Origin of the sequence: Rhodococcus sp. IEGM 1306 (assembly GCF_036541985.1) — a bacterium.
GTDB classification, from domain to species: domain Bacteria; phylum Actinomycetota; class Actinomycetes; order Mycobacteriales; family Mycobacteriaceae; genus Rhodococcus_F; species Rhodococcus_F qingshengii.
This window is the reverse complement of the sequence record NZ_JAZHFF010000004.1, coordinates 287,462-344,844: the sequence shown is the minus strand read 5'-3', so window position 1 is coordinate 344,844 and position 57,383 is coordinate 287,462. Positions and strand designations below refer to the sequence as shown.

The following is a 57,383-nucleotide window of genomic DNA, read 5'->3' as shown; positions in this document are numbered from 1 at the left end:
TTCGGCGCTACCGCCGTTGTCATTCCGCACATCGAAAATGCTTCCCATGCAAAGGAAGTCACTGCATTCGCCAAATTCCCACCACTCGGCGACCGCAGTTTCGCGGGCGGCCGCACGACCAACTACGGCGGTTTCACCGACGACTGGGTCCGTCGCCAGGACACCCTCACTCGTTGCTACCCGATGATCGAGGATGCCGGCGCAATCGAGAACATCACGGACATCTTGGCGCTCGACACCGTCGACGGCGTCTTCGTGGGCCCGTCCGATCTTTCGCTGCGCCGAGAACGCGGTGCATACACACGCACAGACGGCGACTTTGCCGACCTCGCTATCGTTGCCGCAGCGGCGGCCGAAGCGGGCAAGCCGTGGGTACTGCCGGCGTGGAGCGTGGAAGAGAAAGAATTTGCCGTTCGACACGGCGCTGATCAGATGGCATTGATCATGCAGCACGGTGCCCTCGCTGCCGGCTTCGCCGGACCGCTCGATCAGATCACTCGGATTCGGGAGTCTCGATGACAACGCAAACCTCGGAACCCGGCTCTTCACCGATGAAGACGGCCGTCCCGCCGAAGATCGGCCGTGCCCGTTGGGGTATCGCCGGAGTTCTCGGTGTCGGCATGTTCGTCAACTACATCGACCGCGTGAACCTCTCCATCGCTGCACCGGAGATCATGCGCGACTTCGACATCAGCGCTTCGCAAATGGGCATGGTCTCGTCCGCATTCTTGTGGACATACGCCATGCTCCAGATGCCGATCGGTTCGTTCATCGACCGCATCGGCGTGCGGTGGGTCAATCGAGCTGCCGCGTTTCTTTGGGCCGTGGCGTCGTTCGCCTCGGCCGCGGCAGGTGGATTGGGAATGCTCCTGGTCGCCCGACTCGTCCTCGGGGTCGGCGAAGCCCCTACTGTCCCGGCCGGCTGGAAAGCAATCGGCCAATGGTTCCCCAAGCAGGAGCGCGGGACCGCGACGTCCATCTTCGACGGCTGCGCAAAGATCTCGAACGTCATCGGCATCCCGATCATGGCGTTCCTGGTCACGACATTCAGCTGGCACGCGGCCTTCATCTTCACTGGCGTTCTCTCCGTGGCCTACCTCGCGATTTGGTGGCTGCTGTATCTGACGCCCAAGGAGGCACTCGCCAAGGGTCGGCTGAGCCAACCGGAGTTCGATTACATACGCGAGGGCGGCGCCGAGGACGAGGACGCAGAAACCAGCGGTTCGCTCAACGGCCTGGGCTACCTCCTGCGGCGACGCAAGACTTGGGGACTTGCACTCGGGTACGCGTCCTACACGTACGCGTATTACGTGCTCTTGACCTGGCTCCCCGCCTACTTGGAGAAGAGCTTCGGGGTCAACCTCCTCAAGGGCGGCATCTACACGATGATCCCGTGGCTCGTTGCCGTGATCGCCCAGTTCCTCATCGCCGGCATTCTCATGGACAGGTGGTTGGCGAAAACGGATGACGTCACCAAAGTCCGCCGTACGGTCCTCGTGGTCAGCCTCCTCGCATCACTTGCAGTCACGGGAGCGGCATACGCGGGCTCGATCGCAGTCGCCCTGATCTTCCTCTCGATCGGAGCAGCAGGACTGGCAGTGTCGGTCCCCGCAGGTTCGTCCATCGTGGCGCTCATCGCGCCGGAGGGATACACCGGGTCGCTCGGCGGCATCGTCAATTTCGTGGCGAATCTGCTCGGAATCGCGGCGCCCATCGTGACCGGCATGGTGGTCGACGCCACCGGTTCGTTCGCCGGCGCGTTCATCGCGACCGGTGCGGTACTCATCGGCGGAATCTTCTGTTACACCGTGGTGCTCGGCAAGATCGAGAGAATGCCGGCGCCCCAAGCCCAGAAAGGTACAACCACATGGTCGACGTAGCGATCGCACAGTACGCCCCAGGACTCGACAAGCAGGCGAATCTCGAGCAGCTCACGAAACTGGCAAGCGAAGCGGCGGAATCCGGCGCTCGCATCGTGGTCGCTCCCGAGTACGCGATGTTCACGGCTCCGAGCATGGATTCACGTTTCGTCTTGACCGCCGAGTCGCTCGACGGCAAATTCGTCTCAGCGCTGGCAGACCTCGCGACAACTCTCGGCATTCACATAGTCGCCGGGATCAACGAGGCAGTAACGGGCTCCGACAAGATCTCGAACACCTTGGTCGCCCTGGCCCCGAAACTCGGTGTCGTTGCGATCTACCGCAAGCTGCACCTGTATGACGCTTTCGGTTACAAGGAATCGGACGTCGTCCGTGCCGGTGAGATTCAAGACCCCGAAACCTTTGTCGTGGAAGACGTCCGGTTCGGTCTTCAGACTTGCTACGACCTTCGCTTCCCGGAAACGACACGACGGATCGTCGATGCAGGCGCCGACGTTCTACTCCTCCCGGCGGAGTGGGTGCCCGGCCCGTTGAAGGAAGATCACTGGACCACTCTCGTCCGCGCCCGCGCGATCGAGAACACGATCTACGTCGCAGCGGCCGACCAGAGCGCGCCGGCGGGATCGGGTGCGAGCATGATCGTGGATCCGATGGGCGTCATCGTCGCATCGCTGGGAGAACGCGTGGGTATCGCGACTGCAACCGTCTCCCTCGAACGAATCGCGGAGGTCCGGACGAAGAATCCTGCCCTCGAACTACGCCGCTTCGGAATCACCGCGCGCTAGAGATTGCGCAGTCGCACGATTTCCTTGTCGAACTCGTCGATGTTCTCGATCGACGACATATGACCGACGCCCGGCAACACGATCAACCGTTCGAGGTTGCCGGCGTCGTCGAGGACCTGCGCAAGCTTGCGCGCATGGACCGGCGGAGTGAGCCGATCGAGCGAACCGACGAGCACGGTGGTCGGCACTTCGAGATTGTCGAGTCCTTCGTGAATGTCGAGGGTGCTCAGCGCTGCTCCCCAACCACCACGGATGCGGGGCTTGCACTCACGAACGATGTTCTCGCAGAACTGAATCTCGGCCTTGGTCGCGTTCGGTGACATCGAGACGTACTGGATCGCCTTCGTCATGGCGCCCGAGGAGACAAATGGAACGGGCGAGCTGAGGATGGCGCGGCCCACGGGGACCGGAACCCGAGGAAAACGATTGGGCAGTGGGATGACCGTGGTCTCGGCGATCAACCTTTCACTCGCCGTACTCGCGAGCATGACCGCCGACGCGTACTTCTTGACCTCGTCGGGGTGACGACCAGCCCAGGCGATGATGCTCATCCCGCCCATGCTGTGACCGACGATGACGGCCTTCTTGTCCTCGCGAACCGTCGCTGCCAGCACGGCAGAGAGGTCGTCGGCAAGGACGTCCGGGCCGAGCGGAAGATTACCGACGGTACTGCGTCCGTGACCGCGCTGATCGTAGGTGATGACGCGATATTCGCCGGCAAGCGCATTGACCTGCGGGTACCAGAATTCGGTTGAGCACGTCCAGCCGTGACTGAGAACGATCGGATCGCCGTCGACGGGACCGTAAGCCCGGACATTGATGATCGCACCGTCGTCGGTGGTCAGTTCGCTGATATCAGCTTTGAGCGTCGGAGTCTTCAGGAGTGCGTTGGGCTCGACGTCGCTCGAAAGAGTCAACCCGCGCGTGGATCGCCGATGACGGATTCCCGCGACGGCCGCGACGAGTGCTCCCACTCCGACGGCGCCTGCCAGTACTCGAAGCTCTGTGGTGCGCGAACGACTGGACATGCATTTACCCCTGACTGCTGCTGACGACAGACGGATGCAATCTATGTGTGACTGCCGTTAACCGACACTATCACTCGAACAACGCCTGTTGTCAGAGTTGGAGCGAAAGAGTGGGGCAACACACGATGGCCGGAAACGGCGTCACAGGATCAGCAGAACCGCGGTACTACCAGCGAGAACCGCCGTGCTGGATGTCGTCAACGCGGGGGCGAACGTCGACGAGATACACGCACACTGCAACGACCGCGATGATGCCCAGGAGACCGACAGGTGACGTCGCCAGAAGGATCAACGCCGCAACGATCAGGATTCCGAGCCAGATCGGCTTGGTCAATTTGTTGACCGCAGTGAAGGCGTCCGGACGCTGCCTGACGGCATGAACGATCGCGTAGACAGCACCCACCAACGCGAGCACCTTGAGTGCGAGAAAGATCAGACCGACTAGCCCATCGACTTGAGTCACAACTACATCCTAAGTTCTCATCCGGTTCCCGACGAACACGAAGGCTCCCACACTCGGCTGAGCGCGGGAGCCTTCGTCAGGTGGAGCTGGGCAAATCAGGCCTTCTTGGCCGGAGCAGCCTTCTTGGCCGGAGCAGCAGCGGTGGCCTTGGCCGGAGCAGCCTTCGCGGGAGCAGCCTTGGCCGGAGCAGCCTTCTTGGCTGCGGTGGTTGCGCGCTCCTGCACGTCGGAGGCTGCAGCGGTCACGCGAGCGGCAGCTTCCTTGGAAGCCTCGTCGGCCTGGTCACCGAGGTCGAGAACCTTCAGTGCAGCCTCGTCGCCTGCGTCGGCGATCTTCTCGCCGGCGTCAGCGATCTTCTCGCCGACCTCTTCTGCGGTGTCGGAGATGCGTCCGGCAGCGCGGCCGGCCAGCTTGGCAGCCTGCTCGCCCACGGCACGAGTCTGACGAGCAACGGTTCCGAGTGCGTCTTCGGTCAGCTCGACGGCGTCGCCGAGTGCCGACTCCGCAGCAGCGATGCCTTCTTCGACTGCGGGCTGCTTGCGGATGCGCTCGACTGCGTCTTCGCCGCGCTCTGCGAGAGAGTTGTACAGATCGCCGGCAACCTTGAGGTATGCCTCGGCGACCTTGCGGAGTTCCTCGGGTGCGAACTTCTCTCGCAGCTCGGCGAGCTCTTCGGGCAGCTCGGACGGCAGGCCGGCGAGACGCTCGCGCAGTGCCTCGACGCTCTCGGCAACGTCACCCTGAACGGAAGCAAGCTTCTCGCGGGCACCGTCGACACGGCCGTTGACGTCACCCTGGGTGTTCTCGGCGCGCTCACGAACCTGAGCGACTACATCGGCCACGGCCTGGACAACCAGGTCGCCTGCGCCGACAGCGGCGTAGAGCGAGGTCTTGACGCTGTCGATGGCGTTCTTGTCAGTCATCTTGTTCTCCTAGTGAAGTCTCGGTGTCTGGAATTGCGGCCGATTCAGCGAAATCGGGCGCTGCGGCTGGTCTGGACGACTCGTTCTCGCGACAGAACGAGTCGTAGATTTCGAGCAGTACTTGCTTCTGCCGTTCGTTGATGGCCGTCTCGGCCAACACCGCGTCCCTGATGGGACTGTGCGGGCGTTGTTCGAGATATCCCGCTTGGACGTACAGGACTTCTGATGAGACCCGAAGACCCTTGGCAATTTGCGCCAGTACGTCTGCCGACGGTTTGCGCAATCCGCGTTCGATCTGACTCAGATACGGATTGCTGACGCCGGCGAGTTGAGCAAGTTGGCGCATCGAAACTTGGGCGGCTTCCCGCTGTGCACGAATGAACCCCCCGATGTCGTGTGCCGCAGAGCTGACGACGCGAGCTGCCAAGTCGCTTGCTCCGGCTGCGGCACCGGATGATTCACGATCTCCGTCATCGGAGTTCGTCGACTTCGCTGGCATTGCGTCCTCCCTTTCCAGTGGACATTTCCCAGGATAGGAGAGGGTGCTAACTATTGCAAGCACTACTGCTAGCACTCGTGGTGGACGTCACATACCGGACAGCTCAACCGAAGACGAGCGTCGAAATCGTGTAGATCAGCAGCCCGGCGATCGAGCCGACAACGGTGCCGTTGATACGGATGAACTGAAGATCTCGACCGACCTGCAGCTCGATCTTCTGGCTCGCTTCGTCGGCATCCCACCGCTCGACCGTGTCGCTGATGACTCCGGTGATCTCGTCGGTGTAGTTCTCCGCGATGTACTTGGTGCCCTGCACCAGCCAGCCGTCGACCTTCTCACGCATGGATTCGTCGTCTCGCAGCCTGATTCCGAAGCCGGCCACGTTCTCGGCGACCTTGGTCCGCAGGGTGCTGTTCGGATCGTCGACCGACTCCATGATGAGGCGCTTGGCGACCTGCCACGTCGAGGACGCCAGACCCGTCACTTCCTCGCGGCCCATGATCTCCGCCTTGATCCCTTCGGCCTTCTTGATGGTCTCCGGGTCGTTCTGCAGATCATCGGCGAAGTCGATCAGGAAGCGGTTGGCGGCGAGACGTACCTCGTGTTCCGGGTTGGAACGGACCTTCCAGGTGAACTCGACGAGTTCCTTGTAGATCTTCTCCCCCAGCATCGCGTCGACGAATTTCGGCGACCACGCCGGCGAATCGCGAACGATCACACGGTCGATCGTCTCCTGGCTGCCGAGTGCCCACTGATGCGCGCGCTCGGCAAGCAATTCGATGATCGGCAGTTGCTTGTTGTCCTTGAGCAACTCCCCGAGCACTCGGCCGATCGGCGGTCCCCACATGGGCTCGGCCAGCCGCTTCACGATCGTGTTGTCGATGATCTGGGCAATGTCCTCGTCGCGAAGAACCTCGACCATGCCGCGCAAGACCGTCGACGTCTCGGCGGCGACGCGAGCGGCATTGGCAGGTTCGGCCATCCACGTACCGAGGCGGAGCGGAATCTGCGCCTGCTGCACCTTGGCCGACACAACTTCGGGAGCCAGGAAGTTCTGGCCGACGAACGAACTCAGACTGGCGCCGAGTTGGTCCTTCTTTCGCTTGATGATGGCGGTATGCGGGATGGGGAGTCCCATCGGATGACGGAAGAGCGCGGTGACGGCAAACCAGTCGGCCAGGGCGCCGACCATGCCGGCCTCGGACGCGGCGCGGACGTAGCCGACCAACTCTCCGGCACCGCGGGATTCCTGCCACCGACAGAAGATGTAGACCACCGTCGCGAAGCCCAGAAGGCCAGTGGCGAAGACCTTCATCTTGCGAAGGTCCCGACGCTTGGCGGCGTCGTCGAAGGCGGAGAGGCTCAGTTGCTGCACCCTCGCCATTGTGCCGAAAGGTGTGACTCGGCGTAGCGCGAGTGACACGATGTCTGATTCCTCAGGACCTAATCCCCCGAACTGCCGATGTGAGTGCCCGAGATAAAGGCACGGACATTAAGCTGGACCGGAAAGTAGACCGATCGGACGTGGCTCGCACCACAGATATGAGATGACTCGTGGCCAAGAATGCCGTGCAGGACAACGAGCAGGTAGACGGCCCAGTCGTTGCTGATGCGAAGCCCGAGAAATCCGACGGTCGCAAGCGTCGGTGGCGCGAACACAAAATCGCTCGCCGCGAGGAACTCGTCGACGGCACCATCGCCGCTATTCGGGCGCGCGGCCGCGAGATCGGCATGGACGAGATCGCGTCCGAGATCGGTGTCTCCAAGACCGTGCTCTACCGGTACTTCGCCGACAAGAGCGACCTCACCACCGCCACGATGATGCGGTACGTCGAAACCATTCTGTCGCCGCGTATCTACGAAGCGATCAGCGGCGATCTCGACGATTTCGAACTCACCCAGGCCAGCATCACCGCGTACGTCGAGACGGTGGCATCCGACCCGGACATCTATCTCTACGTCATGGCCAACGGCGCCGGCGCCAACCGCGACGTCGTTGCCGATTCCGAGCGCATGATCGCCGAATTGCTTTCCACGGTGTTGGGCAATCGTCTTCGCGAGATGGAGATGGATTCCGGCGGTTCCCTGCCGTGGGCGTTCGGGATCGTCGGCGGAATTCAGCTTGCGACGCACTGGTGGATCTCCAACAAGTCGATGTCTGCAGAATCGTTGATCGACTACCTCACGATGATGACGTGGGGCGGCATCACCGGCATCGCGGCGGTCAACGGATCACCGGCCAAGTTCAAATCGGTACCGCATCCGCTCGTCAAGCCCGCCGAGGACTGACTCGCCCGAGACCGAACTTTCGAGCCACAGTGGTCGATCCTGTGGCACTCTTTCGGCATGGCACAAGACTCGCTGTGGGAAACACCGGCCGCCAAGACTCTGCGGGCAGAGCCCGGGTTCGAACTCGATCAACTCGATCGCAACAGCACACCGGGATTCACCGGAAACAAAGCTGACGGCGAGCGTCTGCTCGAGGAGCGCGGCGCGGTTCTGTCCGACCTGCAGGAGTTGCTGTACGCCAACGGCAGGTCCGGAGACAGCCGTTCGATCCTGCTGGTCCTGCAAGGCATGGACACCGCCGGCAAAGGCGGCATGGTCCGACACGTGATCGGTCACGTGGATCCTTCGGGAGTTCAGCACGCGGCATTCGGCGTGCCGACCGAAGAGGAAAAGCAACACCACTACCTCTGGCGGATCAAGAAGGAACTCCCCCGCGGCGGCTATCTCGGCGTGTTCGATCGCTCCCACTACGAGGACGTCCTGGTCGTGCGCGTCCACGATCTTGTCCCCGAGGATGTCTGGAGCAAGCGCTACGACGAGATCAACCAGTTCGAGAAAGAACTCGTCGACGCCGGAACCACCATCGTCAAGGTGGCGATGTTCGTCTCGCTCGACGAGCAGAAGAAGCGACTCGAAGAGCGTCTCGACCGCCCGGACAAGTACTGGAAGTACAACCCCGGTGACGTGACAGAGCGCGGATTGTGGCCGGCTTACCAGCAGGCATATCAGGCGATGCTCGACAAGACGTCGACCGAACATGCTCCGTGGTACGTCGTGCCGTGTGATCGGAAGTGGTACAGCCGAATTGCGGTCACGGAGCTACTGATCGACGCTCTGGAAAAGCTCGATCTCGACTGGCCGCCTGCCAACTTCGACATCGAGGCGGAGAAGGCGCGACTCGCACAGTCCTGATCAGAAGCAGTCCCGATCAGAACAGGTGTGGGGATTCGCGGTGCACTTTGTGGTCGTGATGAACGGTGCTGGTGTACAGGGCAACCGCCAGTCCGATGGACGCGACACCGGCGAGCCCGGCAATCAACGCCCAACCACCGTGCCCTGAACCGGCGGCCACGAGAAAGCTGCCGAGACAGACAACTGTGGCCAATACCAGGAAATACGACGCCCACGCTGCAAAGAGATTGAGCTTCATCGTTCGCTCCTCCGGTCGGATCTCTTTCGTTTCGACCGTACGCCGGAGCATGACGGTCGACAAGACACTCCCGCCGCGAGGTTTCCCGACGTCTACGCCGGGTAGCCGAATTACATGGACATCGGAACTCTTTACCGCGGAATCGAATCCGCTCGCGGACTGGACGGTCCGTCCACTGGCCTTCGGCGCAGAATCCTCGAAATCACCGAGAGATCCGACAGATCGCGCACTGTCGCAGCGCTTCTGCGCGGCGCCGCCGTCGGGCATCCCCTCCACCCCGCTCTCGTAGCCGTTCCGGCAGGCGCGTGGACAGCTTCGCTGATCTTCGACACCGTGCTCCGCGATCCGCAGACTGCACGACGATTGATCGGGCTCGGTTTGATCTCGACGCCGCCGGTTCTGCTGACCGGCTGGCTGGACTGGTCCGAACGCGGCGACGTCGCCCGTCGTGTGGGGCTCGTGCACGCAGCGTCGAATGCCGTGGGCATCTGGTCGTTTGCCGCGTCATACCGGCTACGCGGAAAGGACTCGCTCGCACTGGCACGTGTTTTCTCGGTGCTGGGACTCGCTGCGGTCGGTGTCGGTGGTGCGCTCGGCGGTCACATCGTCTTCAAACTGATGGACGATCCGGCCGTCGAGGCTGCAGCAACTCCCGTTCTCGATCCCATCCTGGACGTGGTCAACTGAGCGGCCAGGGAATGAATACCGTTCAGGTGTAAGCACTTCCGGAGTAGCTTCGCAGTTCTCGCGCAGTCTCGTCCGAATCCGCCAGGGGCCTGTTCATGACCCAGTGCGGGCTGCGGGTGCCCAGCGTCGCGGCGAAGTCGGCGACGGCGTCCGGGGCCGGCACAGCGTGTTCGCCCAGATATCCGAGAACGATGAGGTCCTCCCCTGAACGAGTCTCCACGGCCAGGGCCCAACCGCATGTCTCCTCCCAGAGCAACGCCACCTCACGCCCTGGAAAACGCGGCACAGTTCGGTCCAACGCGATGTAGGCCTCCAGAGGGTGCTCGCGCCTGCAACACCACTGCTCGATGCCGGCCCCCACGCCGACCGCCACCCGTTGTACGTACCGCTCGAACCCGAGTCCGACGGTTGCGTCGACCAGCATTTGTTCTGTCATCGAACCTCACTCCTCGCCATCGTGTTTGGAATGTGCCCACCGCTGACCACGTCGAAACCCGGTTCAGATCACGGACTCCGGGTATCCCCAGACGAACCGATCAAGTGGAGAGGGGACCCGATGAAGTACTCGCCCGCTATGGCTCCCGGACGAATGCTGAAGATCTCCATGGTGTCGGTGAACGCCGATCCACTCGCACCGGTGGGCTGCTCGGCAGCCGGTGCACAGAACCTGCACGTCGACGAACTGTCCGCGGCCCTGGTGCGAGCCGGACACGACGTCACCGTCTTCACCAGACGGGCACACGTCGGAGGGCCGGACCGCGTTCGCGCCCGCGCCGGGTACTCGGTCGACTACCTCGAGGCCGGCCCGACGCAGGCGCTCCCGGACGCCGACATCCTCCCCCACCTGGGAACCTTCGCCAGCATTCTGCGCGCTCAGTGGAGTACCGACCGGCCCGATGTAGTGCACTCGCACTTCTGGATGTCAGGTGTGGCAACGGAACTCGCGACGCGCTCGCTCGGCATCCCCGTACTGCAGACTTTCCATTCCCTGGGGTCTGCGGCGCATCGCCATCTCGGCGCAGCCGACGACAGCCCCTCGGAACGGACTCACCTGGAACCGTTGATCGCCAGGGGCGCAACCCATGTCATCGCGACGAGTTCCGACGAAATCTTCGATCTGGTCCGGCAGGGCTCACCGCGATCGCGGACCACGATGGTGCCGTCGGGCGTCGACACCGACGCGTTCACCCCGGAGGGCCCCGCCGCGAAGAAGAACGCACCGCATCGATTGATCTGCGTCGGAAGGCTGGTGGAGCAGAAGGGCTTCGATGTTGCCGTCGCCGCGCTGGCTTCGCTGCCGGATACGGAGTTGGTGGTGATCGGCGGGCCACCCGTCGCACAACTGAGCACCGACGAGGTGGCGATCCGCTTGGTCAAGCTCGCCGAGCGACTCGGCGTCGCAGATCGAGTCCAATTACTGGGACGGGTGCCGCACCGCCAATTACCCAAACTGATGCGATCGGCCGACGCCCTCGTGTGCACCCCCCGATACGAACCGTTCGGAATCGCGGCTCTGGAAGCGATGGCATGTGGCGTTCCGGTTGTCGCGACTCCTGTTGGCGGACTGCGGGATACCGTGATCGACGGACTCACGGGGCGCCGGGTCCCGGTCAACAATCCGGTGGAAACCGCGCGTGCAGTCCGTCATCTTCTCGACGACGAGGACGAAGGCGCAGCGTTTGCGCGGCAGAGCCGGGCTCGCGCCTGCGAATCGTATTCGTGGGATCACGTCGCCACCGAAGTGGTCCGCACCTACGGCCGTTGCGTCACAGCACCGCCGAGAGCCCGCCAGCACAAGGGCACTCACCGAAGTGAAGTGCACTGACACTGACGGGCTCTACGAAACCGAATTCACGAAGCTGATTTCACGAAGCTGTGGGTGAACCGCGGGTTCAAGCCGGGAAACGTCGAGTCTCTTCCAGACCGATCGCGTGATCCAAAGACTCGTAGCAGGCAAACATCGACTCCTGACCAGCTGCTTTGAGCAACCTTTGCACCGGGCGGGCGCAGACGAGCGCCAGTGTGCCGCCAACGTCGCGCGATCGCGTCGACAGGACCGACAGCACGGACAAGCCGCATGTCCCCATGAATTCGAGTTCGGAGAGATCGACCACCAGCGTCCGGTCCGCGGCCACGTGGTACGTCAAGAAGTCACGAAAAGCATTGGCGCTCATCAGATCGATCTCGCCACGAACTTGGATCACAGCGGTGTGTGCACTGATACGGTGCGCGTGAAACGATGCGGTCGCTGTCCCGGTCGCGGGAGGTCCGTAATCTACCGATCCCTTCGCCGCGTTCGTAAAGCCTGAAATTGATGATCCTGGAACAACAGTCATGGTTCTCCCATCCCGCAACGGTTTACACTCTGCAAAAGAGAAGGGACCTCCGAAGGAGACGCACGATGAACGGGTCTCCAGAAATACGGATAAATCCCTCATCGGCTGTGTGCTCAACCTCGGTTTGAAACAGTACGCCAGCATGACGGACGTCACAAGTGCGTTGCGACCATTCGTTTCGGTGTTCCGAACAAAAATGTGGTTTGGTCTGCGGTTCCGCGAGGTAATCCGATGTTGCGATCGCCAACGGTCGTGAGCAGAACTGTGTCGTTTACCCCGGCACCACCATCGACGAAATTTCGTGTTCGGGGGTCACTGTGAAGGTCGGGATGGGTATCGTTCTCGGCACCAGACTTCACGGGGACCCCTGGTACGACGATCCGGAGAACTTATGGCACACCTCAGCGCACTCGAGCCCGATCAAGATCAGACTCAGCCCGTCGTGGAGTTGAGGATTCAAGCGACTCTCGATCAGCTGTCGATTTTGCGTGCACTGGCCGCCACCGTTGCCATTCAGGAAAACTTCGACCTCGACGCCATCGCCGACATCAAACTGGCCATGGACGAAATCTGTACGCATCTGATCGTTCGTGCTGCGCCTGATTCGGTTCTGGTGTGTCGGTTCGTCTTCACTCCCCCGCAATTGCACGTGTCCGTGTCGACGACCACCACGGAGTACGAGGACAGCAGTCAGCGTTCGTTCGGGTGGCACATCCTCACCGAACTCACCGATTCGATTTCGCTCGATCAGGAAGAGAACCTCGGCGGCGTCGGCTACATCACGACCATGAAGTTCACCAAGGCCCTCAGCGGGCGCCTGTGACCGCTTCCGCAGACGGCCCGTCACGCCCGCGTCGGCGGTCCACCGACGAATATCGGGACGTCATACCAGTTTTCGAGGAAATGCGGACCCTCGAGCCACACAGCCCCGAGTACGAACGAGTGCGCACCGCACTCATCACCAGGTGCCTACCGTTGGCCGAACACATCGCCAGACGATTCGACGGGCGCGGCGAGGCGCACGACGATCTGGTTCAAGTGGCGCGGCTCGGTCTGGTCAATGCCGTCGACCGTTTCGATTCCACCCGCGGATCCGATTTCGTCTCGTTCGCGGTGCCCACCGTGATGGGCGAGGTTCGACGACACTTCCGCGACACCGGTTGGGCATTGCGGGTTCCGCGTCGGATGAAGGAATTGCACTTCCAACTCGGGCAAGCCATCAGCGAGCTGTCACAACAACTCGGTCACGCGCCGACCGTCGACGAATTGGCCGAGACCTTGGGGATCGAACGCGAAGAAGTTGCCCAGGCGCTGATCGCCGGCAACGCGTACCAGACCGTCTCGGTCGACGGCGCCGCGTCCAATCACACCGACGATCTGCCGCTGGTGGAAACACTCGGTGACTACGACGCAGCCCTCGAGAACGTCGAGAATCACGAGGCTTTGCGTCCGCTTCTCGACAAGCTCCCCGAACGAGAGCGGACGGTGTTGATGCTCAGATTCTTCGGAAATCTGACGCAAACACAGATTGCCGAGAAAGTCGGTGTGTCCCAGATGCACGTGTCGAGGTTGCTCGCGAAGACACTGAGTAATCTTCGCGAGCAACTCGACTGAGCTCCGCGAACAATTCGACTGAGCTCCGCGAACAATTCGACTGAGCAGGACCGAGCGGGTCAGATTGTTGCGGTGTCGATCACGAATCGGTAGCGAACGTCGCTCTTGATCACGCGCTCGTAAGCGTCGTTGATGTCGCTCGCCGGGATCAGTTCGATTTCTGCACCGATACCGTGCTCGGCACAGAAGTCGAGCATCTCCTGTGTCTGCGGAATACCGCCCACCATGGAGCCGGCGAGGCTACGACGGTTTGCGGCGAGGGAGAATGCGCGAACTTCGATCGGCTTCTCCGGCAGGCCCAGTTCGACGAGCGTGCCGTTGATGGCGAGCAAGGACATGTAGGCGTCGATGTCGAGATTGACCGAGACCGTGTTGAGGATCAGGTCGAACTCGCCTCGAAGTGCCTTGAACGTCTCGCGGTCGTTGGTCGCGTAGTAGTGGTCGGCACCGAGACGAAGCCCGTCTTCCTTCTTGCCGAGTGTCTGGCTCAGGACCGTGACTTCCGCGCCGAGTGCCTTGGCGATCTTCACGCCGACGTGACCGAGGCCGCCGAAACCGATGATGGCGACCTTCTTGCCGGGTCCGGCGTTCCAGTGCCGCAACGGTGAGTACAAGGTGATGCCTGCGCACAGCAGCGGCGCGGCGACGTCGAGTTCGATGCCCTCGGGGATCGAGAGAACGAAGTGCTCGGTGACGACGATGTGCGTCGAGTAGCCACCCTGAGTGCGTTCGCCGTCGCGTCCGGTGGCGTTGTACGTACCGGTCACACCCTTGCGGCAGTACTGCTCTTCGCCGGCCAGGCAGGCGTCGCACTCCCCACACGAGTCGACGAAGCAGCCGACGCCGACGCGGTCGCCGACCTTGTGCTTGGTGACGTCCGAACCCACGGCGGCGACGACGCCGGCGATTTCGTGTCCGGGAACGATCGGGTACTTGGCTCCGCCCCACTCGTTGCGAGCGGTGTGGATGTCGGAATGGCAGATGCCGGCAAATTTGATGTCGATGAGAATGTCCAGTGGACCGAGCTCGCGGCGTTCGACGGTGGTCTTCTCGAGGGGACCGTCAGCGGACGTCGCGGCATAAGCAGCAGCAGTAACCATGCACACATGCCTACCCGTGCATGGAGGGACCTGCAAATCGCAGGCCCCTCCATGACTTGTTCTTTACGCGACTTACCCGGCGTCGCGCTCCGCTTGCTCGGCCCGACGACGCAGGCGCCTCGCGGCCGCGACCATGTTGCGCAGCGAAGGCTCGAGCTGCCAGGGATGGCGGGTTTTGAGGCCACCGTCCGGGTTGGCCCACAAACGATCGAGTGAGATCGATTCGCTTGCCTCCGTGAGCAATTCGTCGAGTTCGTCGATGTCGGGGATCCGAGCCGAACGAGATTCGTAGACACCGGGGCCGACGCCGTGTGTGAGCGCGCCTTCCTTGAGCGCTTCGAGAACCCACGTGATGGAGCGGGTCGCGACGATAGCCGTCACATCGGCGTCCAACCGTTCGATGGCGTCGACCACCGACGACCGAGCGGAGTACGTCAGATGTGTGTGGATCTGTGTTTCCGGCTTCGCTCCACCTGTTGCCAGACGGAACGCATCGACGGCCCACTCCAGGTAGGCCTCCCGGCCGTCCTCACGCAGTGGCAGCAGTTCACGAATTGCCGGCTCGTCCACCTGGATGATGGCGATTCCGGCGGCTTCGAGATCCGCGATTTCGTCTCGAATGACAAGTGCCAGTTGCTCTGCCGTTTCGTAGAGCGGCTGATCCTGACGAACGAACGAACGAGCGATCATGGTGACCGGACCCGTCAGCATGCCCTTGACCGGCTTGTCGGTCAGCGACTGCGCGTACGCGATCCACTCGACCGTCATCGGCTTCGGACGTGCAATGTCGCCGTAGAGAATCGGCGGACGCGTGCAACGAGATCCGTAGGCCTGAACCCAACCGTTGTGTGTGAAGGCATAGCCCTCGAGCAGTTCGGCGAAGTACTGGACCATGTCGTTGCGCTCGTGCTCGCCGTGCACGAAAACATCGAGACCGATGTCCTCTTGCAGACGGATTGTGCGCTCGATCTCTTCCTGGATGCGCTTGTAGTAGTCGTCCCACTCCAAACGGCCCTGGCCGAGTTCGTAACGAGCCTGGCGAATCGCGTCGGTCTGCGGGAACGAACCCAGTGTCTGGGCCGGAACCAAAGGCAGGTTCAACCGTTCCTGCTGAGCTTTACGCCGCTCCTCGTACGGTGCGCGCACACGATCTTCGGGCTTGATCGCGTTGACCCGAGCACGGACAGCGTGCTTGAGCTTGAAGTGCACCTTCGTCGGACGCTTACGCCACTTGTCCGAAGGACCTTCGGTGAGCGCCTTCGCCAGTGAGACGACCTCGCCGACCTTCTGCTTCGCAAAAGCCAGACGGTCTGCAACGTCTCCCGGAATGTCGTACTCGGAGAGCACGTCGTACGGCACGTGTAGCAGCGACGACGACGTGGAGACGACGAGGTCGGGCACAACGTCCTTGAGTTCGTTCAGGTACGTCAGGGTGTTGAACCGGTCCACCCGCCAGACGTTGCGACCGTCGACGACGCCCGCGTAGATGCGCTTGCGCTTGATGTTCGGCACCGCGGCCAGTTCCTCGGCCGTGATCTTGCCGTGCACCAAGTCCAGACCGAAGGCCTCGATCTTGGTGGGCGCCAAGATATTGAGGGCTTCGCCGAACTTGCCGTACGGACCGGTCACCAACAGACGCGGGCGCAGCGGAGCCGTCGACAGCTTGTCGTATGCACGCCCCAGAGCGGCGAGCTCCTCGGCGGTGCGGTCCTCGGTCACCGAAGGCTCGTCCAACTGAACACAGGTGGCACCGGCCTTGGCGAGCTGCTCGAAGAGCTTCTCGTACTCGGGCAGAAGCGAGTCCAACAGGTCGAGTGGGGTGAAGTTCGGATCGGACTTCTCGGTGGCCGGCCCGACCTTCGAGAGCAGGAGCAGCGAAACCGGTCCCATGATGACGGGGCGCAATTCGATGCCGCGCGCCTTCGCACGATCGAACTCGTCGAGAAGTGCCTCCGAGTTGAGCGAGAACACGGTGTTCGCGTCGATCTCGGGCTGACGGTAGTAGTAGTTCGTGCCGAAGAAGCGCACCAGCTCGAGAGGCGGGAAGTCCGGACGACCGCGTGCCATCGTGAAGTAGAAATCGAGCGGATCGAGGGCGCCCTCGAGCGGCTTGAACCGCTCCGGCACTGCGCCGAAGAGCAGCGCGTTGTCGAGCACGTGATCGTAGAAGGAGAAAGTGTTGCCCGGAACCTGGCTCAATCCCGTCGCAGCCAATTCACTCCAGGTCGATTCCTGGAGTTCCTTGGCGACCGCGAGGAGTGCGTCCTTGTCCGAAGTGCCGTGCCAGTAGGACTCGAGGGCGCGCTTGAGCTCACGGCGCGGCCCGATGCGCGGATACCCCAGGACGCTGGAGCCGAATGCTGCAGTGCTGCTGGACATGCGGTCGACCTTTCTAACCGAGGGGCGCGAGCGCCCTGTGCGCGCTTATGGAGTCTCTACACTCCACAAACGCGCACAGGGGGCTGTCGGCCTTAGCTTGCCTGCTTGGTGGAGCGACCGTTGTCGGCGTATTCGTAGAAGCCCGCGCCGGACTTCTTGCCGGTCAATCCGGCTTCGACCATACGCAGGAGCAGCGGCGGAGCGGAGTACAGCGGCTCCTTGAACTCTTCGTACATTGAGTCGGCGATGGACTTGACGGTGTCGAGTCCGACCAGGTCGGTCAGAGCCAGCGGGCCCATGGGGTGCGCGAGGCCGAGAACGGTTGCCTTGTCAATGTCTTCCTTGGTCGCGAATCCCGACTCGACCATGCGGATCGCCGAGAGCAGGTACGGCACCAGGAGTGCATTGACGACGAAGCCGGAGCGGTCGGCACTGCGGACGACCTGCTTGCCGAGGATGTCGCTGGCAAAAGCCTCGGCGCGCTGCGAGACGGAGGCACTGGTCTTGAGCGTCGTCACCAATTCGACGAGCGGCAGAACCGGAACCGGGTTGAAGAAGTGCATACCGATGACTCGCTCGGGACGCTTGGTCGAGATGCCGAGCTTCATGATCGGGATCGACGACGTGTTGGACGCGAGAACCGCATCCGGGTCCGTCACGACCGCGTCGAGCTCGGCGAAGATTTCGCTCTTGATCTTCTCGTCTTCGACGACGGCCTCCACGACGAGCTGGCGGTCCGCGAAATCTCCCAGATCGGAGGTGAAACGCAGACGCCATGCGGCCTGCTCACGCTCACGTTCTGTGATCTTTCCGCTGCTCACGCCGCGGTCGAGCGAACGCAGGATGCGTGAACGCCCGGCTGCTGCAAGCTCGCGAGTCTGCTCGAAGACCAGAACATCGACATGTGCGCGGGCGCACACCTCGGCGATTCCGGCACCCATGATTCCGGCGCCGATAACGCCGACGCGCTGAATTTTTTCGCTGGTCACGTCAGCTCCTTGTTTGTCTCGTGGAGTTTGTCTGGTGAAGGTGTTGCAAGAGAAGCACTTCGAACTGCGTCGACGCTGGTGGCCGACGCAATCGGAACTGCCCTGAAGACGAGAGAAGTAGTGCGGTGATACAAGCAGGGGAGAGACCCGAAGCCGAGCCTCTCCCCCACCCGAAGTCAGTTCTTAGTGGAACTGTCCCTCTTCGGTGGAGCCCTTGAGAGCTGCCGTCGAGGTGTTGGGGTCAACGGTGGTGGCGATGGTGTCGAAGTAGCCGGCGCCAACCTCACGCTGGTGCTTGATGGCGGTGAAGCCACGCTCTTCGGCAGCCTTGAACTCGCGCTCCTGCAGGTCGACGAATGCCGTCATGCCTTCGCGGGCGTAGCCGTAGGCCAGGTCGAACATGCCGTAGTTGAGCGAGTGGAAGCCGGCCAGCGTGATGAACTGGAACTTGAAGCCCATTGCGCCGAGCTCCTTCTGGAACTTCGCGATGGTCGCGTCGTCCAGGTGCGCCTTCCAGTTGAAGGAAGGGGAGCAGTTGTAGGCCAGGAGCTGGTCCGGGAATTCGCTGCGAACGGACTCCGCGAACTTCTTTGCAACCTCGAGATCCGGCACGCCGGTCTCCATCCAGATGAGGTCTGCGTACGGTGCGTAAGCCTTGGCGCGAGCGATGCAGGGCTCGATGCCGTTCTTGACGCCGTAGAAGCCTTCAGCCGTGCGGGTTCCGTCGAGGAACGGGCGGTCACGCTCGTCCACGTCGGAGGTGATGAGGGTTGCAGCCTCAGCGTCGGTGCGGGCGATGATGACGGACGGAACGTCCGCAACGTCGGAAGCCAGGCGAGCCGAGGTCAGGGTGCGGATGTGCTGCTGCGTGGGGATGAGCACCTTGCCGCCGAGGTGGCCGCACTTCTTCTCCGAAGCGAGCTGATCCTCCCAGTGGACACCGGCAGCGCCGGCGCCGATCATGGCCTTCTGGAGCTCGTAAGCGTTGAGAGCGCCACCGAAGCCGGCTTCGGCGTCGGCAACGATCGGAGCGAGCCAGTTGCTGACGGAGGTGTCACCCTCGGTCTTGGCGATCTCGTCGGCGCGCAGCAGTGCGTTGTTGATGCGACGAACGACGGTCGGAACCGAGTTGGCCGGGTAGAGGCTCTGGTCCGGGTACGTGTGGCCCGAGAGGTTAGCGTCGCCGGCAACCTGCCAACCGGAGAGGTAGATGGCCTTCAGGCCGGCGCGAACCTGCTGCACAGCCATGTTGCCGGTAAGTGCACCGAGGGAGTTGATGTAGTCCTCGTTGTTCACGAGATCCCACAGGATCTCGGATCCGCGACGAGCGAGGGTCTGCTCCTCGACGACGGTGCCCTGGAGCTTGACGACCTGATCGGCCGTGTAGTTACGAGTAACGCCCTTCCAGCGAGGGTTGGTGTCCCAATCCTGCTGGAGCTCAGCTGCGGTCTTCGGGGTGCCGGTGGTCGACATCAAGACTCCATCTCTTTGATCTGCTGGTCCGGCCTGTTGTGAGCAGTACGTGCGTACTACTTCACATACTTGCCAGGCCCTTCTTGTGTACTTACCGAGAATGGCACATCGAAAAAGTGCCGTCTACCTGTTGCTAATGCCAATCTTCGCTACCTTTTCAACACACTTTGCTAAGTCTGTGAAGATTCCTACACCGCCGACACTGCCCAATCGGACAGGTTCCGTACTCGCGAGTAGCAAAGAAACCGCAGGCTGTGAACGAAATGCACACAACTCCGCCGCTTGCGAATTCCGGCAGTTCACGCGGCACTCGGAACAGGCCCGTCCGCTACTTCGGAGCCAACTGCACTACCTGCAAGTGACCGCAATCACTCCGCGGCAACAGCCCTCACTCGGACAATTCCGGGAACTACCCCTCGGAAAGCCACAGACAACCCGTTCGCCAGCCATATGCTGTCGAACCATGACTTGTCGTTCGACGCCCTCGACACCACCGACCGGGCGATAAAGCTGTGTCGAACAATTACCAGCAGCCGTCGAACAACCAGGCATGGTCGCAATCCGGTCCGCAACCGCCGCAGTTGGGATATCGAGCCGCCCCACAGTCCTATCCCCCACCGCAAGGGTTCCCACCAGGCCCACCGCGTGGGAACCCTCCGCCACGGCGACCCGGCTGGGTGATTCCGCTAGCTGTCATCGGTGTCGTCACAGTGTTGGTGCTCTTCGGCGGGCTTGCATGGGTTCTCTGGCCGAAGGACGTTCCCAGCTCTGCCGCCGGTGGCGCCGCCCACACCACCGCCGCCACGAACACACCCGGCACCACGACAACCGCTCCCAGCACGACATCCCCGACGACCACACACGCCGCGAACTTCCCGGCAGGTGCGTCCGCCTGCCCCGGTGGGCAGGCGGCCGGAAGTTACAAGGAGTCCGCGACCAGTGGTGGCAAAACTTCGTGCGAGTTCGCCGAGGCAGTTCGGATGGCCTACGGAAACTCCGGTGCCGCGGGTACATCCAGGACCGTGTCCGCACGTAGTCCGGTGACCGGCAAGGAGTACACGATGGCGTGCAAGGCGGCCTCCGGCATCGTCACCTGCACCGGCGGTGACAACGCGGTTGTGTACTTGCGCTGACATACGCACTTGCGGCATCGGTTACCCGGGGCTTGTCGTTCCAGTGTCGCCCTCGCCGTTCCAGTGTCGCCCTCGCCGTTCCAGTGTCGCACTTACGGATCCTCCGATAGCGTGACCGCATGCCTCTGTACGAGTTTCGCTGTACCGGCTGCGGCCCGCTCGAGCGGTCGTTCGCGATGGCCGAAGTGCCCCAGTCGATTACTTGCCCCCAGTGCAGTCTCGAGTCCAAGCGGGTGGTCTCGTCTCCCCGGTTGAGTCACGCGTCGTCAGCCGCGATGGGTCTACTGGACAGCACTGCCCGATCAGCGCACGAGCCTGCCGTGGTCAGTGGGTCACTACCGGGCCGCGGCCAGCGATCTGCCCCGACGACGTCCAATCCGTTGCACCGCAAGCTACCTCGCCCCTGAGCGAAATCTTCGCGAGCCCCGATCCGACACGAAAGTCCTGCCGCCACGAGTTTTCCGTTTCGTCGAGAATGAGGAGTGCATATGCCTGAACTGCTGTTTCCACTCGATTCCGCCAAGAAATTCACCGACCAGGCAATCGTCGGCCACAATCGGTGGCACCCGGACATCCCCGCGGCGGTGACGGTGAAACCCGGTGACTCGTTTCGTGTCCATTGCCGCGAATGGTTCGACGGCGCAATCCACAACGACGACTCGGCCGACGACATTCTCAATGCACCGCTGACGACTGTCCACACGCTGTCCGGCCCCTTTGCCGTCGAAGGCGCAAAGCCCGGCGACCTCTTGATCGTCGACATCTTGGACATCGGGCCTATCCCCCAAGAGGATTCGGGTCCGCTGGCCGGTCAAGGCTGGGGTTACACCGGCATCTTCCCACGGAACAACGGCGGCGGCTTCCTCACCGAACAGTTCCCCGACGCATACAAGGCCGTCTGGGATTTCTCCGGGCAAACGGCGACGTCGCGCCACATTCCGCACGTCTCGTTCACGGGCATCGTCCACCCCGGACTCATGGGCACGGCCCCGTCGGCAGCGTTGCTCGCCAAGTGGAATGCCCGCGAGGGAGCCCTCATTGCCACCGATCCCAATCGGGTTCCCCCGCTTGCACTTCCGCCCGAGCCCCGTGATGCAGTACTGGGTACCTTGACCGGCGACGAGTACACACGCGTCGCCGGCGAGGCAGCGCGCACCGCTCCCCCGCGCGAGAACGGCGGAAACCAGGACATCAAGAACCTCACCAAGGGCAGCCGAATCTTCTATCCGGTATTCGTGGACGGCGCGAATCTGTCGGTGGGCGATCTCCACTTCTCCCAGGGCGACGGTGAGATCACATTCTGCGGCGCCATCGAAATGGGCGGCTTCATCGATCTTCGTGTGGACATCATCAAAGGCGGAATGGATACCTACGGCGTTTCCGAGAACGCCATCTTCATGCCGGGCAACACGGATCCGCAGTATTCCGAGTGGCTTGCGTTCTCGGGCACTTCCGTCACGCTCGACGGCGAGCAGAAGTACCTGGATTCACATCTGTCGTACCAGCGTGCGTGCCTGCATGCGATCGAGTACCTGACCAAGTTCGGGTACGCGCCCGAACAGGCGTACCTGCTGCTGGGTGCGGCGCCGATCGAGGGCCGTCTGTCGGGCGTCGTGGATATCCCGAACTCGTGTTCGACGGTGTATCTCCCGACTGCGATCTTCGACTTCCCCCTCGCTCCGTCTTCGAGCGGACCGTTCCAGATCGATCCCGGAATCGGCGCCCCGCGTTCGGAGAACAAGGTCTAGGCCTCCGGCCCGTGCGTGGTTAAGGAGTGCCAGGACTCCTTAACCACTCACGGGGGCGGAGCCCCTGTGCGAAGTCTGCGAACCCACCTTTGCGAAGCCGGGCCGTCACTCGTATCCTGGGGAAATGTCGAAAACCTTTGTCGGTGTCCGGCTCCGCCAACTGCGGACCGAGCGCGGGTTGAGCCAGGCTTCGCTGGCCAAGACGCTGGAGATCTCGGCAAGCTATCTCAATCAGATCGAGCACGACGTTCGCCCGCTCACCGTGCCGGTCCTCCTGCGAATCAGTGAAGTGTTCGGTGTCGACACCACCTTCTTCTCCCCACAGGACGACACGCGCCTGATCGCGGAAATGCGCGAGGTCGCTCTCGATCAGGAGATGGGCATCGACGCCGACGCCCACGAAATCGCGGAGATGGTCTCCACCCACCCCGGCCTCGCCAAGGCGATGGTGAACATGCATCGCCGCTTCCGCAACACGACGGCACAGCTCGCCGCAGCGACGGAGGACCGATTCTCGGACGGCAGCGGCAGCGGTTCGATCACCATGCCGCACGAGGAAGTGCGCGACTACTTCTATCAGCGGCAGAACTACATTCACGATCTCGACACCGCGGCCGAAGAACTCACTGCCCGGATGCGCTTTCACCGCGGCGACGTCGCCGGCGAGATCGCCAGACGCCTCGAGACCGTCCACGGCGTGCAGATCGTTCGACGAGTCGACCTGGGCGAGAACATACTTCATCGATACGACCCGGACACCAGAGTCCTGGAAATCTCCGCGAGGCTCTCCGGCGGGCAACAGGTCTTCAAGTTTGCGACGGAACTCGCCTATCTCGAGCACGGCGACCTGCTCGACTCGTTGGTGGCCGAGGGCAACTTCACCAGCGAAGCGTCGGTCTCCCTGGCGCGACTTGGATTGGCCAACTACTTCGCGGCGGCCACCGTGCTCCCCTACAGCCAGTTCCACGACGTCGCCGAGGACTTCCGGTACGACATCGAGCGCATGTCCGCCTTCTATTCCGCGAGCTACGAGACGATCTGCCACCGCCTCTCGACCCTGCAACGCCCCAAACTTCGCGGGGTTCCGTTCATGTTCGTACGTGTCGACCGTGCCGGTAACATGTCGAAGCGTCAGTCCGCCACCGGCTTCCACTTCTCCACCAGCGGCGGTACGTGTCCGCTGTGGAACGTCTACGAGACGTTCTCCTATCCGGGCAAGATCATGCCCCAGATCGCACAGATGCCCGACGGCCGCCGATACCTCTGGGTTGCGCGCACGGTCGAACGTCGAGCGGCTCGATACGGACAGCCCGCAAAGATCTTCGCCATTGGATTGGGATGCGAGATTCGACACGCGCACCGGCTCGTCTACAGCGACGGTCTGGATCTGGACGAGTCGAATCCGGGAACGCCGATCGGCTCGGGCTGCCGCGTCTGCGAACGCCTCAACTGTCCGCAGCGTGCCTTCCCTCCGTTGGGCAAGGACCTCGACATCAGCGAGCACCGGAGTTCGATTTCGCCTTACGTGATTCGCTGAGCGCGCTACCGCACGTGGTTGCGAAGGAACGCGACTGTGCGATCGAACGCGATCATCCCGTCCACGGTATCGAGGTCGAACTGATATTCGTGGTCCAGCGCAGGCTCGTGATCGTCGGGGTAGAACAGTGCGTCGACTTCGACGCCGAGATCGGCGAGCCGTTGCGCCATGGGTTTCGACTGACTGGCGGTCAGCGGGTCGATGTTTCCGCCGGTGATGAACGTCGCGGGAAAGGTCGAGGTCACATGCCCGAGTGTCGACATCTGACCCACTGCAGTCGACCCGTCGAAGTCCCTCGTTCCGAGGTATCCCCACAACGATTGCTTGTCGACGCCCCAACCGAGGTACTTCCCCTGTGACAGCAGCGGTTTCAGATCGAATACCCCGCAGTCGAGGACGACTCCACGTATCTGTTCGGGGCGTAGTGCCGGTTCAATCCCCATCTGAGACGCGTAGGCAGGGCTGGTCATGACGGTAGCCAACTGACTGGACAATTGCGCGCCTGCCGAATCTCCCGCAAGGAAGAGATTGTTCGAATCGACATGCAGCCTGTCCGCATTGCTCGAGAGATATCGATACGCGTCGTTCAGCTGATTCACGGCGGTGGGGTAATACGCATTCGGCCCCAGTGAGTAGTCCACCGAAACTACGGTGAACCCTTGATCTGCCAGCAGTTTGTAGTAACCGGACGCATCGGTTCGCGAACCTGAAATCCAGCCACCGCCGTGTACCCAGATCACCGTCGGCAGCGGAGAAGTGGACTCCGACGGGTAGTACACGTCGAGTTGCGCATCGGCGTCGCCGTCGCGATACGACTGTTCGAGGACCGAGACGATTCCTGATGGCGCGTGCCTGTCGAGTTGTGCGTGAGTCGCTTCGGAGCCACCCGCCGACATCCACCGTACGAGGAGAACTCCCGGCCACGGACTGACGAGCGCCGCGGCCACACCGGACAGCAGAATGACGACGAATACCGCAGCGATTCCGACAATGCGCCTTCGCCGTCTGTCGGGGGAAGACGCGCGCACAACAACTCCTGGGGTCGGATCGGATTCACCCAGGCTAGACCAAAAGGACTAGTCGAGAATTCCCCGGCAACACACCCGCGGCGCTTTGTCTGAAATGACCATTTCTTTAGCGTCTCAGCATCATCCGACAACTAGCGGGTATGTGCGTCGAGAAACTGAACCGTGCGATCGAGTGCAGTGAGACCGTCGGCATTGTCCAGATCGAACTGATACTCGTGACCGAGCGCCGGAACGTGATCGGCCGGATAGAACAGTGTGTCGACCCCAACTCCCAACCCCGTCAATTTGTCAGCCAACGGTTTCGACTGAGAATCTGTCAAAGGATCCGCGTTGCCGCCGCTGACGTAGACAGGCGGAAATCGATCGGTGACGTAGTTCAAGGTCGACATCTGATCCGCCGCTTCGGTACTCATGAAGTCGCGCACCCCGGTATACGCCCAGAGGGACCGATCAACTCCCCAGCCGATGATGCCTGGCCCGCCGACCATGTTCCCGACGTCGTAGATGCCACAGTTGAGGACTACTCCGCGCAACTGATCCGGCCGCAGCGACGGGTTCACGCCCACTCGGTCCGCATATGCGGGATCAGTGATGAGAGCGGCGAGCTGACTCGTGAGTTGCGCTCCCGCAGAATCACCGGCGAGAACAATCTTCGTCGGATCAACATGCAGTCGTTCCGCATTCGCGACGACGTACGCGTGCGCGTCGTTGAGCTGCCGCACCGCGGTCGGATAGTTGTGCTCGGGTCCGAGTGAGTAGTCCAGGGACACAACGGTGTAGCCACGAGAGGCCAGCAACTCGTAGTACGGCGCGTAGTTGGACTTGCTTCCCGAGATCCAGGCACCGCCATGAGTCCAGATCACCGTAGGCAATGCGGTCGTCGTCGCCGCGGGAAAGTAGACATCCAGGTATGCGTCGTCGTCATCGGCGCGGTACTGCTGGTCCTTGATCGAGTCGACACCATCCGGAGCGTGCTTCTCCAGCGCCTCGGTGACTTTCACGGCGTCACGATCGAAGACCCAGCGCACGGTGAGCGCGCCGGGTCTCGGGCTGAGCACAAAGGCCAGAACCACGGCGCCGACAAGGAGGATCAGGATCCCGAGCGTTAACAGTGCTCGCTTGCGCCATCGGTGCGGTGAAGGGTTCGTCATCGGGTTTCCTTCACTCTCGGCACAATGTCCGGATCAGCGTAACGCGAAGCCGGTACTGCCAGGCGCGATCAGCCGAGTTCAGCGATCCGCCGCTGCGCGAGTGCCTTGACTTCGCCCTTGGCTACTTTGCCGCCTGCCGCCATCGGCAATTCGGCGACCGTCATCACGTACTCGGGTATGTACTCGCGGGTCACTCCTCGGCTCTGCAGCCAGGCGGTCAGGTCCTCCGAACTCAGATCGTCATCGGCGGATACGACGACCGCACAGACCTTCTCACCGAACAGCGGATCGTCGACCCCGACCACGGCGACCAGTTCTACCGAAGGATGCGCGCGCACGTACTCCTCGACTTCGACCGCGGAGATGTTCTTGCCGCCTCGAATGATGATGTCGGCCTTGCGCCCCACCACCCGCACCCGCCCGGTCTCGTCGATCTCGACGATGTCGCCGAGAAGCATCCAACCGTCGTCGGTGTACAACTCGTCGTTTGCATGGACGTCGCCCCAATAGCCCTGACACATCAGCGGTCCGTTGACCCCAGGCTGACCACGACGGACCGAGCCCGTCACTTCCTTTGCAGCGTCGTCGAATACACGAACTTGCATACGATCGATGACGTGGCCACACGTCTTCAGTCGGGTATCGGAATCGTCCGCAACCGTCGTCACCGAGACCGCGCCGGTTTCGTTCGAGCCGTAGAACTGCAGAACCGCAGCTCCGGTGCGTTGTTCGAAGGCCAGTGCCTCCGAATACGGCACGGCTTCACCACCGGTGAACATGAAACGAAGTGACGAGAGATCGGCGGATTCCGCGGCCTCCGAACGCAACAGCATCTTGAATTGTGTACTCACACAATTCAAAGCGGTAACCCGTTCGCGCTCGATCAACTCGATCATCACCGAAACGTCGAAGCGTTCCATGACGACATTACGAGCACCGAGTAGCGCCGGCAGGAAATGCGAAGTCCAGAGGCCGAATCCAAAAGGCGCCGGAACCCCGCCGAGGAACACCTCATCCGGACCGATCGCCGCCGCCTCGGCGGCAATCTCGGAGAAACCAACCCAACGATCCTCGGTTTGTGTGACCAGTTTGGGCAGGCCCGTCGTGCCGGAGGTCGAGTTCAGCATCGAAACGGCTGACGTGACAAAACACGGACTGGTTGCGGGGAACTGCTTTAGCTCGACCGGCAACGAGGTGAGTTCGCCGTGTGCGCTCACGCGTTCGAAACTCACGTCGGCGCGTTCGTCGGCGAAGACGACGTCCAGTCCGGGATGCTCTGCCCGCAGACTCGCGACGAGTTCGGCGGTATCGACGCCTCGCAGCGTGCGAGTGGTGACGAGTACGGAGGCTTCCGAGCGGGCGATCAGATGAGAGATCTCGCGAATGCCCGAGCGCGAACCGATTCCGACGGCGACGCGGCCGGTACGAAATGCTGCGCAGAGAGCCGCATGGAATACAGCGGTGTCGGGAAGCAACACGGCAACATGTCCGTACCCCTCACCAGCTAGATCCAGCGCCGACGCGATCGCATCGGCAGCCGCGTCGTACTGTTTCCACGACACCCTCGATTCCGGAGTGACAAAGGCGGTTTCGTCCGGGATGGTCTCAGACCAATGCCTGACCATTTCGCTGATGCTGACGCCGGCGAACCGGTCCGGATTCGTGGCGAATTCACCGACGGTGAAGTCGAGTGTCTTCGTTTCAAGCATGATCGTCGATCATCTCCCGTCGGCGCTGAGGACGCCCATCGATTGTTTGTACGCGTTGTCCAGTGTCGCTGCGGAATCGCATTCGCGGACGAGTTCGCCGCGCTGCATGACATATCCGCGGTCGACAACCGATTTCAGTGCAGTAAGTGCCGGTTCCGTCACGATGACGGTCACCCCCTCGGCGGCCAGACCCCCGACCAGCGCTCGCAGCTCCGCGACGATTTTCGGCGCCAGTCCTGTCATCATCTCGTCGAGGAGCAGCACTTTCGGGGTTTCCAGAAGGGCCCGCCCCAGAACCAACATCTGCTGCTCACCACCGCTGAGGACCCCGGCATAACTCTCCGAGCGTTCACGCAGGATCGGGAACCTCTCGAAAGCTGTTTCCACGGCTTCGGCTTTCAATCCCAGCAGGTCTGCGCCGACGCGTAGGTTCTCGCGAACGGACATTCGCATGAACAGTTGTCTGCCTTGCGGAACGTAGGCAAATCCGCTGCGGACACGATCCAGTGCCGATAATTTCTGGATCTCTCGACCATCGAATTTGATTGTCCCGGTGGCGGGAACCGAGCCGTAGATGGATCCCGCCAAGCTGGTCTTGCCTGCACCGTTCGGTCCGACGATCGCCGTCACTTCTCCGGCGGGGGCGACAAGGGAGACGTCCCTGACGGCGACAGCAGATCCGTATCGAACTGTGACTCTGTCGAGTTCGAGCATGTCAGGCGCCTTCCTCGTATTCGGAACCGAAATAGACTTCTCGCATCGCGTCGCTGGCCAAGCACTCCTGCGGTGGTCCGTAGAACGCCACTGATCCGAAATTGAGCAGCACGATCTTGGTGGCGAGCGCCGCGATGAGATCGACGTTGTGATCGACCAGGACTACTCCTTTGCCCTGCGCGGCAATCGATCGCACGGCACCGGAGATGGCAGCGATGCCGTCGTGATCCGCGCCGGCAAACGGTTCGTCCAACAGGAGAACATCGGGTTCGGTCGCCATCGCCCGCGCCACCTCGACCAGACGCTGCGCGCCCAAACTGAGATCCCCGCAAGCACTCTCGACGTCGGTGACCGAGTATCGCGCAGCGATCTCCCGGGCCCGCTGCGCTGTCCGGTCCCAGTTCTCGAAAGGTCCTTTGATCGCCCACCACAGCGAGTGCAGCGGTGAGGTGATCTTGTGCCCGTACAGTCCCGGGATGATGTTGTCGACGGCGTCGAGTTCCGCCGCGAGCTGCGGATGTTGAAACGTGCGCGAGAGCCCTTGCCGTGCACGGCGCTCCGACGGCCCGGTCAAGGGAGCACCGGCGAGCGCGACGGTTCCGGAGTCTGCTTGCTGTGTGCCGAAGATGCAGTCCACCAGTGTGGTCTTGCCTGCCCCGTTCGGGCCGACAAGGCCGATCACCTCTCCCGGTCCGACGCTGAACGAGACATCGTCGACAGCGCGGACGCCGCCGTAGGACTTGTGGAGCCCGCTCACTTCGAGTAGCCGAGTCATCGATTGCCACGCTCCTTGTACAGACGGTTCATTCGACCCAGAACGTTCTGACTCCACCCGATCACCCCACCAGGCGCGACGATGAGGATCACCAGGACGGCTCCGGCAAGCAGGAGTTCGCCACTTCCCTGGTACCCGGGCATGTTCAGCGTCACGATCACCACGATCAATGCACCGAGCGGAGCACCCCACGCCGAACTGCGACCGCCGATGATCGGCATGAAGATCGCAAGGAAAACAATACTGAGAGTGAAGGTTTCAGGAGTGACAGCTTGCACCGACACGGTGAACAGCGATCCGCCGGTCGACGCGATCGCGGCACCGATCGCCAGCGCCACAACGGTCAGGTGCGCAGGATTGACGCCGGAAGACCGTGCGACATTACGATTGTCGCGGGCAGCTTGCAACATCAGCCCCCACACCGATTTCCGAAGTCGATCGACAGTGACCGCGATCAGACACACGAACAAGATCGCGAACACGACCAATGCGTAGCGCGGTGGCTCCCAGCCGAACATCGTCACAGTCTCGACGCCCGAGATCCCGGCCGACCCGCCGGTGAAACTCGGCCCGTCGATCAACCAGTGCTCGAAAGCGATACCGAACAACAAGGTCACCGCGGCAAGGTAGAAGCCGGAGAGTTTCTGTGTTGCCAAGCTGAGGAGTACTGCAACCGCTGCAGCGGCGAGGGCGCCGAGAATCCATCCCCACCACATCGACAACCCGGTCCGAACCGAGATCAGCGCAACGGCATACGCGCCGATCGCCGCATACGCGCTGTACGCCATCGACAGTGATCCCGCGAGCACGAATGGCACGTACATGCCGAGGGCGATCAGCGAATACGTCGCAGCGAGGAACACCAGATCCTGCCGGTACAGACTCGGCCCCATCCACAGCAGCACGGCAGCAACCACGGCCACGGTGATCAGCGCTTCTCGTGACACGGCGAGCATCCTCGTCCGGGAACTGCCGGCCGGAGTGGGCGGACTTGACGTCGGCGGACTGGTAGAAAGCGAGGCCATCAGACGCGAACCTTCCTCGAGAGCAAGCCTTCCGGACGGAAAGCGAAGAACACCAGGGCAATCAAGAGAATCGCGGTTTGAGCAGCACTCGCACCGAAGTAGTACGGGGCGAATACCTGGACGACGCCCAACACCATTCCGCCGATCAGCGGAGCCCAACTCCTGCCGGTACCACCGATGACGAGTGCGATGAATGCCGTCAGCGTCCATGACAGACCGCTCGTGAACTGAACACCGGCCTTGGGAGCGAACAGAAGTCCGGCGACCGCGGCGATCACACCCGCGAGGGTGAACGCGATGAGGCGTACCCGATCCACCGGCAAGCCCAGGACGCGGGCGGCATCCGGACTGTCGCCGACGGCGCGGAGCAGACGGCCCGACGTGGACCGGTTCAGCCACAGTCCGATACCGACGAAGATCAGAGCAGTTCCGACGACGAGCACAACGGTCGAACTGTCGACGGTCGCACCGAGTACCGATATCGGATCGAAGTCGAAGATCTTCTGCCCGGGAAGTGGTGTGCGGCCGAAGACAGTGCCGGCGAGCTGCTGGATCCCGAACAGTACTGCGGTCACCGCCACCAACGCCGGTAGTTCCCCACGACCCGAACGCTTCTGAACCTGTTTGACCACAAGCTTTTCCGTCAAGATCGACAGCGCCACCGCTACCGCGATCCCCAGCAGCATGGCAATCCAGAGAGCGAGCCCGTAATTGATCGCGACCCAACTCGACGCCATTGCCGCAGCCATAGCGTACGGGCCCATCGCAAAGTTGAAGAAGTCGGCGCCGACCACCACGAGATACATTCCGAGGGCTATCAGAGAGAAGAAGGCACCGATCTCGATGGCTGCGAGCCACAGTTGTGCGTCTGTCATGTCAAAGCTCCTCGGTTATCCGCACGGGGGTTGGTAGGAATCCCACGGATGGGCCGGTTTGTTGTCCTCACCGAATTCGACGAGCACCAGTCCGCAGAGGCTGTCCGGAGCAAGGTGATCCTGCGAGGAGAACGACAGTGTCAGTCCGTCCTGGCCGAAGCTGGCGGGAAGTGCCGAAACCTGTTGAAGAGCATCACGAACGGCCGTCCGATCTCGGTGATCGCCGGCAATCTCGATGGCCTCGGCCAACATCATGACGGCGTCGTACGCCTGTGCGTCGTAGGCGGTCAGTTGATAATCGGGCCCCTTGACCGCCTGCACCTTGCGACGCAGTTCGGCGGTTCTCGGGTTATTCTCACTGAGCGAGCCCATGTACACCATGCCGCTCAACGCCTTCGGGTCCGCCAAAGCCCAAGATGCGGGCTGGTTTCCGATGGAAGCGAGTGAGAAGCGTTGCGTCTGCGGGGTGACCTTCGACAAGGTGTTGTGCGCGAGGATTTCGAAGTGCCCGCCGATACTGGCGACCAGAATCGCGTCCGGTTCGGTTTCCGCGAGACGTGAGACCTGTGCGGTGATGTCCGCGGCATCCACCGGCGCCTTTTCGACGCCCGTCACTCTCGCGCACTTCTCGAGCGCCGGCCGCAGGGTCTTGATGATTCCGTCGATGGATGCACTCGCGTCACCGAGAATTCCCAGAGACTTGTACCCCATCTTCTCGAAAGCCCCGCAGTACACCTGGGCGTACTGCTTCAAGGAGTTCGGAATCATGAACGAGTAGTCGTTGTCGGGCGCCGAGGCGAAGGCGTCGCTGAGAACGACCGGAGCTATCGCGGGAATCTTCGACTGCTGGAGAATCGACTTGGCCTGCAGCACCGACCCGCTGCCGGTGGCGAGGATGACCGCACTGGACCCGTGATCGACCAACTTCCGAATGATCGACGGGGTCTTGGTGGGACTGCTCTCGTCATTCTCGACAACCAATTCGACCTGCTTGCCGTTGATTCCGCCGGCCTGGTTGATCAGGTCGACAGTCATCCGCACGGTCTTTCCGGCGATCGTGCTGTACGACGCACCGGGCCCGGTGGAATCCTCGTCCAAACCGATGACGATGGTGTCTTCGGGAATGACACCGGCAGATGCGCACCCGCTCGCCCCGAGGACCACTGCCGCGCAGACGGCGATCGCCTTTCCGAGTCTCACATCGAACTCCCGTCCAAACTCTGCTTGGTAAATCAAACAAGCGCTTGATTTACGAGTGTGGACAGAAGTATGCACTGGGTCACACCGATAGTCAAAATGCGAACTACATGCGCAGGAACTGCGGTGTTACGGCTTCTGCAGCAGCCGGATCGAGGAGCTGAGTTCGCGAATGACGGACTTCAATTCGTCGACATCCGAACGGAGTTCGGCAAGTTCAGAGTCGGGAGATTCGGTCTGCACTTCCTTCTTCGCCGCGCGCCGCGCGATGCGTGCCACCGGCTCGCCGTCGACGGAGCGTGCGGCGAACCCGTCCAGGAACACCGAGATCAGGTTGCGCTGCAGATCTTCGGCCAATTCGGAAAGCTGCGGCCGGTACTGCGCGACGGTGGACCAGACGGATTCCCGCAGGAGCCGGTGAAACTGTTCGGGATCGATGTCTTCCCGAAACTCCCCGTCGGCAATTCCGCGCGTGATGGCCGATCGCCAGTAACTGTGTGCCTTCTGAACCAGAACGGTGATGGGCGCGTCTGCCGGCTGCGACGAAAGTATGGCTTCTCCCTGATACACCTCGGTGGCATACGGGTGATCGACCGCGGAGGCGAAAGACACCGAAACCATCGTGGCCAGGCGATCTCGGGCCGAACCTTCCGGCTCGATCGAGTCCTCGTACCGGACGTTGAGATCTTCGAGGAACCGGACGACGATCTCGTTGGCTATCGCGTCCTTGGAATCGAAGTAGTGATAGAGGCTGCCGGAAAGGATCCCGACTTCGTCGGCGATGTCTCGCACCGTCGTCGCGGCGATTCCCCGCTCACTGAACAGCTTGGCCGCATGAGCGAGTATTTCGTCCCGCCGGGTCGAGCGCACGAGAAGATCCTTCCGACGTTCCGATCGTCAAGCGAGTGCTTGATCAATTTCTCGTCGATGCTAACACCGCACCCTCTCTGACCTGCGGTGTGAGGTCCTGGATACCCAATCGAAACACCGGACACGCACTTGTCACCGACAGTCATTCCACCGCAACAACTTCCACCTACTCTGTGCACTCGACGAATACAGCGTTGTATACGCACTCCGGATACAGATCTGTCAGAGCCATTGTCTGCCAGAGCCATCGACACGAAAGGCCCGTACATGCGAACCTTCTCGAAGCGCACCCTTGCCGCGCCGGCCGCTCTCGCCGCGCTGGGCTTGGTTCTCACCGGCTGCGGAAGCAAGGCGACAGACACCGCATCGGGAGATTCGACGGCTACGTCGTGCGTCGACACCTCGGGGGACACGATCAAGGTCGGTTCCCTGAATTCACTCTCGGGCACCATGGCCATCAGTGAAGTGACGGTCCGCGACTCCATCTCGTTGGCGGTGCAGGAGATCAACGATTCCGGCGGTGTGCTGGGCAAGAAGATCCAGATCGTGGCCGAGGACGGCGCGTCGGAGCCGACAGTGTTCGCCGAGAAGGCCGAGAAACTGATCAGCAGCGATTGCGTCGCAGCAGTTTTCGGTGGCTGGACCTCCTCGAGCCGCAAGGCCATGCTGCCCGTGTTCGAGGACAACAACTCGCTGCTCTACTACCCGGTCCAGTACGAGGGACTGGAAGATTCGAAGAACATCTTCTACACGGGTGCAACGACCAACCAGCAGATCATCCCGGCTCTGGATTACCTGAAGGAGAAGGGCGTCAAGTCGCTGTATCTGGTCGGCAGCGACTACGTGTTCCCACAGACCGCCAACCGCATCATCAAGGCATACGCGGCAGCAAACGGCATCGAGATCAAGGGCGAGGATTACACGCCTCTGGGTTCGACCGACTTCTCCACCATCGTGAACAAGGTCCGCACTGCCGACGCGGATGCCGTGTTCAACACACTCAACGGCGATTCCAACGTTGCGTTCTTCCGTGAATACTCGAATGTCGGCCTGAAGCCCGCCGACATGCCCGTCGTCTCCGTCTCCATTGCGGAGGAAGAGGTCGGCGGTATCGGAGTCCAGAACGTCGAAGGCCAGCTGACGGCGTGGAACTACTACCAGACCATCGACTCCCCTGAGAACAAGAAATTCGTCGCGGCGTACAAGGCGAAGTTCGGCCAGGACAAGCCGACGTCCGACCCGATGGAAGCGGCATACACCTCCGTCTACCTCTGGAAGAACACCGTCGAGAAGGCCAACTCGTTTGCGGTCAAGGATATTCAGGACAACGCCGACGGTGTGACTTTCCAAGCGCCCGAGGGACTCGTCACCATCGACGGCGACAACCACCACATCACCAAGACTGCTCGGATCGGCGAAATCCGTTCCGACGGACTGATCTACACGGTCTGGGATTCGGGACAGCCGATCGAGCCGGATCCGTACCTGAAGAACTACCCCTGGGCCGAGGGACTCGGCAGCTGATCGACGAAAGGCGGAATTGACGGAATCGACGAGTAGAGAGGTGGAGCGTCTGTCATGGATGTTGTGATCGGGCAGTTGTTCACGGGTTTGAGTATCGGATCGATTCTCCTGTTGGCAGCGTTGGGATTGTCTCTCACGTTCGGGCAGATGGGTGTCATCAACATGGCACACGGCGAGTTCATCATGGCCGGCTCGTACACCGCATACGTAGTGCAGCAGGTGATTTCGAATGCAACGGGATCGTTGATCATTTCTCTGCTCGTCGGTTTCGTCGTCGGCGGACTGATGGGTGTCGTGCTCGAAGTGGTCTTGGTATCGCGGATGTACCACCGCCCCCTCGACACTCTGTTGGTGACATTCGGCGTCGGATTGATCCTTCAGCAGTTGGCACGAGACATCTTCGGGGCGCCGGCAGTCAATGTTTCAGCACCGACCTGGCTTTCGGGCGGAGTCGATATTTTCGGCGCGGTGGTACCGAAAACCCGCATCTTCATTCTGGTGTTGGCGATCGCAGCGGTGATCGCGCTTTCGGTCGCACTGAAGCAGTCGTCGATGGGTAGACGCATCCGGGCCGTCGTCCAGAATCGCGATCTGGCCGAGACGAGCGGAATCTCTTCTCGTCGTACGGACATCACGACCTTCTTCCTCGGTTCCGGGCTCGCCGGAGTCGCGGGTGTGGCGTTGACGCTCATCGGTTCCACCAGCCCGACCATCGGCCAGTCGTATCTGATCGACGCCTTCCTGGTTGTTGTCGTCGGCGGTCTCGGTCAGATGAAGGGAGCCGTGATCGCAGCCTTCGCCCTCGGCATCTTGAACTCGTTCATCGAGTACTCGACGACGGCGTCGATCGCGAAGGTGATCGTGTTCGTCATCATCGTCGTCTTCCTTCAAGTTCGGCCACAGGGCCTGTTCGCAGTCAAGACGAGGAGCCTCGTATGAGCATCCTGAACAACTCCCGAATTCGGGTGTGGGGCGGTTTTGCACTCGCCGCAATCGTGCTGTTCGCCATCGCTCCGGCTGTGCTCTCGGACTTCAGACTGTCACTGTTGGCCAAATTCCTGTGCTTTGCGATAGTCGCTGTCGGCATCGGTTTGGCTTGGGGCAGAGGCGGAATGCTCACGCTCGGCCAGGGCGTGTTCTTCGGAATCGGCGCATACGTGATGGCGATGCACCTCAAGATCGCCGATGCCGAACTCAAGGGCGACGCGGTCCCGGACTTCATGTCCATCGCCGGCAAGACCGAACTTCCGGGATACTGGCAACCGTTCGCCTCGCCATTCGTGGCGATCTTCGCGATCCTTTTCCTGCCGGCCGCTGTTGCCTTTCTGCTCGGGCTCGGTGTGTTCAAGCGGAGAGTCAAGGGCGCGTACTTCGCGATCCTCTCGCAGGCACTCGCCGCGGCTTTCGCGATCCTCTTGATCGGCCAACAGTCGATCGGTGGCAGCAACGGCCTCAACCGCTTTCGCACGTTCTTCGGTTTCAACCTCAATGATCCGGCGAACAAGCAGATGTTGTTCTTCATCGCCGCCGGAGTTCTTCTCGCATCGGTCGCCCTGATTCGCCAGCTGATGAACTCCCGATACGGCGAACTCCTCGTCGCCGTCCGCGATCAAGAGGAGCGTGTACGTTTCCTCGGATACGATCCGGCGAATATCAAACTGGTCGCCTACGTGACCGCGGCGTTCCTCGCCGGTATCGCCGGCGCGCTGTTCGTTCCGATCGTGGGCATCATCTCCCCCGCCGACGTCGGGATCGTCCCGTCCATCGCCTTCCTCATCGGGGTAGCGATCGGCGGCCGCGCAACGCTTCTCGGTCCGGTACTGGGTGCGATCGGCGTCGCGTGGGCACAGTCGACGTTCTCGGAGAAACTCCCTTCGGGATGGATCTACGCACAAGGGTTGATGTTCATCGTCGTTGTCGGGTTCTTCCCGGCAGGTGTGGCCGGACTGTTCGCCCTGATGCGCCACCGCAAGAAGCGTGAGACCCCGGCCGACCCACCGGTCAAGGTCTCCCAACCCGAACCAGTGGAGGTGTCGTCATGACCAACACAACCGCCACCAGCGAACCCACACCGGCACTGGGCGGCAACGCCGGAATGTCGTCCGAGTACCTCGAAGTACGGAATCTTTCGGTCAGCTTCGACGGTTTCAAGGCCGTCGACGGCGTCGACTTGACCCTCATGCAGGGCGACCTCAGGTTTCTCATCGGCCCGAACGGGGCTGGAAAGACAACGCTGGTCGACGCCATCACCGGACTCGTTCCCGCGACGGGTTCGATCACGAAGTCCGGCGAGCAGCTGCTCGGCAATAAGGTACACAAGATCGCCCGTCTCGGCGTCGGACGAACCTTCCAAACGGCAAGCGTCTTCGAAGAGCTCTCGGTACTGCAGAATCTCGATATCGCGGCCGGAGCCGGCCGATCACCGTGGAACCTGCTCAGAAAACGCAAAGGTGTGCTTCCCGAGATCGAAGAGGCTCTGGAGACAACTGGGTTGGAGCACCTCAGGAACACTGCCGCGGGCATCCTGGCGCACGGGCAGAAGCAGTGGCTCGAAATCGGAATGTTGTTGGTACAGAACTGTTCCGTGCTCCTGCTCGACGAGCCCGTCGCAGGCATGAGCCTCGAGGAGCGCGAGGAGACCGGGAACCTTCTGCGGCGCATCGGCGGTGCGCGAACCGTCGTCGTGGTCGAGCACGACATGGACTTCATGCGATCCTTCGCCACGTCCGTCACGGTGCTCGCCGCTGGGAAAGTGCTTGCCGAAGGAACTGTGGCGGAGGTTCAAGCCGACCCCAAGGTGCAAGAGGTCTACCTCGGCACAGCCGCTGCCGGAACAGATCTCGGCGCCGACACCGAACCGACCCCGGAGGACTGAATCATGCTCGAACTCGTCGACATCCGCGCCGGCTACGGACGTACCGAAGTGATCCACGGCGTTTCCCTGCTGGTTCCCAGTGACGGGGTTGCGGCAGTCATGGGTCACAACGGTGCGGGTAAAACCACCTTGCTGCGCGCCGCCGTCGGTCTGATCAAACCCACACGGGGAAAGGTACTTCTGAACGGTGAGGACATCACCGGATTACGGCCGAGCGCCCGCGTCGCTCGCGGACTCGCCTACGTACCCCAGGGTCAGCAGTCGTTCGGACAACTGACGACTGCCGAGAATCTTCGGGTGGTCGCCGACGGGCGCAAACGCGGAAAGGAACTCATCGCAGAGGCATTGGATCTGTTTCCCGCGCTCACCACACTCCTCGACCGTCGCGCGGGACTTCTCTCCGGTGGGCAGCGACAACAGCTTGCCATCGCTCGCGCCCTGATCACCGAGCCCAAGATCCTCATTCTGGACGAGCCGACCGAGGGCATTCAGCCCAACGTGGTCGCCGAAATCGAAAGGACCGTCATGGAACTCACCGAGCGCGGCGATCTCGGTGTCCTCCTCGTCGAGCAGCACATCGGTTTCGCACTCCAATCTGCGCAGCATTACAGCATTCTCGCGGCCGGACACGTGACCTCGACCGGTGAGGGCGGCACCACGTCCACCGACGCGGTTCGTCGAGCGATGGCAATCTGACATGAGTGTGCGCCCGCCGCTGCGCGAGCAGGTCTATCGGTCGATCCGAAGCGATCTGATGTCGGGTCAGATCGCACCCTCCGAACGGCTCGGCGAAGAACGGTTGGCTCATCTGTACGGTGTCTCGCGAACACCGGTCCGCGAGGCGCTCGCGAAGTTGGAATCCGACGGGCTGGTCGAACGCGACGAACACGGACTCTTTCCGTACCGACCGCACCTCGACGAGTTGGGTGGCCTCTACGAGCTGCGCATACTCCTCGAGGTGCACGGGCTTCGTCGGGTACTCGAGGGTGAGGCCCCCGCCCATGATCGAGACGCGCTCGGTTCCGAGCTCGACAGGTGGTACGCATTTCGCGAACAGATGCCGATACCGGACGCCGGTTTCGTGACGCTCGACGAGGAGTTTCACATCGCGCTCCTCGCCTCGTCCGGGAACCACGCACTGGTTGACGCCCTGCAGGCCGTCAACTCGAAGCTGCGCCCCGTGCGGATGTTCGACTACCTGACTCCCGACCGTATGAAGGCCACCGTCGACGAACATATCTCCGTCGTCGAACTAATGCTCGACGGCAAGATTCCGCAAGCGCACGAGGCACTGGTATCGCACATCGACATCTCTCGAACGGTCGTCCTCGACCGCGCTCGGCAGGCCCTCTCGTTGGCCGCAATGGCCAACGCCGTGCGTAACTGATCTGCGTCGTGTCGGTGAGTTCACGGTGACGTCTTAGGTGACGACTTAGGTGACGTGGTCTCTCGGAAATAGGAATGCACTCGCAGCGGTTGCACTTCACAACAACGCTTGTAATTGCCCGCTGAGAAAGGCACCACATTCATGGCCGTCCCACTTTCCATCCTCGACCTCGCCCATATCGGCGACAACGAAACCGCCAAAGACAGCTTCGACGCCAGCGTGACCTTGGCGCAGCGAGCCGAGGAGTGGGGCTACAAGCGAATCTGGTACGCCGAGCACCACAACATGGGTTCCATCGCATCCTCGGCAACCAGCGTTCTGATCAGCCACGTCGCCGCGCACACCAGCAAAATCCGCCTCGGCGCCGGTGGAATCATGCTGCCCAACCACGCACCGCTGACGATCGCCGAGCAGTTCGGCACCCTCGAGACTTTGCACCCCGGTCGAATCGATCTCGGTCTCGGCCGCGCGCCCGGTAGTGATCAGAAGACGATGCAGGCTTTGCGACGCGACCCGAGTTCTTCGGACAGCTTCCCGCAGGACGTACTCGAGCTTCAGGGCTACCTCGGCGACACCTCGCGCGTCCCCGGAATCAATGCCGTTCCCGGTAAGGGCACTCACGTTCCGCTCTACATTCTCGGATCGTCACTGTTCGGCGCCAAGCTCGCCGCGATGCTCGGCCTGCCGTATGCATTTGCCTCGCACTTCGCCCCCAACGCCCTGCGCGACGCCGTCGCAATCTACCGACGCGAGTTCAAGCCGTCGGAGCAGTTGGCGGAGCCGTACGTCATCGCCGGCGTCAACGTCATCGCCGCTGACACCCATGAGCAGGCTCAGCAGGACTTCCTCGCAGCCAAGCGTTCGCGCGTCAGTCTTCTTCTCGGGCGTGGACGCAAGTTCACGGACGACGAAGCGGACATGCTGCTCGACTCCCCCGCCGGTCAGCAGGTTCTGCAAATGACCAAGTACAGCGCCATCGGCACGCCCGCCGAGGTGCGTGCGTACCTCGACGAGTTCACCGAGCATGCGCAGGCCGACGAGCTGATCACGGTGTCGACCGGCACCAACCGCGAGGCATGGTTGCGCACGTTCGAACTCCTCGCCGACGTGAGCGATCTGGTGCCCGCCTAAGCTGCCGGTATGGGCGATCCATCCCGTCGCGGGTTCATCTCGGTACTGGCCGTACTACTTTCGACGGGTTGGGCCGCCAACCACTTTGCCTCGCTCATCCCGGTTCTCCGGGTGGACGAGGGCCTCTCTCATACCGTGCTCGACGGTGTCTTCGGTATCTATGCGCTCGGACTCCTACCCGGCCTGTTGACCGGTGGAGCAGTGTCGGACCGCGTCGGCCGAGCTGTAGTCGTCCTTCCCGGAGCACTCATAGCCTCGCTCGGAACCTTGATTCTTCTTCTCTGGCACGACGCGCCCGGGCTCATGGTCGGGCGCCTCGTAGTCGGTATCGGTGCCGGTCTGGCAATCGGCGCCGGTACCGCGTGGGCAGCTGACCTTCGCGGCAAGTTCGGAACCGTGATGGCGGGCGTCGTACTCACCTCGGGCTTTGCACTGGGACCACTGTTTTCGGGTCTGTTGGCACAATTTGCCGCCTTCCCACTCGCTACGCCCTTTGTCGTCTCGGCCGTCTTGTCGGTGGGTTCGGTTGCCGCGGCGGCTGTGAGGAGTCGTACTCCTGCTCCCACCAAAGCTGCGACGTTCACACAGGTTCCCGACCGTGCAGAGCGGTCGGGAACCAATGTGAAGGGCGCACTGCTCTGGGCACTTCCGTTGGCGCCATGGGTGTTCGCCAGCGCAACAGTGTCTTTCGTGACCATGACGGCCAGGCTCGGGGACCGCTACTCCGGTCCTCTCCTTCCGGGTTTCGCTGCGGCGCTGACCTTGGGTGCTGGAATCCTGGTTCAAACTGCTGCGCGCCATCGCAATTGGGGTCCTCAGGCCGGCACGGTCGGCGCCGCGCTGGCGGCGCTCGGATACCTTCTGGTCGCGGTCGGCGGCGCACGCCCCGCGCTCGGGTTGTTCATCGTCTGCGCGCTCGTCCTCGGTACGGCCTACGGACTGTGCCTGCGTGAGGGACTGCTCGACCTCGAGTCGCTGGCTCCCCCGGCCTCGCGGGGCGCCCTGACCGGGATCTTCTACGTCGGCACCTATCTCGGATTCGGACTGCCGGTGCTACTGGTTGTCATCGAACCCACGATGGGTCCGTCACTGCCGTTGGTGATCCTCGCCGCTGTTGCCGCCGTTGTTGCCGTGGTCCGATTCCGTCGATTGCGGTCGCCCCAGGCTTCCACGTCACATCCGCGTCTCGAAGCCGCATCGGTCTGAACACCCGTTTGGACGGAGTTGGCGGTACTTGCAGTCGCAGCTACCCGGCGGTGTTAGCGTCGGAGGACCAGAAGGTAACTGCGTAGGGACACAGCACATGGGCAAGAGCGAGGCGGGCAAGGCCGAATCAGGCAAGAGCAGTGCCGACGATCTGACGGGTCGGCGCATCCTGATCACCGGTGCCGCCCGCAACATCGGTTCTTCGCTGGCCAGACGCCTCTACGACCGCGGTGCGTCCGTGGGACTGCTCGGCCTCGAGCCTGAACTTCTCGAACAAGTCGCCACTTCCTGCGGCCGCGCACCGTGGCAGTTGTGCGATGTCGCCGACCCCGAGCAGGTATCTCGCGGCGTCGACTACATTGCCGAGAAGCTGGGAGGCATCGACGTCGTCGTGGCCAATGCCGGTGTCGAGGCGAACTCGTCGATCCTCGGCGGCGACGTCGAAGACATGCGCCGCGCCGTCGAAGTCAACCTCATGGGCACGTACTTCACCCTGCGCGCAGCGGGTCCCCACATCAGTCATGAGAACGGTTACGCCCTGGTGGTCGCATCCGCCCACGGCGCGGCGAAGCACCCGTTTCGCGGACCGTTCGGTGCTTCGCGCGCCGGCGTCGAAGCGTTGGGTGACGCGTTGCGCTTGGAAATGAAACACCTCGGCACCAAGGTCGGCGTCGCGTATATCGGAGACATCGACACCGATACCACCGCACTCTCTTTCGACGGCGCTCGCGGAACCCTCGCCAGCGCCGGCACCACGACCGTCGCCGACGCCGTCGACGCGTTCGAGCGCGGTATCGTCGGCCGGAAGTCACGCGTACACGCGCCCCGCCGCAGCGCTGCGGTTCGCCACATCGCGCAACGAGCTATCGACCTCCGTCCCTCTCACATCCGTGGAGTCGCATGAACCCCCGCATCCCGCCCGGCCGATTCAAGGACCTCGGTCCGATCAACTGGGGAATCTGGCGTGTCCTGTCGAAGGCTGCCGGAGCACCCGATGCGCATCTGTTCAGCACCTTGGGGCGCACGGGCGGACTCTTCCGCGGTTGGCTGCACTACTCCGGCTCACTCATGCCCGGCGGCAAGATCTCTCGGCACGACACCGAACTGATCATCCTGCGGGTCGCACATCTGCGGGACTGCGGTTACGAGATGGATCACCACATCAGGCTCGGCCGCAAAGCCGGAATCGACGCAGAACAACTGGCCCGGATCATCGAGGGCCCTGGCGCTTCCGAGTTGAGTCCGCGTCACCGTGCGATCCTGACTGCGGTAGACGAGTTGGTCACCACCAAGGACATCACCGACAACACGTGGGGAACGCTCTCGCAGCATCTCGACGATCGTCGGTTGATCGAATTCACCTTGCTGGTCACCCAGTACGACGGCCTGGCCACCACGATCGGAACCTTGCGGGTTCAGCGCGACTTCTCCTGAAGTTCCGCGGCGGCCGTAACTCAGCTCTAACCCGAGGACATCTGGACGAAACACCTGATCAATAGCGTATACAGGTATGTCGACAGGGATGAATACGGCTCCGGAGCCACTGCGTGAGGTGGTCTACCGGGAACTACGCACCGAACTGGTCAACGGGACCATCGGGTTCGATCAGCGCCTGACGGAACCGAAACTCTCCACGCGTTTCGGCATTTCTCGCACGCCCATACGGGAAGCGTTGACGATGCTGTGCGCCGATGGACTCCTGCGCCGGGAAGAGTACGGATTCTCCGCCGTGCGCCCGAGCATCCCGCGGATCCGAGATCTGTACGAACTCCGAATCACCCTGGAATTACAAGGAATTACCCGGGCGATCGCAGATCCGACGATCCGGCACGACCGAACGATCCTCGACGACGAGCTGGTGCGGTGGCGTGCCCTGGCTCTCGATCCGCCCGCTCAGGAACCGGGGTTCGTCGAACGGGACGAGGAGTTTCACGTCGCCGTGCTCAGGGCGTCGGGCAACAATGAACTGGTCGCGTCACTGCTGTCGGTGAATTCCCGTATCCGGCACGTTCGGATGTACGACTTCATGGTCAACGGCCGCATCGACACCTCGATCGCGGAGCACATTCGAATCCTCGAAGAACTACGTGCCGGCAATCTGCCCGAGGCCCGCACGCTTTTGCATCAGCACATCGGCGAGTCTCTCGACGTCGTCCTCGACCGGGTGACCCGCGCGATCACCGCGCTCTCACTCGCCAACATCACGGACTGATCGGAGCAGTACACACCATGACCGTCGCAGCAGAAGTTTTCACCCCGACAGCCCGGGTCGAGCAGGCATTCCAGCGGATCGAGGAAGTAGACCGCCCCGAAGTCTGGATCACGTTGCGTTGCAAGGAAGATGTGCTCGCCGACGCCGCCTCGGTGGAGGCCAGACTCGCTGCGGGCGAGCACCTTCCCCTGGCGGGGCGTCTGGTCGCCGTCAAGGACAACGTCGATGTCGCCGGTCTACCGACCACAGCGGCGTGCCCCGAATTCGCGTATGAGCCGGATGAAACGGCCAGTGCCGTTGAACGGTTGATCGAGCACGGGGCTGTTGTTCTGGGGAAGACCAATCTGGACCAGTTCGCCACCGGACTGGTCGGAACGCGTAGTCCGTACGGAGCCGTTCGCTGCGCATGGGACGAGAAGTTGATCTCGGGCGGTAGTAGCTCCGGATCCGCCGTCGCCGTGGCACTGGGGATTGCGGATATCGGAATCGGTACCGACACTGCCGGTTCGGGCCGGGTGCCGGCAGCGTTCCACGGGCTATACGGACTCAAGCTCTCGCTCGGCGTCATTCCCGTCCACGGAGTGGTGCCCGCCTGCATCGACTACGACGCTGTGACGGTATTTGCCGGCGACCTCGAATCGGCAACCGCGGCAGCGGCAATCATGGTCGGCCTCGAACCTCGAGATCCCCGCAGCCGAGTCTGGCCTTCCGACGTTCGTCTCGCGGCGGCGCCGAATCCCCGCGTCGCCGTGCCCCGAATCGAGGATCTGACGCAACTGAGCCCGTCGTATCTGGCAGCGTTTCAGGACACCGTGGCAGCTCTGGTAGCCGGCGGCGCCGAGACCGAGACTGTCGACATCTCCGGACTGCTCGACGCGGCCCGATTGCTCTACGACGGCGCCGTGGTAGCGCAGCGATACGCCGCGGCCGGCCAGTTCCTCGAAACCCGCCCTGCCGGAGCCGATCCCGCGGTGTCCGACATCGTGCTCGGCGCGAAGCACCCCACCGGATACCAGCTGGTCGACGATCTCGACGCTCTCACCCGCGCCAAGGCCGCTGCCAGGGCACTCCTCGCCGGGTTCGACGCCCTACTGCTTCCCACCACCACCGAACATCCGACGATCGCCGCCGTGACCGAGGATCCGTTCGGAATCAACCGCCGGATGGGAACTTTCACCAACTTCTGCAACCTGCTCGACATGGCGGCCGTCGCGGCGCCCGGACACCGCACCGTCGAAGATCACCCGTTCGGCGTCATGTTCGTCGTACCCGCTTTCGACGACCAGATCGCCATCGACCTCGCTGCGCGACTCGGTGGTGTGCCATCACCCACCCTCGTCAATACCGGAATCGACCTCGCAGTATTCGGCGCTCACCTGCGCGGTCAACCCCTCAACACACAGCTGGTCGACCTCGGCGCGCGGTTCGTCGAAACCGTCACGACCTCGGATGCCTACCGGCTCTTCGCTCTCGACACGACGCCACCGAAGCCCGGCCTGGTACGCCGTGGGCCTGGACTCGGCGCACCGGTCGTCGGCGAGATCTTCCGGATCTCACCGGCCGGCCTGGGAGCATTCCTCGCTGCCTTGTCGGCACCGATGGCGCTCACGAGCGTCGAGTTATCCGACGGCAGAACAACTGTCGGTTTCAGCTGCACTCATGACGCAGTAAACGGCGCAGCTGACATCACCGGCTACGGCGGTTGGGCCGCGTACCTCTCTCGCTGACAGTCAGGGCTTGCAGATTCGAGTGACGGCCTCGCGCACCACTTCACGGCGGCGCGCGATCTCGTCGGCGTCGACGTTCTGGTTGTCGGCTACACCGGGGGCCACTACCCAACCGAACACGAGGCCGAACAGCATCGTGATCAGGTCCTGGGGGTCCCAGTGCTTGGAGATGAGGCCGTCTTCTTGAGCCTTGCGGATCGTGGCCATTCGCGGAACCCAACTGGAATGTTCCTCGGCCAGCTTCTTCATCCGTGGTGCCTCACCTTGCAATTGACCCCAGATCATCATCCGTTGAATCTGCGGTTTGCCGAGCATTGCGTCGAACAGTTCGACGGCATGCGCGGGCATGTCCTCACCGGTGAACTCGACGGACTCCATCGCCTGTTCGAAGTCGACGTCGAGCACCGCGTGGAACAACGCGACCTTGTCGCCGAAATAGGCGTAGAGGCGCTCCTTACTGGCGTTTCCGTTCTTCGCAATCCGATCGATGCGCGCACCGGCAAGCCCGTAGGTACCGAATTCTTCTTGCGCAGCGTCGAGGATTCGCTGTTTCGTCGCGGTCACGTCAGTGGGAGCCATAGTGATGATGGTAACCGAACGAACTATTTCGTTTGACTCACCCGAGAAGGCTGGAATACCTTTTTCCAATGACCACCACGTCCCACGTCGACGGCGGCACTCTGCCACCGATCCCGGCTGCCTCCGAGAATCCGAATCATCAACGTCGCTGGCTGGTGCTCTGCATCGTCGCGTTCGCTCAACTCATGGTGGTGCTCGACGGCACCATCGTCTCCATCGCACTACCGGCGGCCCAGGAGGAACTGGGCATCAGCGACCTTGACCGTGCGTGGGTGGTCACGTCGTACGCCTTGGCGTTCGGTGCGCTGCTGCTCCTCGGCGGACGTATCGCCGACTACTGGGGCCGCAAGCGATCCTTCATCGTCGGCATGGCCGGCTTCGCGGTTGCCTCCGGCATAGGCGGCATCGCGCAGAGCGGTATCGAACTGTTCATCGCCCGCGCCGGCCAGGGCGTCTTCGCAGCATTGCTCGCGCCCGCTGCGCTGTCGATGCTCACCACCACCTTCATCGGAGAGAAGGAGCGCGCCAAGGCTTTTGCCGTCTACGGCGCGATCTCCGGCGGTGGCGCTGCCATCGGCCTGCTCCTCGGTGGAGTGCTGACGCAGTACGTCGACTGGCGCTGGTGCCTGCTCGTCAACATCCCGATCGCTCTGATCGCCATCGCTGCAGCCGTCCCGATCGTCAAGGAGACCAAAGCGCACGGTGACACGAGCTACGACCTTCCCGGCGCTGTCCTCATCGCCCTGGGACTCGGCTCACTGGTCTACGGATTCACACGCGCCGAGCACGGCTGGGGTCAGGCTGACACTTTGCTGTTCATCGCACTGGGCCTGGTCTTCCTCGCCATCTTCGTGGTCGTCGAGAGCCGCAGCAAGAATCCGCTTCTACCGCTGAGCGTTCCGTGGCATCGCGATCGCGGCGCTGCTCTGATCGGCTCCATGCTGGTGGGCGCCGCCCTGCTCGGCGGCACGTTGTATCTGACGTTCTACCTGCAGATCGTGCTCGGATTCAGCCCGGTCATGGCCGGCGTCGGATCGCTGCCGATGGCATTCTTCATCGTCTTGGCGTCGACCATCGCAGCGCAGTTGTCCACCAAGATCGGCCCCAAGCCGCTCATGGTCGCGGGCCCGCTGGTGGCTGCGGTAGGACTGCTCATGCTGACCCAGATCGAGGTACACAGCTCCTACTGGACGCACGTGTTCCCCGGCCTCGCGATCTTCGGCTTCGGACTCGGTCTGCTGATGGTGCCGATGCAGAACCTCGCACTGATCGGCGTTCCCGACCACGACGCCGGCGCTGCCAGTGCCCTGGTCAACGCCACCCTGCAGATCGGCGGTGCACTCGGCACCGCACTGTTCACCACGATCTACGCTTCGGCCAAGTCGGCCTTCACCGCCGACAACGCGGCGCCGATCCCGCCGGAAGGCATTCCTGTCGACATGTCGAATGCGACCATCCCGACCGGCGATCAATTGGCACTACTCCCCCAGCCGGTGCAGGACTTCGTCGCCTCGATGACGGACTACTTCTTCGGCGCCGAGGTATCCGGATACTCGGCCGCATTCGGTTGGGCGGCAATCCTGTTGGCGATCATCGCACCGGTAGTGCTGGTGCTGGTCCGCGCAAAGAAGGGTGATCTGCCCGCCGAGGGTGCAGTCCACATGGGGTAACCGCTGTGCGCCTTTATTAACCGCCCGCGGTTAATAAAGGCGCACAGCAGGTCAGGCCTGCTTCAACACCTCAGCCACCGGAGTGCTGCTGCGGCCGATCAACTTCTGCAGGTCACCCGACTCGGTGTCCAACGCCCCCTTGGCAATTGCGGCATCGGAATCGGCGAGGATCTGCGCAACCGGTGCAGGTAGTCCGACACCTTCGAGAATGCCTTCGTATGCCTGCTCGTCCACGAACTGGTACACGACGGGCTTGCCCGCGAATTCGCTGATCTTCTCGGCCAATTCGGCGTAGGTGAGCCTCTCGTCACCGCCCAACTCGTACACTGCCCCTTCGTGGCCATCGGTGGTCGCGACCACTGCTGCGGCGTCGGCGTAATCCGCACGCGCCGCAGCCGCGATCTTGCCTTCCGCTCCCGCACCGACCAGTGCGCCGCGTTCGATCACACCGGCCAGGTCGTTGGTGAAGTTCTCCCAGTACCAACCGTTGCGCAACAGCGCGAACGGAATACCGCTCCGAGTGAGCACGTCCTCGGTCGCCTTGTGCTCGGCAGCAAGCTTCATCGGCGTGTCCTCAGCATTCAAGATGCTCGTGTAGGCGATGAATCCGACGCCGGCAGCCTTCGCCGCGTCGATGATGTTGGTGTGTTGCGCGAGCCGTGACCCCACTTCACTTCCCGAGATCAGCACCAGCTTGTCGACGCCCGCCAATGCGGTTTCCAACGCCGAGGCATCCGCATAGTCCGCTTGACGTACAACTACTCCGCGGGCGGCGAGGCTTTCCGCCTTCTGTGGATTGCGGACGACTGCGACGATGTCGGACGCGGCGGTTCCCCGCCCGATCAACGACTCGACTACCAGTTGTCCGAGGTTTCCGGTTGCGCCGGTGACTGCAATGCTCATGCGAACTCCCGATCCAGGTTGAAGCGTAAATGCGTTCTGCAACCATCATGCACTTATTTTTCGTAAGTGCAACACGTCGAGTTAGCGCTATGGGATCGTGCAGTAGTAGCCTGGGTTCATGACCAGCACCGACTCACCTTCACGTGCTGCCCAGACCCCTGATCCGAATGCCGACGGCGTGGACCCAACCCTCGAGGCTGACGTCTTCGCTCGCGGGTGCAACTCTCGGGCGGCATTGCAGAATGCAACCGGACGCTGGGGCGCACTCGCACTCGCAGCATTGAACGAGGGCCCGTACCGGTTCAGTGCCCTGCGCCGACGCGTCGACGGAGTCAGCGAGCGCATGCTCTCGCAGACCCTGCAAACACTCGAGCGGGATGGCCTCGTGCACCGTGAGGTACTCGAAACCATCCCGCCCAAAGTGGAATACAGCCTGACCGAACTCGGCGCCGACGTCGCCGCAAAGATCACGGCCCTGATCGAACTCCTCGAATCGCAGGTTCCGAAAATCGTTGCGTCACAAGCGTCGTACGACGCTCGGAATCAGCTCAGCTTGTCCGAAAGCTGAGCGATGAACTCGTCGAATGCGTAGGGAACGCTCAGCACCGTCGGAGCGGACGTAGCCATCGCGTAGTCCATTCCGACCAGGCGAACCAGGCGGCCGTTCGACACCGAGGTCATGTTCGCGAACGGACCGAAGGACATGAGCTTGTCCAGGTTGGTGCCGTCGGCGTCGACGAGAATGAAGACGTCGGAGTCGAGTGTGTCGATGGATTCCATGCCCACGGACACCGAACTGTCGCCGGAAGTGCACACCGCGTCGACACCGGGCGAGGTCTTCAGCCCGAGCTGGCCGAGAAGACGGATCCGCGGGTCGGTGCCGCAGAATACGATCAAACCCTCGTCGGTGCGCATTGCATACGTGGCGGTCTTGCCCTGGAACTGCGGGTGATCTGCGGCCTGCTTCTCGAAGTACGCCCCAGTCTCGTCGATCAGCGTCTGCGCCTGCGCCGGCTGTCCGAGTGCCGCGCCGATCATGCTCATCTGCTTGTCCCACGCCGTATCCCACGGCTGGTCGGGGAACGCGACAGTCGGCGCGATGTCGCTGAGGCGCTTGTACTCGCCCTCGTCGATGCCGGAGTAGACGGCGAGGATCACGTCGGGATCGAGCCCGAGGATCTGCTCGAACGGGATATCGGGATTGGTCGTCATGAGAACGGGCTTGGCACCGTTCAGACGCGAAGCGTCCCAGGGCAGGATGTTGTTCTCGATGCCGTCGCCGGAGAAGCTCTCCATGGCGACCGGAACCTTGTTCAGCGCGATCACCGAATCCTGGCCACTCCATCCGATGGTCACGATGCGCATCGGCTCCGCGTCGATCGTCGTCGAGCCGTAGGCGTGGTCGACGGTCACGGGGAACGCCCCCGCCTCGGCGGCACCCGAAGCTTCGGTGTCCGATCCGGAGTCAGCTGAGGTCCCACAGGCGGAGAGCGTCAGCGCGACGCAAGCCGCGAGCAGTACGGAACGAGTTTTCATGAGTGGTCCTTCGAAAGCCGGATGGTCGACTCGGGACGCTAATGCGTTGCGCGCCTACACCCCGACTCGAAGGCCTCAGATGGCGGTTTCGCAACACAACTCGACACAAAAGACGAAAAACCCCGTGTGCCTTTCCGGTAGAGCGAACTACCGAAAAGGCGCACGGGGCCGAAGGCCTTCCGTCAGAAGTTGATCATGTGGCCGGCGAGGCCGTGGATCGCTTCCTGCAGAGCCTCACTGAGTGTGGGGTGGGTGTGGACGTTGCGTGCCAACTCGTTGACCGTGAGGTCCCACTTCTGGGCCAAGGTCAGCTCGGGCAGCAGTTCCGAAACGTCCGGTCCGATGAGGTGCCCGCCGAGCAGTTCGCCGTACTTCTTGTCGGCGATCAGCTTGACGAAACCGGTCGGGTCACCGAGACCGTGTGCCTTGCCGTTGGCAGCGAACGGGAAGTTCGCGACCTTGACGTCGTAGCCCTCGGCCTTGGCCTGCTCCTCGGTCAAACCGAACGAGGCGACCTGCGGCTGGCAGAACGTCGCACGCGGCATCATCCGGTAGTCACCGAGTGTCTGCGTCTCCGCGCCGCCGATGGTCTCGGCAGCGACGACAGCCTGAGCTTCGGCGACGTGCGCGAGCTGCAGCTTGGCGGTGACGTCACCGATGGCGAAGATGTGCGGGACGTTGGTGCGCATGTAGTCGTCGATCGCGATGGCGCCGCGATCGGTCAACGCGACACCGGTGTTCTCGAGACCGAAGCCCTCCACACGCGGTGCGAAGCCGACGGACTGCAGAACCTTGTCGACGACCACGGTCTCGATCTCGCCGGACTTGTTGTCCTTGATCGAGACGGTGACCTTGCTGCCGTCGTCGCTGATGGACTGCACAGCGGCACCGGTCTTGATGGTGACGCCGAGCTTCTTGTACTGCTTGGCGATTTCCTTCGAGACGTCGGCGTCCTCGTTGGGCAGTGCCCGATCGAGGAACTCGACGATCGTGACGTCGACGCCGTAGTTCTTGAGGACGTAACCGAACTCCATGCCGATCGCGCCGGCACCGACGATGAGGATCGAACCCGGAAGGTCACGGGTGAGGATCTGCTCTTCGTAGGTCACTACGTTCTCGCTCAGCGAGGTGCCGGGCAGCAGCTTGGTGTACGAACCCGTCGCGATGATCGCGTTGTCGAACGTGATCGTCTCGGTGCCACCCTTGCTCAGCTCCACGCTGATGGTGTTGGCGTCGACGAACGTGCCCTTGCCGTCGTACTCCGGGATCTTGTTCTTCTTCATCAAGAAGTGAATGCCCTTGACTCGCCCGTCCGCGACCTTGCGGCTGCGATCGAAAGCGGAGCCGAAATCGAAGGACACGTCTCCGGACATGCCGAACGTCTTCGCTTCTTTCGTGAAGATGTGCGCGAGTTCGGCGTTACGGAGAAGCGCCTTGGACGGAATGCAGCCGACGTTCAGGCATACACCGCCCCAGTACTTCTGCTCGATGATGGCGGTGCTCAGGCCCAGTTGTGCCGCGCGGATAGCAGCGACGTACCCACCGGGGCCGGCTCCGAGGACAACGACGTCATAGTGTGAGGTCACGATTCACCAGGGTAGTCCTGCATCGTTTCGCTGTCCCCAGATGGTCGCATTACCCGTCGGTAGCCCACACTTCTCGGGCGACTCGGGCGAAATTTCCGCCGTACACGGCCTCGATCGACGGCTCGTCGAAGCCCCGCTCACGCAATACCTCATCAAGTGTCAGCACGTCCTCCGGAGGAGTCCACTGCAGTGGCCCCCACGCGGTGTACGCCTCGGAGAACGACGACGGGTTCTGCTCGATCTCTTCGCGGAAGTCGTCGGCGTCGAAGGAGAAGTCGGAGCCGATCCCGACGTGATCGATGCCGACGAGTCCGACAGCCTCTTCGATGTGGTCGGCCATCGCGGACAGCCGAGCCTGGTCGTCATCCGGTCCGTTGACGCCGAGGAATATGCCCACGCCGTTGATCCCGATGACGCCGCCGGTCTCCGCACACGCTCTGGCCTGATCGTCGGTGATGTTGCGCGGATGCTCCCACAACCTTCGGAGGTTGGAGTGGCTGTAGATCATTGCTCGCTGGGTGATAGCTGAGATGTCCAACCCCGTCTGTACCGAACAATGTGAGCCGTCGACCGTCATTCCGACGCGATTCATCTCGGCAACCAGGTCACGGCCGTATCCACTCAACCCCGTGTCCGCCAGGTCCAAGCATCCGCAGCCGGCAGCGTTCATGTAGTTGTACGTCGGCAACATCGAGCGGACTCCGAGGTCGTGGAAGTACGAGACGTTGGCTAGCTCTCCCTCCAGCGGATTCGAGTCCTCCAGGTCGAAGGCCAGGGCGATTCCGCCGGACTCCTGAATCTCGACGACGCCGTCGACGGTGAAGACAGGGGTTATCTCCGGGAACTCGACCCGCGCCTGCCACGCGAAACTCTTGGCGATTGCCGTCGAGTCCGCGCGAGTCTGCGGCGAGTAACCGACGTTCACCGAAACGTAACTCCCCGCTGGGCGCTGATATCGGAGAAGATCTTCGACAGACGCGTTCGACTGCAGAGGTAGGCAACAATGTTGTTCCCATAGTGGATATGTCCGGTTCACTCACTAATCCCGTCGATGATCAGGGAAATTCACCTGAAACTGGTCGTACGTTCAGCAAATCTCTGGTTCACTGGCGGATAACGCACCGATGCGGTAGAACTTACAAGACTCACACGCCCTGTACCTATCGACAGAGCATGTACCCAGCATGAATTCCCGTACGGGAACAGCAACAAAGGACCGTTCACTCCTGGGCGGATTCGAAGGAATTTTAGGTGGAGGTTTCTGAACGTATGCGTGCTCGCACTTTCAAGCGTGGCCGTCTGGTCGCCGCTGTAGCCGCAGTATCCGTGCTGCCGATGCTGATCAGCCCTGCAGTGTCGTCCGCAGGCGGAGATCCGTCGACCACCACGGCAACTGTAGCCAAGGCAAACACAACGGGTTCCAAGCTCTCGAGCCGCACGGACAACGGGCGCATCGCCACCATCAAGGTGTACTCCCCTTCCATGGAACGCGATATTCCGCTCGAGGTCATCCTCCCGGCAGACGGCAGCGAACCCCGCCCGACGCTCTACCTGCTCAACGGTGCAGGCGGCGGCGAAGACCGGGCGACGTGGCAGCGTCAGACCGACGTCAACGAGTTCTTCGCTGACAAGAACGTCAACGTCGTCACCCCGCTCGAAGGTGCATTCAGCTACTACACCGACTGGGTGAACGACGACCCGTCCCTCGGCCGTCAGAAGTGGCAGACGTTCCTGACCCAGGAACTCCCGCCCGTCATCGACGCCGAGTTCAACACCAACGGCGTCCAGTCGATCTCCGCGATCTCGATGACCGCGACCTCGGTCCTCAACCTCGCCATCGCAGCTCCGGGCCTCTACAAGGGCGTCGGTGCATACAGCGGATGCGCCGAGACCAGCACACCGGTCGGCCAGTCCTCCATCGAACTGGTTGTGGGCATGCGCGGCGACGCTGACGTGACCAACATGTGGGGCCCCCTCGACGGCCAGGGCTGGATCGACAACGACCCCGTCGTCAACGCCGAGAAGCTCCGCGGCACCGAACTCTTCATCTCCACCGGCTCCGGACTCCCCGGCCCGCACGACACCCTCAACAACGAGGCGATCAACGGACAGGTCGGCACACTCGCCAACCAGGTGATCGTCGGCGGTGTCATCGAGGCAGCAGTCAACTACTGCACCCACAACCTCGCCTACCGCCTCAACGATCTGAAGATCCCGGCCACCTTCGACTTCAAGCCGACCGGCACCCACTCGTGGGGCTACTGGGAAGACGATCTCCACAACTCCTGGCCGATGCTCGCTCGCTCGATGGGCATCTGACCGAAATCGTTTCAGCTCGACCCCGCTCCCTGCACTTCCGGGAGCGGGGTCGAGTTCTTTTCAGAACTAATTCGAGGGTTAATTCGGGGGTTAATTCCGGGGCCAATTCAATTGTCAGGCAAGCAAATCGCGTCACTTTCTGCTGCTGCTCTGCTTTACTGACACATAACAAAAAGTGAACCTGTTCCAGTCAGGGCTCACAGGCACTTCGATCCGTTCCGGATCCGAAGACATTCAGGTGGAGGATCCGAACGTATGCGTGCTCGAATTTTCAAGCGTGGCAGTGTGATCGCAGCTCTCGCAGTGGCCACGGTGCTGCCGATGCTGATCAGTCCGGCGACAGCTTCTGCAGGCGGTGACACGTCCGGATCGCACGTCGTGAGCAACACCAAGACCGGCGACCGCAAGGTCACCATCTCGGTCTTCTCCCCGGCGATGGATCGCAACATCCCGCTCGAGGTCATCCTCCCCGCAGACAACAGCGAACCCCGCCCGACGCTCTACCTACTCAACGGTGCAGGCGGCGGCGAAGACTCGGCGACCTGGCAACGCAAGACCGACGTCATGAACTTCTTCCAGGACAAGAACGTCAACGTCGTCACACCGCTCGAAGGCGCATTCAGCTATTACACCGACTGGGTGAACGACGATCCGGTTCTCGGTCGCCAGAAGTGGCAGACGTTCCTGACCAAGGAACTCCCGCCCGTCATCGACGCCGAGTTCAATACCAACAAGGTCCAGTCGATCTCCGCGATCTCCATGACCGCGACCTCGGTCCTCAACCTCGCCATCGCGGCTCCCGGCCTCTACAAGGGCGTCGGCGCGTACAGCGGATGTGCCGAGACCAGTACTCCCGTCGGTCAGAGTGCGATCGAACTTGTCACAGGTACCCGCGGCGGAGCTGACATCACCAACATGTGGGGCCCGCTCGACGGTCAGGGCTGGAAGGACAACGATCCGGTCCTCAACGCCGAGAAGCTCCGCGGCACCGAGCTCTACGTCTCCACCGGCTCCGGACTCCCCGGCCCACACGACACTCTCGCCAATCCCGCGATCAACGGTCAGATCGGTGCGCTCGCCAACCAGGCGATCGTCGGCGGCATCATCGAGGCAGCGGTCAACTACTGCACCCACAACCTCGCCTACCGCCTGAGCGACCTGAAGATCCCGGCCACCTTCGACTTCAAGCCGACCGGCACCCACTCGTGGGGCTACTGGCAGGACGATCTCCACAACTCCTGGCCGATGCTCGCTCACTCCCTGGGCGTCTGACCCGATTCATTCTCACTCGACCCCGCTCCAGTGTTTCGGGAGCGGGGTCGAGTGCTGTCGGGAGCGAGCAGTAAGAATGGACGTATGACTTCCGATCAGCAGCCCACCACCGGCCACGACCCCTACCTCTGGCTCGAAGACGTGACCGGTGAGTCTGCACTCGATTGGGTCCGTCAGCACAATGCCGTGACCGAGGAGCAGCTCACCGACAACGAGCGCTTCGATCGACTGCAGAGCGACGTGCGCGAGATCCTCGATACCGACGCGCGAATCCCCTACGTCCGCCGTCGAGGTGAGTTCCTCTACAACTTCTGGCGCGACAGCACCCACGTTCGCGGATTGTGGCGACGCACGACGTTCGATCAGTACGTCACCGACGACCCGGAATGGGACGTCCTGGTCGACCTCGACGCCCTGGCCGAGGCCGAGGGCGAGAACTGGGTCTGGAAGGGCACGCAACTTCTACGGCCACACCGCAACCGTGCATTGATCAGCCTCTCCCGCGGCGGGGCAGACGCGGCGGTCGTTCGCGAGTTCGACATCGACAAGCGTGAGTTCCTCGCTCCCGAGGGCGAGAATCCCGGCTTCTACCTTCCCGAGGCCAAGACCGACATCGACTGGATCGACATCGATACCGTCTACGTCGGAACGGATATCGGACCAGGGTCGCTCACCGATTCCGGGTATCCCCGTCTGGCCCAGCGGTGGAAGCGCGGCACTCCCCTCTCCAGCGCCGAGACCGTCTACGAGGGCCAGTCCACGGACGTGGCCATCTCGGCTTCGCACGATCCGACGCCCGGGTTCGAACGAGACTTCGTCACTCGCTCGGTCGATTTCTACAACTCTCAGCATTTCGAAGTTCGCCCCGACGGTGAACTGGTGCTCGTGGACGTCCCCGAGGACGCCGGGATCTCGATTCACCACGAGTGGTTGTTGATCCGCACCAAGTCCGTGTGGGCCGTCGAGGACACCGAATATCCGACCGGCGCACTGCTTGCCATCCGTTACGACGATTTCCTAGCCGGCTCACGCGCACTGACATCGATCTTCGAACCCGACGCACATTCCTCGCTCGAGCAATACACCTGGACACGCGATCATCTGATTCTGGTGGTCCTGACCGACGTGCGCACGACGCTGCGCATCCTGACGCCGGGCGAAAACGGCTGGGAGGATCGACCTTTCGAAGGGCTTCCAGAACTGACCAGTATCGAAATTCTCGACACCGACCCTGATGTCAGCAACGAGTACTTCGTCAATTCGAGTGGATACACCTCCCCTGCAACTCTTTTGCACGGCGTGATCGGCGAAACCGAACCCACTGCCCTCAAGCAGGCTCCCTCGTTCTTCGACGCCGAGGGCATCACCACGGAGCAGTTCTTCGCCACCTCTGCCGACGGCACCCAGGTTCCGTACTTCGTGGTGCGCAGTCCGCGTAGCGAGCCCGGCCCCACCCTGCTCTACGGGTACGGCGGATTCGAGATCTCGCTGACACCGTCGTACAGCGGTTCCCTGGGCCGTGCCTGGCTGACGCAGGGCGGAACCTATGTGGTTGCGAACATTCGTGGTGGCGGCGAGTACGGACCCGGTTGGCACACACAGGTTCTCAAGGCCGGGCGCCACAAGGTGCACGAAGACTTCGCTGCCGTCGCGAGAGACCTCGTCGATCGCGGAATCACGACCCCGGATCTTCTGGCAGCTCAGGGCGGAAGCAACGGCGGCCTGTTGATGGGCATCATGCTGACCAAGTACCCCGAACTCTTCGGCGCCATCGTCTGCCAGGTTCCGCTGTTGGACATGCGTCGATTCCATCTCCTACTGGCCGGCGCTTCGTGGATGGCCGAATACGGTGACCCCGATGTCCCGGAGGAGTGGGCATTCATCTCGGAGTACTCGCCGTATCAGAACATCGACGCCGCCGCGTCGTACCCACCGATCCTGATCGCGACGTCCACCCGTGACGACCGCGTCCATCCCGCGCATGCCCGCAAGATGGCCGCACGGCTGGAAGAGCTTGGCAAGCCGGTGCTGTATTTCGAGAACATCGAGGGTGGCCACGGCGGCGCCGCGGACAATGCTCAGCTGGCCTTCAAGACTGC

The 57,383-nt window shown here is 62.2% G+C and carries 56 protein-coding genes (2 of these 56 running past the window's edge); 30 read left to right on the top strand and 26 right to left on the bottom strand.

Annotated elements, in window-relative coordinates; genetic code table 11:
• The 3 genes in view from V3587_RS14130 to V3587_RS14120 are tightly spaced (each overlapping or abutting the next) and all read left to right on the top strand, a layout consistent with a single transcriptional unit that may run on beyond the window.
• On the top strand, positions 1-519 hold the 3' portion of the coding sequence (locus V3587_RS14130; protein ID WP_283376762.1) for an HpcH/HpaI aldolase family protein. 234 nt of this gene lie to the left of the window's left edge; 519 of the gene's 753 nt are visible here — the last part of the coding sequence; its start codon lies off the left edge, out of view; its stop codon occupies positions 517-519.
• On the top strand, positions 516-1,880 hold the full coding sequence (locus V3587_RS14125; protein WP_283376763.1) for an MFS transporter: 1,365 nt from the start codon (positions 516-518) through the stop codon (positions 1,878-1,880). The genes V3587_RS14130 and V3587_RS14125 overlap by 4 nt, the downstream gene beginning before the upstream one ends.
• On the top strand, positions 1,868-2,665 hold the full coding sequence (locus V3587_RS14120) for a carbon-nitrogen hydrolase family protein (RefSeq protein ID WP_046378192.1): 798 nt from the start codon (positions 1,868-1,870) through the stop codon (positions 2,663-2,665). The genes V3587_RS14125 and V3587_RS14120 overlap by 13 nt, the downstream gene beginning before the upstream one ends.
• On the opposite strand, the gene V3587_RS14115 is transcribed toward V3587_RS14120, so the two are convergent.
• The 5 genes from V3587_RS14115 to V3587_RS14095 form a co-directional block, all read right to left on the bottom strand.
• Positions 2,662-3,693 (bottom strand): alpha/beta fold hydrolase, encoded by a 1,032-nt coding sequence (locus tag V3587_RS14115; RefSeq protein WP_021333908.1) that lies wholly within the window; start codon positions 3,691-3,693, stop codon positions 2,662-2,664. The two genes, V3587_RS14120 and V3587_RS14115, sit on opposite strands and share 4 nt — an antisense overlap.
• Positions 3,694-3,859: 166 nt before the next feature.
• On the bottom strand, positions 3,860-4,156 hold the full coding sequence (locus tag V3587_RS14110; protein ID WP_003941505.1) for a DUF2516 family protein: 297 nt from the start codon (positions 4,154-4,156) through the stop codon (positions 3,860-3,862).
• A 95-nt stretch (positions 4,157-4,251) separates the two neighbouring features.
• Positions 4,252-5,079 carry a heparin-binding hemagglutinin gene (locus tag V3587_RS14105; RefSeq protein WP_283376764.1) on the bottom strand — a complete coding sequence of 276 codons (828 nt, stop codon included), beginning with the start codon at positions 5,077-5,079 and terminating at the stop codon, positions 4,252-4,254.
• Positions 5,072-5,578, bottom strand: a complete 507-nt coding sequence (locus V3587_RS14100) for a helix-turn-helix domain-containing protein (protein WP_003941483.1) — start codon at positions 5,576-5,578, stop codon at positions 5,072-5,074. The genes V3587_RS14105 and V3587_RS14100 overlap by 8 nt, the downstream gene beginning before the upstream one ends.
• Positions 5,579-5,681: 103 nt before the next feature.
• Positions 5,682-6,953: a DUF445 domain-containing protein gene (locus V3587_RS14095; protein WP_283376765.1), complete on the bottom strand. Its 1,272-nt coding sequence runs from the start codon at positions 6,951-6,953 to the stop codon at positions 5,682-5,684.
• 179 nt (positions 6,954-7,132) lie between these two features.
• Between V3587_RS14095 and V3587_RS14090 the strand changes: the two genes are divergently transcribed.
• Positions 7,133-7,867: a TetR/AcrR family transcriptional regulator gene (locus V3587_RS14090; RefSeq protein WP_003941527.1), complete on the top strand. Its 735-nt coding sequence runs from the start codon at positions 7,133-7,135 to the stop codon at positions 7,865-7,867.
• A 57-nt stretch (positions 7,868-7,924) separates the two neighbouring features.
• Positions 7,925-8,779, top strand: a complete 855-nt coding sequence (locus V3587_RS14085) for a polyphosphate kinase 2 family protein (protein WP_095970408.1) — start codon at positions 7,925-7,927, stop codon at positions 8,777-8,779.
• 16 nt (positions 8,780-8,795) lie between these two features.
• Here the strand turns inward: V3587_RS14085 and V3587_RS14080 are convergent, their stop codons facing one another.
• Positions 8,796-9,017, bottom strand: a complete 222-nt coding sequence (locus V3587_RS14080) for a hypothetical protein (protein ID WP_020968904.1) — start codon at positions 9,015-9,017, stop codon at positions 8,796-8,798.
• A gap of 114 nt (positions 9,018-9,131) precedes the next feature.
• Between V3587_RS14080 and V3587_RS14075 the strand changes: the two genes are divergently transcribed.
• On the top strand, positions 9,132-9,704 hold the full coding sequence (locus tag V3587_RS14075) for a DUF2231 domain-containing protein (RefSeq protein WP_095970409.1): 573 nt from the start codon (positions 9,132-9,134) through the stop codon (positions 9,702-9,704).
• 22 nt (positions 9,705-9,726) lie between these two features.
• Here the strand turns inward: V3587_RS14075 and V3587_RS14070 are convergent, their stop codons facing one another.
• Positions 9,727-10,140: a DUF6292 family protein gene (locus tag V3587_RS14070; RefSeq protein ID WP_283376766.1), complete on the bottom strand. Its 414-nt coding sequence runs from the start codon at positions 10,138-10,140 to the stop codon at positions 9,727-9,729.
• A 120-nt stretch (positions 10,141-10,260) separates the two neighbouring features.
• Between V3587_RS14070 and V3587_RS14065 the strand changes: the two genes are divergently transcribed.
• On the top strand, positions 10,261-11,529 hold the full coding sequence (locus V3587_RS14065; protein WP_095970490.1) for a glycosyltransferase: 1,269 nt from the start codon (positions 10,261-10,263) through the stop codon (positions 11,527-11,529).
• Between the two features lie 67 nt (positions 11,530-11,596).
• On the opposite strand, the gene V3587_RS14060 is transcribed toward V3587_RS14065, so the two are convergent.
• The gene (locus V3587_RS14060) at positions 11,597-12,040 is read right to left on the bottom strand and encodes an STAS domain-containing protein (RefSeq protein ID WP_256278388.1); all 444 of its coding nucleotides are present in this window, start codon (positions 12,038-12,040) and stop codon (positions 11,597-11,599) included.
• Between the two features lie 391 nt (positions 12,041-12,431).
• On the opposite strand from V3587_RS14060, the gene V3587_RS14055 reads away from it, so the two are divergent.
• Both V3587_RS14055 and V3587_RS14050 read left to right on the top strand, forming a co-directional pair.
• On the top strand, positions 12,432-12,863 hold the full coding sequence (locus V3587_RS14055; protein WP_003941553.1) for an ATP-binding protein: 432 nt from the start codon (positions 12,432-12,434) through the stop codon (positions 12,861-12,863).
• Positions 12,860-13,654: an RNA polymerase sigma factor SigF gene (locus tag V3587_RS14050; protein WP_020906739.1), complete on the top strand. Its 795-nt coding sequence runs from the start codon at positions 12,860-12,862 to the stop codon at positions 13,652-13,654. The genes V3587_RS14055 and V3587_RS14050 overlap by 4 nt, the downstream gene beginning before the upstream one ends.
• A 59-nt stretch (positions 13,655-13,713) precedes the next feature.
• Here V3587_RS14050 and V3587_RS14045 read toward each other — a convergent pair whose 3' ends face one another.
• The 4 genes from V3587_RS14045 to aceA form a co-directional block, all read right to left on the bottom strand.
• Positions 13,714-14,754, bottom strand: a complete 1,041-nt coding sequence (locus V3587_RS14045) for an NAD(P)-dependent alcohol dehydrogenase (protein ID WP_019744429.1) — start codon at positions 14,752-14,754, stop codon at positions 13,714-13,716.
• A gap of 72 nt (positions 14,755-14,826) precedes the next feature.
• Entirely contained in the window at positions 14,827-17,133 is a 2,307-nt protein-coding gene (gene metE / locus V3587_RS14040; RefSeq protein ID WP_283376767.1) for a 5-methyltetrahydropteroyltriglutamate--homocysteine S-methyltransferase, read from the bottom strand.
• Between the two features lie 92 nt (positions 17,134-17,225).
• Positions 17,226-18,122: a 3-hydroxybutyryl-CoA dehydrogenase gene (locus V3587_RS14035; protein ID WP_003941541.1), complete on the bottom strand. Its 897-nt coding sequence runs from the start codon at positions 18,120-18,122 to the stop codon at positions 17,226-17,228.
• 183 nt (positions 18,123-18,305) lie between these two features.
• Positions 18,306-19,595: an isocitrate lyase gene (gene aceA, locus V3587_RS14030; RefSeq protein WP_003941533.1), complete on the bottom strand. Its 1,290-nt coding sequence runs from the start codon at positions 19,593-19,595 to the stop codon at positions 18,306-18,308.
• Positions 19,596-20,272: 677 nt separating this feature from the next.
• On the opposite strand from aceA, the gene V3587_RS14025 reads away from it, so the two are divergent.
• The 4 genes from V3587_RS14025 (at position 20,273) to ramB (ending at position 24,013) form a co-directional block, all read left to right on the top strand.
• Positions 20,273-20,728: a hypothetical protein gene (locus V3587_RS14025; RefSeq protein ID WP_235171624.1), complete on the top strand. Its 456-nt coding sequence runs from the start codon at positions 20,273-20,275 to the stop codon at positions 20,726-20,728.
• Positions 20,729-20,847: 119 nt separating this feature from the next.
• Positions 20,848-21,135 carry an FmdB family zinc ribbon protein gene (locus tag V3587_RS14020; protein ID WP_124567903.1) on the top strand — a complete coding sequence of 96 codons (288 nt, stop codon included), beginning with the start codon at positions 20,848-20,850 and terminating at the stop codon, positions 21,133-21,135.
• A gap of 81 nt (positions 21,136-21,216) precedes the next feature.
• Positions 21,217-22,476, top strand: coding sequence for a formamidase (gene fmdA / locus V3587_RS14015; protein ID WP_050656695.1), 1,260 nt, complete (start codon positions 21,217-21,219; stop codon positions 22,474-22,476).
• Positions 22,477-22,600: 124 nt separating this feature from the next.
• Positions 22,601-24,013, top strand: a complete 1,413-nt coding sequence (gene ramB / locus V3587_RS14010; protein WP_019744436.1) for an acetate metabolism transcriptional regulator RamB — start codon at positions 22,601-22,603, stop codon at positions 24,011-24,013.
• 5 nt (positions 24,014-24,018) lie between these two features.
• Here ramB and V3587_RS14005 read toward each other — a convergent pair whose 3' ends face one another.
• The 9 genes from V3587_RS14005 to V3587_RS13965 all read right to left on the bottom strand — a co-directional run bounded on the left by V3587_RS14005 (position 24,019) and on the right by V3587_RS13965 (position 33,357).
• Entirely contained in the window at positions 24,019-25,041 is a 1,023-nt protein-coding gene (locus V3587_RS14005; RefSeq protein ID WP_283376768.1) for an alpha/beta hydrolase, read from the bottom strand.
• A gap of 131 nt (positions 25,042-25,172) precedes the next feature.
• Entirely contained in the window at positions 25,173-26,192 is a 1,020-nt protein-coding gene (locus V3587_RS14000; protein WP_283376769.1) for an alpha/beta hydrolase, read from the bottom strand.
• A 68-nt stretch (positions 26,193-26,260) separates the two neighbouring features.
• A complete protein-coding gene (locus V3587_RS13995) occupies positions 26,261-27,901 on the bottom strand; it encodes a class I adenylate-forming enzyme family protein (RefSeq protein ID WP_283376770.1) in 1,641 nt (546 codons plus the stop codon).
• Between the two features lie 9 nt (positions 27,902-27,910).
• Positions 27,911-28,615 carry an ABC transporter ATP-binding protein gene (locus V3587_RS13990; RefSeq protein WP_235171619.1) on the bottom strand — a complete coding sequence of 235 codons (705 nt, stop codon included), beginning with the start codon at positions 28,613-28,615 and terminating at the stop codon, positions 27,911-27,913.
• A gap of 1 nt (position 28,616) precedes the next feature.
• Complete coding sequence (locus V3587_RS13985; RefSeq protein WP_029254813.1) at positions 28,617-29,390, bottom strand: ABC transporter ATP-binding protein; 774 nt, start codon at positions 29,388-29,390, stop codon at positions 28,617-28,619.
• Entirely contained in the window at positions 29,387-30,346 is a 960-nt protein-coding gene (locus tag V3587_RS13980; protein WP_228232622.1) for a branched-chain amino acid ABC transporter permease, read from the bottom strand. The genes V3587_RS13985 and V3587_RS13980 overlap by 4 nt, the downstream gene beginning before the upstream one ends.
• A 68-nt stretch (positions 30,347-30,414) precedes the next feature.
• Positions 30,415-31,290: a branched-chain amino acid ABC transporter permease gene (locus V3587_RS13975; RefSeq protein ID WP_283376771.1), complete on the bottom strand. Its 876-nt coding sequence runs from the start codon at positions 31,288-31,290 to the stop codon at positions 30,415-30,417.
• 15 nt (positions 31,291-31,305) lie between these two features.
• Positions 31,306-32,490: an ABC transporter substrate-binding protein gene (locus V3587_RS13970; RefSeq protein ID WP_283376772.1), complete on the bottom strand. Its 1,185-nt coding sequence runs from the start codon at positions 32,488-32,490 to the stop codon at positions 31,306-31,308.
• Between the two features lie 126 nt (positions 32,491-32,616).
• Positions 32,617-33,357, bottom strand: a complete 741-nt coding sequence (locus tag V3587_RS13965; protein ID WP_095970421.1) for a TetR/AcrR family transcriptional regulator — start codon at positions 33,355-33,357, stop codon at positions 32,617-32,619.
• 267 nt (positions 33,358-33,624) lie between these two features.
• Between V3587_RS13965 and urtA the strand changes: the two genes are divergently transcribed.
• The 12 genes from urtA (at position 33,625) to atzF (ending at position 45,419) form a co-directional block, all read left to right on the top strand.
• The gene (gene urtA, locus V3587_RS13960) at positions 33,625-34,881 is read left to right on the top strand and encodes an urea ABC transporter substrate-binding protein (protein WP_007735391.1); all 1,257 of its coding nucleotides are present in this window, start codon (positions 33,625-33,627) and stop codon (positions 34,879-34,881) included.
• Between the two features lie 54 nt (positions 34,882-34,935).
• Complete coding sequence (urtB, locus tag V3587_RS13955) at positions 34,936-35,820, top strand: urea ABC transporter permease subunit UrtB (protein ID WP_095970422.1); 885 nt, start codon at positions 34,936-34,938, stop codon at positions 35,818-35,820.
• Positions 35,817-36,923 (top strand): urea ABC transporter permease subunit UrtC, encoded by a 1,107-nt coding sequence (gene urtC, locus V3587_RS13950; RefSeq protein WP_021333894.1) that lies wholly within the window; start codon positions 35,817-35,819, stop codon positions 36,921-36,923. The genes urtB and urtC overlap by 4 nt, the downstream gene beginning before the upstream one ends.
• The gene (gene urtD, locus V3587_RS13945; protein WP_283376773.1) at positions 36,920-37,756 is read left to right on the top strand and encodes an urea ABC transporter ATP-binding protein UrtD; all 837 of its coding nucleotides are present in this window, start codon (positions 36,920-36,922) and stop codon (positions 37,754-37,756) included. The genes urtC and urtD overlap by 4 nt, the downstream gene beginning before the upstream one ends.
• Before the next feature lie 3 nt (positions 37,757-37,759).
• On the top strand, positions 37,760-38,452 hold the full coding sequence (urtE, locus tag V3587_RS13940) for an urea ABC transporter ATP-binding subunit UrtE (protein WP_283376774.1): 693 nt from the start codon (positions 37,760-37,762) through the stop codon (positions 38,450-38,452).
• Position 38,453: 1 nt separating this feature from the next.
• Positions 38,454-39,143 (top strand): GntR family transcriptional regulator, encoded by a 690-nt coding sequence (locus V3587_RS13935; RefSeq protein ID WP_283376775.1) that lies wholly within the window; start codon positions 38,454-38,456, stop codon positions 39,141-39,143.
• A gap of 141 nt (positions 39,144-39,284) precedes the next feature.
• Entirely contained in the window at positions 39,285-40,274 is a 990-nt protein-coding gene (locus V3587_RS13930) for an LLM class flavin-dependent oxidoreductase (RefSeq protein ID WP_283376776.1), read from the top strand.
• 9 nt (positions 40,275-40,283) lie between these two features.
• Positions 40,284-41,480 carry an MFS transporter gene (locus V3587_RS13925; protein WP_283376777.1) on the top strand — a complete coding sequence of 399 codons (1,197 nt, stop codon included), beginning with the start codon at positions 40,284-40,286 and terminating at the stop codon, positions 41,478-41,480.
• Positions 41,481-41,577: 97 nt separating this feature from the next.
• A complete protein-coding gene (locus V3587_RS13920; RefSeq protein ID WP_095970426.1) occupies positions 41,578-42,384 on the top strand; it encodes an SDR family NAD(P)-dependent oxidoreductase in 807 nt (268 codons plus the stop codon).
• Entirely contained in the window at positions 42,381-42,914 is a 534-nt protein-coding gene (locus tag V3587_RS13915) for a carboxymuconolactone decarboxylase family protein (RefSeq protein WP_283376778.1), read from the top strand. The genes V3587_RS13920 and V3587_RS13915 overlap by 4 nt, the downstream gene beginning before the upstream one ends.
• 76 nt (positions 42,915-42,990) lie before the next feature.
• A complete protein-coding gene (locus tag V3587_RS13910) occupies positions 42,991-43,692 on the top strand; it encodes a GntR family transcriptional regulator (protein ID WP_283376779.1) in 702 nt (233 codons plus the stop codon).
• A 17-nt stretch (positions 43,693-43,709) separates the two neighbouring features.
• The gene (gene atzF / locus V3587_RS13905; RefSeq protein WP_283376780.1) at positions 43,710-45,419 is read left to right on the top strand and encodes an allophanate hydrolase; all 1,710 of its coding nucleotides are present in this window, start codon (positions 43,710-43,712) and stop codon (positions 45,417-45,419) included.
• A gap of 3 nt (positions 45,420-45,422) precedes the next feature.
• On the opposite strand, the gene V3587_RS13900 is transcribed toward atzF, so the two are convergent.
• The gene (locus tag V3587_RS13900) at positions 45,423-45,998 is read right to left on the bottom strand and encodes a TetR family transcriptional regulator (RefSeq protein ID WP_003941498.1); all 576 of its coding nucleotides are present in this window, start codon (positions 45,996-45,998) and stop codon (positions 45,423-45,425) included.
• Between the two features lie 68 nt (positions 45,999-46,066).
• On the opposite strand from V3587_RS13900, the gene V3587_RS13895 reads away from it, so the two are divergent.
• On the top strand, positions 46,067-47,668 hold the full coding sequence (locus tag V3587_RS13895; protein ID WP_095970430.1) for an MFS transporter: 1,602 nt from the start codon (positions 46,067-46,069) through the stop codon (positions 47,666-47,668).
• A 51-nt stretch (positions 47,669-47,719) separates the two neighbouring features.
• Here the strand turns inward: V3587_RS13895 and V3587_RS13890 are convergent, their stop codons facing one another.
• Entirely contained in the window at positions 47,720-48,571 is an 852-nt protein-coding gene (locus V3587_RS13890) for an SDR family oxidoreductase (RefSeq protein WP_283376781.1), read from the bottom strand.
• Positions 48,572-48,689: 118 nt separating this feature from the next.
• Between V3587_RS13890 and V3587_RS13885 the strand changes: the two genes are divergently transcribed.
• Positions 48,690-49,139 (top strand): winged helix-turn-helix transcriptional regulator, encoded by a 450-nt coding sequence (locus V3587_RS13885; RefSeq protein WP_095970432.1) that lies wholly within the window; start codon positions 48,690-48,692, stop codon positions 49,137-49,139.
• On the opposite strand, the gene V3587_RS13880 is transcribed toward V3587_RS13885, so the two are convergent.
• From V3587_RS13880 to V3587_RS13870, 3 genes are all read right to left on the bottom strand, one after another.
• Entirely contained in the window at positions 49,115-50,107 is a 993-nt protein-coding gene (locus tag V3587_RS13880; protein WP_095970433.1) for an iron-siderophore ABC transporter substrate-binding protein, read from the bottom strand. The two genes, V3587_RS13885 and V3587_RS13880, sit on opposite strands and share 25 nt — an antisense overlap.
• 182 nt (positions 50,108-50,289) lie before the next feature.
• Positions 50,290-51,693, bottom strand: a complete 1,404-nt coding sequence (gene lpdA, locus V3587_RS13875; protein ID WP_003941477.1) for a dihydrolipoyl dehydrogenase — start codon at positions 51,691-51,693, stop codon at positions 50,290-50,292.
• 49 nt (positions 51,694-51,742) lie between these two features.
• A complete protein-coding gene (locus V3587_RS13870) occupies positions 51,743-52,729 on the bottom strand; it encodes a dipeptidase (protein ID WP_283376782.1) in 987 nt (328 codons plus the stop codon).
• A 233-nt stretch (positions 52,730-52,962) separates the two neighbouring features.
• Here V3587_RS13870 and V3587_RS13865 point away from each other — a divergent pair, with 233 nt between their 5' ends.
• The 3 genes from V3587_RS13865 to V3587_RS13855 form a co-directional block, all read left to right on the top strand.
• A complete protein-coding gene (locus V3587_RS13865) occupies positions 52,963-54,012 on the top strand; it encodes an alpha/beta hydrolase (RefSeq protein ID WP_007733735.1) in 1,050 nt (349 codons plus the stop codon).
• 255 nt (positions 54,013-54,267) lie between these two features.
• A complete protein-coding gene (locus V3587_RS13860; RefSeq protein ID WP_124567883.1) occupies positions 54,268-55,284 on the top strand; it encodes an alpha/beta hydrolase in 1,017 nt (338 codons plus the stop codon).
• An 84-nt stretch (positions 55,285-55,368) separates the two neighbouring features.
• Positions 55,369-57,383, top strand: the 5' portion of a protein-coding gene (locus V3587_RS13855) for a prolyl oligopeptidase family serine peptidase (RefSeq protein WP_283376783.1). It continues 37 nt past the right edge of the window; the window shows 2,015 of its 2,052 coding nt (coding positions 1-2,015); its start codon is at positions 55,369-55,371; its stop codon lies off the right edge, out of view.

Excerpts from the sequence above, each read along its gene's own strand:
- urtA (WP_007735391.1), top strand. The coding sequence starts at position 33,625 with ATGCGAACCTTCTCGAAGCGCACCCTTGCCGCGCCGGCCGCTCTCGCC.
- fmdA (WP_050656695.1), top strand. The coding sequence starts at position 21,217 with ATGCCTGAACTGCTGTTTCCACTCGATTCCGCCAAGAAATTCACCGAC.
- aceA (WP_003941533.1), bottom strand. The coding sequence starts at position 19,595 with ATGTCGACCACCGGCACCCCGAAGACCGCAGCTGAGCTCCAGCAGGAT.
- V3587_RS14065 (WP_095970490.1), top strand. The coding sequence starts at position 10,261 with ATGAAGTACTCGCCCGCTATGGCTCCCGGACGAATGCTGAAGATCTCC.
- V3587_RS14060 (WP_256278388.1), bottom strand. The coding sequence starts at position 12,040 with ATGACTGTTGTTCCAGGATCATCAATTTCAGGCTTTACGAACGCGGCG.
- V3587_RS14000 (WP_283376769.1), bottom strand. The coding sequence starts at position 26,192 with ATGACGAACCCTTCACCGCACCGATGGCGCAAGCGAGCACTGTTAACG.
- urtC (WP_021333894.1), top strand. The coding sequence starts at position 35,817 with ATGAGCATCCTGAACAACTCCCGAATTCGGGTGTGGGGCGGTTTTGCA.
- V3587_RS14100 (WP_003941483.1), bottom strand. The coding sequence starts at position 5,578 with ATGCCAGCGAAGTCGACGAACTCCGATGACGGAGATCGTGAATCATCC.
- urtE (WP_283376774.1), top strand. The coding sequence starts at position 37,760 with ATGCTCGAACTCGTCGACATCCGCGCCGGCTACGGACGTACCGAAGTG.
- V3587_RS13930 (WP_283376776.1), top strand. The coding sequence starts at position 39,285 with ATGGCCGTCCCACTTTCCATCCTCGACCTCGCCCATATCGGCGACAAC.
- V3587_RS14125 (WP_283376763.1), top strand. The coding sequence starts at position 516 with ATGACAACGCAAACCTCGGAACCCGGCTCTTCACCGATGAAGACGGCC.
- V3587_RS13910 (WP_283376779.1), top strand. The coding sequence starts at position 42,991 with ATGTCGACAGGGATGAATACGGCTCCGGAGCCACTGCGTGAGGTGGTC.
- V3587_RS14085 (WP_095970408.1), top strand. The coding sequence starts at position 7,925 with ATGGCACAAGACTCGCTGTGGGAAACACCGGCCGCCAAGACTCTGCGG.
- V3587_RS13880 (WP_095970433.1), bottom strand. The coding sequence starts at position 50,107 with ATGAAAACTCGTTCCGTACTGCTCGCGGCTTGCGTCGCGCTGACGCTC.
- V3587_RS14045 (WP_019744429.1), bottom strand. The coding sequence starts at position 14,754 with ATGGTTACTGCTGCTGCTTATGCCGCGACGTCCGCTGACGGTCCCCTC.
- V3587_RS13975 (WP_283376771.1), bottom strand. The coding sequence starts at position 31,290 with ATGACAGACGCACAACTGTGGCTCGCAGCCATCGAGATCGGTGCCTTC.
- atzF (WP_283376780.1), top strand. The coding sequence starts at position 43,710 with ATGACCGTCGCAGCAGAAGTTTTCACCCCGACAGCCCGGGTCGAGCAG.
- V3587_RS13925 (WP_283376777.1), top strand. The coding sequence starts at position 40,284 with ATGGGCGATCCATCCCGTCGCGGGTTCATCTCGGTACTGGCCGTACTA.
- V3587_RS14075 (WP_095970409.1), top strand. The coding sequence starts at position 9,132 with ATGGACATCGGAACTCTTTACCGCGGAATCGAATCCGCTCGCGGACTG.
- V3587_RS14080 (WP_020968904.1), bottom strand. The coding sequence starts at position 9,017 with ATGAAGCTCAATCTCTTTGCAGCGTGGGCGTCGTATTTCCTGGTATTG.
- V3587_RS13890 (WP_283376781.1), bottom strand. The coding sequence starts at position 48,571 with ATGAGCATTGCAGTCACCGGCGCAACCGGAAACCTCGGACAACTGGTA.
- V3587_RS13900 (WP_003941498.1), bottom strand. The coding sequence starts at position 45,998 with ATGGCTCCCACTGACGTGACCGCGACGAAACAGCGAATCCTCGACGCT.
- V3587_RS13985 (WP_029254813.1), bottom strand. The coding sequence starts at position 29,390 with ATGACTCGGCTACTCGAAGTGAGCGGGCTCCACAAGTCCTACGGCGGC.
- V3587_RS13865 (WP_007733735.1), top strand. The coding sequence starts at position 52,963 with ATGCGTGCTCGCACTTTCAAGCGTGGCCGTCTGGTCGCCGCTGTAGCC.
- V3587_RS14070 (WP_283376766.1), bottom strand. The coding sequence starts at position 10,140 with ATGACAGAACAAATGCTGGTCGACGCAACCGTCGGACTCGGGTTCGAG.
- V3587_RS13920 (WP_095970426.1), top strand. The coding sequence starts at position 41,578 with ATGGGCAAGAGCGAGGCGGGCAAGGCCGAATCAGGCAAGAGCAGTGCC.
- metE (WP_283376767.1), bottom strand. The coding sequence starts at position 17,133 with ATGTCCAGCAGCACTGCAGCATTCGGCTCCAGCGTCCTGGGGTATCCG.
- V3587_RS14115 (WP_021333908.1), bottom strand. The coding sequence starts at position 3,693 with ATGTCCAGTCGTTCGCGCACCACAGAGCTTCGAGTACTGGCAGGCGCC.
- V3587_RS14105 (WP_283376764.1), bottom strand. The coding sequence starts at position 5,079 with ATGACTGACAAGAACGCCATCGACAGCGTCAAGACCTCGCTCTACGCC.
- V3587_RS13980 (WP_228232622.1), bottom strand. The coding sequence starts at position 30,346 with ATGCTCGCCGTGTCACGAGAAGCGCTGATCACCGTGGCCGTGGTTGCT.
- V3587_RS14120 (WP_046378192.1), top strand. The coding sequence starts at position 1,868 with ATGGTCGACGTAGCGATCGCACAGTACGCCCCAGGACTCGACAAGCAG.
- V3587_RS13915 (WP_283376778.1), top strand. The coding sequence starts at position 42,381 with ATGAACCCCCGCATCCCGCCCGGCCGATTCAAGGACCTCGGTCCGATC.
- V3587_RS13885 (WP_095970432.1), top strand. The coding sequence starts at position 48,690 with ATGACCAGCACCGACTCACCTTCACGTGCTGCCCAGACCCCTGATCCG.
- V3587_RS13895 (WP_095970430.1), top strand. The coding sequence starts at position 46,067 with ATGACCACCACGTCCCACGTCGACGGCGGCACTCTGCCACCGATCCCG.
- V3587_RS13990 (WP_235171619.1), bottom strand. The coding sequence starts at position 28,615 with ATGCTCGAACTCGACAGAGTCACAGTTCGATACGGATCTGCTGTCGCC.
- V3587_RS13995 (WP_283376770.1), bottom strand. The coding sequence starts at position 27,901 with ATGCTTGAAACGAAGACACTCGACTTCACCGTCGGTGAATTCGCCACG.
- urtB (WP_095970422.1), top strand. The coding sequence starts at position 34,936 with ATGGATGTTGTGATCGGGCAGTTGTTCACGGGTTTGAGTATCGGATCG.
- V3587_RS13860 (WP_124567883.1), top strand. The coding sequence starts at position 54,268 with ATGCGTGCTCGAATTTTCAAGCGTGGCAGTGTGATCGCAGCTCTCGCA.
- V3587_RS14020 (WP_124567903.1), top strand. The coding sequence starts at position 20,848 with ATGCCTCTGTACGAGTTTCGCTGTACCGGCTGCGGCCCGCTCGAGCGG.
- V3587_RS14055 (WP_003941553.1), top strand. The coding sequence starts at position 12,432 with ATGGCACACCTCAGCGCACTCGAGCCCGATCAAGATCAGACTCAGCCC.
- urtD (WP_283376773.1), top strand. The coding sequence starts at position 36,920 with ATGACCAACACAACCGCCACCAGCGAACCCACACCGGCACTGGGCGGC.
- ramB (WP_019744436.1), top strand. The coding sequence starts at position 22,601 with ATGTCGAAAACCTTTGTCGGTGTCCGGCTCCGCCAACTGCGGACCGAG.
- V3587_RS13935 (WP_283376775.1), top strand. The coding sequence starts at position 38,454 with ATGAGTGTGCGCCCGCCGCTGCGCGAGCAGGTCTATCGGTCGATCCGA.